The 57,671-nt window shown below is 54.9% G+C and carries 55 protein-coding genes and 1 pseudogene (1 of these 56 only partly in view); 37 read left to right on the plus strand and 19 right to left on the minus strand.

Annotation, left to right across the window (positions count from 1 at the left end):
* The first annotated feature begins 423 nt into the window (after nt 1-423).
* The 6 genes from EA20_RS0115460 (at nt 424) to EA20_RS21010 (ending at nt 7,691) form a co-directional block, all read left to right on the plus strand.
* A complete protein-coding gene (locus EA20_RS0115460; RefSeq protein ID WP_051516401.1) occupies nt 424-2,064 on the plus strand; it encodes an MFS transporter in 1,641 nt (546 codons plus the stop codon).
* On the plus strand, nt 2,064-3,158 hold the full coding sequence (locus EA20_RS0115465) for an HlyD family secretion protein (protein ID WP_024967688.1): 1,095 nt from the start codon (nt 2,064-2,066) through the stop codon (nt 3,156-3,158). Before EA20_RS0115460 ends, EA20_RS0115465 begins: the two co-directional genes overlap by 1 nt.
* Nucleotides 3,158-4,537: an efflux transporter outer membrane subunit gene (locus EA20_RS0115470; protein ID WP_024967689.1), complete on the plus strand. Its 1,380-nt coding sequence runs from the start codon at nt 3,158-3,160 to the stop codon at nt 4,535-4,537. The genes EA20_RS0115465 and EA20_RS0115470 overlap by 1 nt, the downstream gene beginning before the upstream one ends.
* Before the next feature lie 257 nt (nt 4,538-4,794).
* Entirely contained in the window at nt 4,795-6,981 is a 2,187-nt protein-coding gene (locus tag EA20_RS0115475; protein ID WP_038381724.1) for a TonB-dependent siderophore receptor, read from the plus strand.
* A 376-nt stretch (nt 6,982-7,357) separates the two neighbouring features.
* On the plus strand, nt 7,358-7,498 hold the full coding sequence (locus EA20_RS21005; RefSeq protein ID WP_200868326.1) for a hypothetical protein: 141 nt from the start codon (nt 7,358-7,360) through the stop codon (nt 7,496-7,498).
* Nucleotides 7,499-7,523: 25 nt separating this feature from the next.
* Nucleotides 7,524-7,691: a hypothetical protein gene (locus EA20_RS21010; protein ID WP_200868327.1), complete on the plus strand. Its 168-nt coding sequence runs from the start codon at nt 7,524-7,526 to the stop codon at nt 7,689-7,691.
* A 5-nt stretch (nt 7,692-7,696) separates the two neighbouring features.
* Here EA20_RS21010 and EA20_RS0115490 read toward each other — a convergent pair whose 3' ends face one another.
* On the minus strand, nt 7,697-8,851 hold the full coding sequence (locus EA20_RS0115490) for a beta-glucosidase (RefSeq protein ID WP_024967691.1): 1,155 nt from the start codon (nt 8,849-8,851) through the stop codon (nt 7,697-7,699).
* A gap of 202 nt (nt 8,852-9,053) precedes the next feature.
* Between EA20_RS0115490 and EA20_RS0115495 the strand changes: the two genes are divergently transcribed.
* A complete protein-coding gene (locus EA20_RS0115495; protein WP_024967692.1) occupies nt 9,054-10,526 on the plus strand; it encodes a phospholipase D family protein in 1,473 nt (490 codons plus the stop codon).
* Here EA20_RS0115495 and mdoC read toward each other — a convergent pair.
* Nucleotides 10,503-11,663 carry a glucans biosynthesis protein MdoC gene (gene mdoC / locus EA20_RS0115500; protein ID WP_024967693.1) on the minus strand — a complete coding sequence of 387 codons (1,161 nt, stop codon included), beginning with the start codon at nt 11,661-11,663 and terminating at the stop codon, nt 10,503-10,505. The two genes, EA20_RS0115495 and mdoC, sit on opposite strands and share 24 nt — an antisense overlap.
* Before the next feature lie 270 nt (nt 11,664-11,933).
* On the opposite strand from mdoC, the gene EA20_RS0115505 reads away from it, so the two are divergent.
* The 3 genes from EA20_RS0115505 (at nt 11,934) to EA20_RS0115515 (ending at nt 16,414) form a co-directional block, all read left to right on the plus strand.
* Nucleotides 11,934-13,472, plus strand: a complete 1,539-nt coding sequence (locus tag EA20_RS0115505; RefSeq protein WP_200868331.1) for a glucan biosynthesis protein G — start codon at nt 11,934-11,936, stop codon at nt 13,470-13,472.
* Nucleotides 13,465-16,029, plus strand: coding sequence for a glucans biosynthesis glucosyltransferase MdoH (gene mdoH, locus EA20_RS0115510; RefSeq protein WP_024967695.1), 2,565 nt, complete (start codon nt 13,465-13,467; stop codon nt 16,027-16,029). The genes EA20_RS0115505 and mdoH overlap by 8 nt, the downstream gene beginning before the upstream one ends.
* A 145-nt stretch (nt 16,030-16,174) precedes the next feature.
* Nucleotides 16,175-16,414 carry a YceK/YidQ family lipoprotein gene (locus tag EA20_RS0115515; RefSeq protein ID WP_024967696.1) on the plus strand — a complete coding sequence of 80 codons (240 nt, stop codon included), beginning with the start codon at nt 16,175-16,177 and terminating at the stop codon, nt 16,412-16,414.
* A gap of 38 nt (nt 16,415-16,452) precedes the next feature.
* Here EA20_RS0115515 and EA20_RS0115520 read toward each other — a convergent pair whose 3' ends face one another.
* The 3 genes from EA20_RS0115520 to EA20_RS0115530 form a co-directional block, all read right to left on the minus strand.
* On the minus strand, nt 16,453-16,860 hold the full coding sequence (locus EA20_RS0115520; RefSeq protein WP_024967697.1) for a MysB family protein: 408 nt from the start codon (nt 16,858-16,860) through the stop codon (nt 16,453-16,455).
* A gap of 271 nt (nt 16,861-17,131) precedes the next feature.
* Nucleotides 17,132-18,052, minus strand: a complete 921-nt coding sequence (locus EA20_RS0115525; RefSeq protein ID WP_024967698.1) for a Kdo(2)-lipid IV(A) acyltransferase — start codon at nt 18,050-18,052, stop codon at nt 17,132-17,134.
* A 158-nt stretch (nt 18,053-18,210) separates the two neighbouring features.
* A complete protein-coding gene (locus EA20_RS0115530; RefSeq protein ID WP_024967699.1) occupies nt 18,211-19,308 on the minus strand; it encodes an NADH:flavin oxidoreductase/NADH oxidase in 1,098 nt (365 codons plus the stop codon).
* 220 nt (nt 19,309-19,528) lie between these two features.
* Here EA20_RS0115530 and EA20_RS0115535 point away from each other — a divergent pair, with 220 nt between their 5' ends.
* On the plus strand, nt 19,529-20,581 hold the full coding sequence (locus tag EA20_RS0115535; RefSeq protein WP_024967700.1) for a rhodanese-related sulfurtransferase: 1,053 nt from the start codon (nt 19,529-19,531) through the stop codon (nt 20,579-20,581).
* A 205-nt stretch (nt 20,582-20,786) separates the two neighbouring features.
* On the opposite strand, the gene EA20_RS0115540 is transcribed toward EA20_RS0115535, so the two are convergent.
* From EA20_RS0115540 to grxB, 9 genes are all read right to left on the minus strand, one after another.
* Nucleotides 20,787-21,359, minus strand: coding sequence for a YceI family protein (locus EA20_RS0115540; RefSeq protein ID WP_024967701.1), 573 nt, complete (start codon nt 21,357-21,359; stop codon nt 20,787-20,789).
* A gap of 24 nt (nt 21,360-21,383) precedes the next feature.
* Entirely contained in the window at nt 21,384-21,938 is a 555-nt protein-coding gene (locus EA20_RS0115545; protein WP_024967702.1) for a cytochrome b, read from the minus strand.
* Between the two features lie 682 nt (nt 21,939-22,620).
* On the minus strand, nt 22,621-23,733 hold the full coding sequence (gene solA, locus EA20_RS0115550; protein ID WP_024967703.1) for an N-methyl-L-tryptophan oxidase: 1,113 nt from the start codon (nt 23,731-23,733) through the stop codon (nt 22,621-22,623).
* Nucleotides 23,734-23,836: 103 nt separating this feature from the next.
* A complete protein-coding gene (bssS, locus tag EA20_RS0115555; protein ID WP_024967704.1) occupies nt 23,837-24,091 on the minus strand; it encodes a biofilm formation regulator BssS in 255 nt (84 codons plus the stop codon).
* Nucleotides 24,092-24,301: 210 nt separating this feature from the next.
* Nucleotides 24,302-24,568, minus strand: a complete 267-nt coding sequence (locus EA20_RS0115560; RefSeq protein WP_024967705.1) for a hypothetical protein — start codon at nt 24,566-24,568, stop codon at nt 24,302-24,304.
* 148 nt (nt 24,569-24,716) lie between these two features.
* Entirely contained in the window at nt 24,717-24,962 is a 246-nt protein-coding gene (gene dinI, locus EA20_RS0115565) for a DNA damage-inducible protein I (RefSeq protein WP_024967706.1), read from the minus strand.
* 77 nt (nt 24,963-25,039) lie between these two features.
* Nucleotides 25,040-26,086, minus strand: coding sequence for a dihydroorotase (gene pyrC / locus EA20_RS0115570; protein WP_024967707.1), 1,047 nt, complete (start codon nt 26,084-26,086; stop codon nt 25,040-25,042).
* 195 nt (nt 26,087-26,281) lie between these two features.
* Nucleotides 26,282-26,845, minus strand: coding sequence for a lipoprotein (locus EA20_RS0115575; RefSeq protein ID WP_024967708.1), 564 nt, complete (start codon nt 26,843-26,845; stop codon nt 26,282-26,284).
* 159 nt (nt 26,846-27,004) lie between these two features.
* Nucleotides 27,005-27,652 (minus strand): glutaredoxin 2, encoded by a 648-nt coding sequence (grxB, locus tag EA20_RS0115580; RefSeq protein ID WP_024967709.1) that lies wholly within the window; start codon nt 27,650-27,652, stop codon nt 27,005-27,007.
* 179 nt (nt 27,653-27,831) lie between these two features.
* Between grxB and EA20_RS21130 the strand changes: the two are divergent.
* The 5 genes and pseudogenes from EA20_RS21130 to murJ all read left to right on the plus strand — a co-directional run.
* A pseudogene (locus EA20_RS21130) lies at nt 27,832-27,993 on the plus strand (hypothetical protein); the annotation flags it as partial.
* 205 nt (nt 27,994-28,198) lie between these two features.
* Nucleotides 28,199-28,789 (plus strand): ribosomal protein S5-alanine N-acetyltransferase, encoded by a 591-nt coding sequence (rimJ, locus tag EA20_RS0115590; RefSeq protein WP_024967710.1) that lies wholly within the window; start codon nt 28,199-28,201, stop codon nt 28,787-28,789.
* Nucleotides 28,790-28,796: 7 nt separating this feature from the next.
* A complete protein-coding gene (locus EA20_RS0115595) occupies nt 28,797-29,435 on the plus strand; it encodes a DUF480 domain-containing protein (RefSeq protein ID WP_024967711.1) in 639 nt (212 codons plus the stop codon).
* A gap of 1 nt (nt 29,436) precedes the next feature.
* A complete protein-coding gene (locus EA20_RS0115600) occupies nt 29,437-30,360 on the plus strand; it encodes a Gfo/Idh/MocA family protein (RefSeq protein ID WP_024967712.1) in 924 nt (307 codons plus the stop codon).
* A gap of 132 nt (nt 30,361-30,492) precedes the next feature.
* Nucleotides 30,493-32,031, plus strand: a complete 1,539-nt coding sequence (gene murJ, locus EA20_RS0115605) for a murein biosynthesis integral membrane protein MurJ (protein WP_024967713.1) — start codon at nt 30,493-30,495, stop codon at nt 32,029-32,031.
* A gap of 77 nt (nt 32,032-32,108) precedes the next feature.
* On the opposite strand, the gene flgN is transcribed toward murJ, so the two are convergent.
* From flgN to flgA, 3 genes are all read right to left on the minus strand, one after another.
* Entirely contained in the window at nt 32,109-32,540 is a 432-nt protein-coding gene (gene flgN / locus EA20_RS0115610) for a flagellar export chaperone FlgN (RefSeq protein ID WP_024967714.1), read from the minus strand.
* Nucleotides 32,541-32,544: 4 nt separating this feature from the next.
* Entirely contained in the window at nt 32,545-32,841 is a 297-nt protein-coding gene (gene flgM / locus EA20_RS0115615) for a flagellar biosynthesis anti-sigma factor FlgM (protein ID WP_024967715.1), read from the minus strand.
* Between the two features lie 110 nt (nt 32,842-32,951).
* Entirely contained in the window at nt 32,952-33,620 is a 669-nt protein-coding gene (gene flgA, locus EA20_RS0115620; RefSeq protein WP_024967716.1) for a flagellar basal body P-ring formation chaperone FlgA, read from the minus strand.
* A gap of 155 nt (nt 33,621-33,775) precedes the next feature.
* On the opposite strand from flgA, the gene flgB reads away from it, so the two are divergent.
* The 11 genes from flgB (at nt 33,776) to flgL (ending at nt 43,713) form a co-directional block, all read left to right on the plus strand.
* On the plus strand, nt 33,776-34,189 hold the full coding sequence (gene flgB / locus EA20_RS0115625) for a flagellar basal body rod protein FlgB (RefSeq protein WP_024967717.1): 414 nt from the start codon (nt 33,776-33,778) through the stop codon (nt 34,187-34,189).
* Nucleotides 34,190-34,192: 3 nt separating this feature from the next.
* On the plus strand, nt 34,193-34,597 hold the full coding sequence (gene flgC, locus EA20_RS0115630; protein WP_024967718.1) for a flagellar basal body rod protein FlgC: 405 nt from the start codon (nt 34,193-34,195) through the stop codon (nt 34,595-34,597).
* A gap of 11 nt (nt 34,598-34,608) precedes the next feature.
* Nucleotides 34,609-35,280, plus strand: coding sequence for a flagellar hook assembly protein FlgD (gene flgD, locus EA20_RS0115635; protein ID WP_024967719.1), 672 nt, complete (start codon nt 34,609-34,611; stop codon nt 35,278-35,280).
* 29 nt (nt 35,281-35,309) lie between these two features.
* The gene (flgE, locus tag EA20_RS0115640) at nt 35,310-36,518 is read left to right on the plus strand and encodes a flagellar hook protein FlgE (RefSeq protein ID WP_024967720.1); all 1,209 of its coding nucleotides are present in this window, start codon (nt 35,310-35,312) and stop codon (nt 36,516-36,518) included.
* Nucleotides 36,519-36,539: 21 nt separating this feature from the next.
* Nucleotides 36,540-37,295, plus strand: coding sequence for a flagellar basal body rod protein FlgF (locus EA20_RS0115645; RefSeq protein ID WP_024967721.1), 756 nt, complete (start codon nt 36,540-36,542; stop codon nt 37,293-37,295).
* Nucleotides 37,296-37,312: 17 nt separating this feature from the next.
* The gene (gene flgG / locus EA20_RS0115650; protein WP_024967722.1) at nt 37,313-38,095 is read left to right on the plus strand and encodes a flagellar basal-body rod protein FlgG; all 783 of its coding nucleotides are present in this window, start codon (nt 37,313-37,315) and stop codon (nt 38,093-38,095) included.
* Nucleotides 38,096-38,180: 85 nt separating this feature from the next.
* On the plus strand, nt 38,181-38,882 hold the full coding sequence (locus tag EA20_RS0115655) for a flagellar basal body L-ring protein FlgH (RefSeq protein WP_024967723.1): 702 nt from the start codon (nt 38,181-38,183) through the stop codon (nt 38,880-38,882).
* A gap of 9 nt (nt 38,883-38,891) precedes the next feature.
* Nucleotides 38,892-39,998 (plus strand): flagellar basal body P-ring protein FlgI, encoded by a 1,107-nt coding sequence (locus EA20_RS0115660; RefSeq protein WP_024967724.1) that lies wholly within the window; start codon nt 38,892-38,894, stop codon nt 39,996-39,998.
* Nucleotides 39,998-40,954: a flagellar assembly peptidoglycan hydrolase FlgJ gene (flgJ, locus tag EA20_RS0115665; RefSeq protein WP_024967725.1), complete on the plus strand. Its 957-nt coding sequence runs from the start codon at nt 39,998-40,000 to the stop codon at nt 40,952-40,954. The genes EA20_RS0115660 and flgJ overlap by 1 nt, the downstream gene beginning before the upstream one ends.
* Nucleotides 40,955-41,070: 116 nt before the next feature.
* Nucleotides 41,071-42,726: a flagellar hook-associated protein FlgK gene (flgK, locus tag EA20_RS0115670; protein ID WP_024967726.1), complete on the plus strand. Its 1,656-nt coding sequence runs from the start codon at nt 41,071-41,073 to the stop codon at nt 42,724-42,726.
* Between the two features lie 21 nt (nt 42,727-42,747).
* Nucleotides 42,748-43,713, plus strand: coding sequence for a flagellar hook-associated protein FlgL (flgL, locus tag EA20_RS0115675; protein WP_024967727.1), 966 nt, complete (start codon nt 42,748-42,750; stop codon nt 43,711-43,713).
* A gap of 808 nt (nt 43,714-44,521) precedes the next feature.
* On the opposite strand, the gene rne is transcribed toward flgL, so the two are convergent.
* Entirely contained in the window at nt 44,522-48,286 is a 3,765-nt protein-coding gene (gene rne / locus EA20_RS0115680) for a ribonuclease E (RefSeq protein WP_024967728.1), read from the minus strand.
* Between the two features lie 577 nt (nt 48,287-48,863).
* On the opposite strand from rne, the gene rluC reads away from it, so the two are divergent.
* Nucleotides 48,864-49,826 carry a 23S rRNA pseudouridine(955/2504/2580) synthase RluC gene (rluC, locus tag EA20_RS0115685; protein WP_024967729.1) on the plus strand — a complete coding sequence of 321 codons (963 nt, stop codon included), beginning with the start codon at nt 48,864-48,866 and terminating at the stop codon, nt 49,824-49,826.
* Between the two features lie 429 nt (nt 49,827-50,255).
* Here the strand turns inward: rluC and EA20_RS0115690 are convergent, their stop codons facing one another.
* Nucleotides 50,256-50,873: a nucleoside triphosphate pyrophosphatase gene (locus EA20_RS0115690; protein ID WP_024967730.1), complete on the minus strand. Its 618-nt coding sequence runs from the start codon at nt 50,871-50,873 to the stop codon at nt 50,256-50,258.
* Between the two features lie 142 nt (nt 50,874-51,015).
* Between EA20_RS0115690 and yceD the strand changes: the two genes are divergently transcribed.
* The 9 genes from yceD to pabC form a co-directional block, all read left to right on the plus strand.
* Nucleotides 51,016-51,537: a 23S rRNA accumulation protein YceD gene (yceD, locus tag EA20_RS0115695; protein WP_024967731.1), complete on the plus strand. Its 522-nt coding sequence runs from the start codon at nt 51,016-51,018 to the stop codon at nt 51,535-51,537.
* Between the two features lie 14 nt (nt 51,538-51,551).
* Nucleotides 51,552-51,722 (plus strand): 50S ribosomal protein L32, encoded by a 171-nt coding sequence (rpmF, locus tag EA20_RS20380; protein WP_071995435.1) that lies wholly within the window; start codon nt 51,552-51,554, stop codon nt 51,720-51,722.
* A gap of 26 nt (nt 51,723-51,748) precedes the next feature.
* Nucleotides 51,749-52,783, plus strand: a complete 1,035-nt coding sequence (plsX, locus tag EA20_RS0115700) for a phosphate acyltransferase PlsX (RefSeq protein WP_024967732.1) — start codon at nt 51,749-51,751, stop codon at nt 52,781-52,783.
* Between the two features lie 5 nt (nt 52,784-52,788).
* Nucleotides 52,789-53,742 carry a beta-ketoacyl-ACP synthase III gene (locus tag EA20_RS0115705; protein ID WP_024967733.1) on the plus strand — a complete coding sequence of 318 codons (954 nt, stop codon included), beginning with the start codon at nt 52,789-52,791 and terminating at the stop codon, nt 53,740-53,742.
* Between the two features lie 16 nt (nt 53,743-53,758).
* Entirely contained in the window at nt 53,759-54,682 is a 924-nt protein-coding gene (gene fabD / locus EA20_RS0115710; protein WP_024967734.1) for an ACP S-malonyltransferase, read from the plus strand.
* 19 nt (nt 54,683-54,701) lie between these two features.
* A complete protein-coding gene (gene fabG / locus EA20_RS0115715; RefSeq protein ID WP_024967735.1) occupies nt 54,702-55,436 on the plus strand; it encodes a 3-oxoacyl-ACP reductase FabG in 735 nt (244 codons plus the stop codon).
* A 153-nt stretch (nt 55,437-55,589) separates the two neighbouring features.
* Nucleotides 55,590-55,826: an acyl carrier protein gene (gene acpP / locus EA20_RS0115720; RefSeq protein ID WP_004157115.1), complete on the plus strand. Its 237-nt coding sequence runs from the start codon at nt 55,590-55,592 to the stop codon at nt 55,824-55,826.
* Nucleotides 55,827-55,914: 88 nt separating this feature from the next.
* Nucleotides 55,915-57,156: a beta-ketoacyl-ACP synthase II gene (fabF, locus tag EA20_RS0115725; RefSeq protein ID WP_024967736.1), complete on the plus strand. Its 1,242-nt coding sequence runs from the start codon at nt 55,915-55,917 to the stop codon at nt 57,154-57,156.
* A 262-nt stretch (nt 57,157-57,418) separates the two neighbouring features.
* On the plus strand, nt 57,419-57,671 hold the 5' portion of the coding sequence (gene pabC, locus EA20_RS0115730; RefSeq protein WP_024967737.1) for an aminodeoxychorismate lyase. The gene runs 557 nt beyond the window's last position; the window shows 253 of its 810 coding nt (coding positions 1-253); it begins with the start codon at nt 57,419-57,421; its stop codon lies beyond the right edge, outside the window.

Genomic DNA, 57,671 nt, shown 5'->3' on the forward strand with positions numbered 1-57,671 from the left:
CATGTCACGGCCGCTTCCCATCGTCTATTATCCCTGTTTATAATCCCCATCGCTAATTAGTAAGCATCATTATTATAAGGCCCCTATCTTTTGACCGAGGGAGACGTATTTGAATCGCCAGCTTGAACGCATTCCCCATGGCGGGGGCCGAAAGGCAAAAAGCCGGTTAAGGGAAAGTGAATTCGGGCCGCAACCGTTCCCGTTATTGAATGTGGTAGAGCTAAAAATGGGATATCCAGGGAAGGTGACAGATTGTCAGAATTCGCTGAACAGGGCTGCGGTGTCCGTTAATCTACTCTTTGCCACAAGCGTCTGTCACGGTATTGCGCGACTGCAACGCTTACTGGTCAGGCCTTAATCTGCGTGGGTACAAACCGTCCCGATCCTTATGCGCCGCGTGAGTGGGCCGCCGGTGAAAAGCCGATGCTTCCCGGTTCACCCTCCACGCCACAGCATCCCAGTCACAAGCGTATCGCTTTTGGCATTATTGGCCTGTTGATTTCGATTACCGGCGCGCTCAGTAACGCGCTGGTGACGGCCAATATTACCAACCTGCAGGGGGTTTTCGGGGCCTACAGCAACGAAATTGCCTGGCTGCCGGCGGTTTATGTGATGGGCAATATCTCAATCAATCTGCTGCTGGTGAAGTTCCGCCAGCAGTTTGGCCTGCGCGCTTTTACTGAAGCCTTCCTGGTACTGTACGTGCTGGTCTCTTTTTTCCATTTGCTGGTTAACGATCTCAACTCCGCCATCATCGTGCGCGCAGCTCACGGCATGGTCGGCGCGGCGTTGAGTTCCCTGGGCATCTATTATCAGGTGCAGGCCTGGCCAGCCAGACACCGGCTGAAGGCGCTCACCATTGGCCTTGGTGCTTCCCAGCTGGCGATACCGCTGGCTCGCCTTTTTTCGACCGGGCTGCTTCAGCTTGACCAGTGGCGCGGTCTTTATCTCTTTGAACTCGGGCTGGCGATGATCTGCCTTGGTGGTGTGCTGATGCTGAAACTGCCGCCCGGCGATCGTATGAAAGTTTTTGAGAAAAAAGACTTTATTACTTTCCTGTTAATGGCGCCGGGAATGGCGCTGTTCTGCGCGGTACTCTCGCTTGGACGCATTGAGTGGTGGAGCAGTACGCCATGGCTGGGCGTTGCGCTGGCGCTGGGGCTGGTGCTCGTCGTCGCGGCGGTCGTGCTGGAGCATAACCGCAGTAACCCGCTGATTAACACCCGCTGGCTCGGCACCGGGGCGATATTCCGTTTCGGCATCGTGATGATTATGCTGCGCGTTACCCTCGCGGAGCAGAATACCGGGGCAATTGGCTATCTGCAGCAGGTTGGATTGCTCAACGATCAGATGCAGTATCTGGCGCTGGCTATCCTCGCGGGCGTCGCCTCAGGCATTATCGTCAGCGCGCTTACCATCAACGTCAAACATCTGAGCTGGCCGATAGTGGTGTCGCTGCTGTTAATCATGATCGCGTCACTGATGGATGCGCAATCCAGCCCGCTGACCCGTGCTAACAATATGTATTTCAGCCAGTTTTTACTCGGCTTTAGCAGCACATTTTTTATTGCCCCGGCCATGCTGCTTAATATTGGCAGCGTGGTGTCGCAGCCGAAAAATCTGGTCAGCCTGGTGGTGCTCTTCGGGATGAGCCAGAATCTGGGAGGACTGGCGGGATCGGCGCTGTTAGGGACTTTCCAGACCTTACGTGAAAAATTTCATGCCAGCGTGATTGGCGATCATCTCTCCCTGCTTGATCCCAATGTCACCGAGCGGCTGGCGCAGTACACCAATCTCTTCAGCAGCCTTTTATACGGCGACGCCACGCTTCGCGGTGCGCAGGGAACCGTACAGCTTCAGGCTATGGCGACGCTGCAGGCAAACGTACTCGCCTGGAACGACACTTATCTGCTGACAGCCGGTATGGCCTTTGTCACGCTTGTCTGGGTGCTGTGGCGCTTATCGCGCCTGCGTTATCTCAACTGGCAGCAGGCGAAACGGGATGCGGAAGCAGAGCAGCGGGCAATGCAACATACGACTTCGACGATCGGTAGGGAGAAATAATGAGCCAGCAGGAACAAAGCCAACTGAATGAGCGCGAGCGGAATAATAAGCTGCGAATTTTGTCCGTCGCGTTTGGCGCAGGAATCGCTGTCGTTGGCGTACTGATTATCCTTTATGCGTGGCAGCTTCCGCCGTTCACCAGCCAGATACAAACAACGGAAAATGCCTACGTGCGCGGCCAGGTGACTTTTATCAGTCCGCAGGTCAACGGTTATGTTACCGCGGTTAAGGTACTTGACTACCAGCCGGTGAAGAAAGGCGACGTGATGATGACTATCGATGACCGAATCTACCGGCAGCGGGTGCATCAGGCGCAGGCGCAGTTAGCGATGAAAAAAGCGATGCTGGCGAATAACGTTCAGCAACGCCGCAGTGCGGAAGCGGTGATCTCGCGCAATAAAGCCATTCTGGCTAATGCCAAAGCACAGGCGACAAAAAGCCAGCTGGATCTTAAGCGTGTCGAAAATCTGGTGTCGGATGGGTCGCTGTCAGTACGTGAACGCGATGCGGCCAGAGCCAGCTACAGCCAGACCATGGCAGACGTCCAGCAGGCAACCGCCACGCTGGAGGTTTCCCGTCAGGATCTGCAAAGCGTCATCGTCAATAACGATGCGCTCAGGGCGGATGTGGCCAGCGCCGAAGCCGCACTGGAACTGGCACAGATCGATCTCGATAACACTGTTATCCATGCGCCACGGGACGGACAGCTGGGTCAGATCGCGGTGCGGCAGGGTGCCTACGTTACGGCGGGCGCAAGGCTGACCTCGCTGGTGCCTCAGCAGTTGTGGATCATTGCGAATATGAAAGAGACGCAGATGGCGCATATCACGCCAGGACTGCCCGTTACCTTTACCGTGGATGCGCTGAACGATCAACGCTTCGACGGCAAAGTAGAATATATCTCGCCGGCGGCCGGATCGGAGTTCAGCGCCATTTCGCCGGACAACGCCACGGGAAATTTTGTCAAAATTGCGCAGCGTATTCCGGTACGCATCAGCATCACCAGCCCGAACACGGCGGATCTCCGGCCAGGAATGTCCGTGGAGGTCAGTATTGATACCGCAGCAGCCTCTGAAACCGGGGAGGAGAAGTGATGCGCTTGTCGGTAGCGTTAACGGCGGTAACGCTGGCTGCTATCCTGAGCGGCTGCGCAACAGAAGTGGATAAAGCGCCCGGCTCGCTGCCAATACCCGTTGCATGGCGTGATAAAGTCGGCCCCACTTCGCCCGTCGAAGCTGACTGGTGGCAGGGTTTTGGCGACGACAGCCTTAACCGGCTGGTCGATCAGGCGTTGCAAAATAATCTGGATATTCTGACAGCGCGCTCCCGCGTCGACCAATACCGGGCAGAACTGCGTGCGGCGCTGGGCGATAATTTTCCGACGCTTGATGCCGGCGTTGCGGCTACCCGCGCCCGCTCGCTCTCAGCGGCCACCGGTCAGCCGCGCGAGGGCGCGGTATTTCAGGGCCAGCTTCAGGCCAGCTACGAGGTGGATCTCTGGGGAGCGCGCAGCAACAGTATTGAGGCGGCGAATGCCTCCCTTGCCGCGCAGCAGGCGGCAGCTTCCGCCGCAGAACTGACGGTGGCCAGCTCAGTGGCCTCAGGTTATATGACGTTGATCTCACTTGATGAACAACTCCGCGTCACCGAAGCCACGCTCGCATCGCGCGCCAATTCACTGAAGCTGGCACGTCGGCAGTTCGAAACGGGCTACACTTCCAAACTTGAATGGCTTCAGTCGGAGTCAGAGTATCAGACCGCCAAAGCACAAATTCCGGTCCTGCAGCACCAAATTGCCCGCCAGGAGAATGCACTCAGTATTCTGGTCGGTATGAATCCGCGCAAGATCGCCCGACAGAGCCACTTTGATCACGTCGCGCCGCAAAAATTGCCTTCGGTTCTGCCATCTGAATTACTGCAACGCCGGCCAGACATCGTTCAGGCTGAAAATGCGCTTCTGGCCTCTGATGCTTCTCTTGCCGCCTCGCGTGCGCGGCTGCTGCCTTCACTTAATCTCACCGCCAGCGGGACGCTGCAAAGTGGGGTGTTGCACCAGCTGGTGGATAACCCTTTTCGTCTCTGGAGTCTCGGCGGCAGCGTGCTGGCCCCTTTACTCAACCGGGAGGCGCTTACGGCGCAGGTGGATGTGGCAATGGCTTCCCGCAATCAGGCGCTTTACGGCTATGAAAAAGTGGTACGCAACGCCTTCAGCGAAGTCAATGACGATCTGGATGCCATCAACCGCTATCAGCAGCAGCTGACAGAACTGCTTGAACAGGAAAACGTTGTCAGCGAAGCACTCCATATAGCACGTAACCGCTACCGGAACGGTTATGCTTCCTACCTTGATGAACTGGACGCCCAGCGTTTACTTTTTAATACGCAGCTGAATCTGGTGCAGGTTAAAAATAATCTGTTGCTGGCCCAAATCGATCTCTACCGTGCGCTTGGCGGCGGCTGGAAGCCAGAATAACCGGCTGTTACTGTAAGCGACTTTAAGGCTCTGCCATTCATCATCCGCGTAGTGCTTTAATAATCAGAGAGCGTTAAGCGTTGGCTTCTTTACCAGACGAAGGCCGGTAACGTTAATTCAGGCTTGCTATTTACCTTTCCTTGTTGATAATCACAATCAAAATAAAAAGTATTATCATTTGTAAAATGAATCAGGGAAATGTAATGGCGCACTTTTTAACCACGAATAACGGCTTTCGTCTGAAGCTGCTGGCGGTGATGGTAAGCAGTGTAACGGCACTGCCGATAGAGGCGATAGCAGCGTCTGCTCCGACCAATACCTCTTCATCCGCTGATAACAACTCGAACGCAAGCCTTACAGCACAGGAACCGACGCTTATTGTCGATGCTGAAGTTGATGACCACTTTATCGCGGGCGGCGATCGGCTGGTACCGGCCTGGCTGGACGGTCAGGTGGCAAACGGCGGCAGGATAGGGATGTTAGGTGAACAAGATGCCCATAACGTTCCTTTTAACGTGATTGGTTACACCACCAAAATGATTCAGGATCAGCAGGCGACGACGCTGAAAGAGGTGGTGGCAAACGATGCCTCGGTGCAGAACGTTCAGGGCTACGGCAACTTCGCGGAAACCTATCGCATTCGGGGTTTCGATCTGGACGGTGATGATATGACGCTGGGCGGCCTGTCAGGCGTGTTACCGCGTCAGGTTGTGTCAACCCAGATGATTGAACGCGTTGAGGTGTTTAAAGGCGCTAATGCCCTGGTCAACGGCTCCGCCGCATCAGGCGTGGGCGGAATGATCAACCTTGAGCCTAAGCATGCCGAAGAAACGCCGTTAACCCGCCTGGGCGTGGATTACACTTCCTCATCCCAGATCGGCACAACGCTTGACGCCGGACGTCGTTTCGGTGATGACAATGAGTGGGGCGCCCGCGTCAATTTGCTGCACCGCGAAGGTGATTCCGCCGTCGATAATGATAAGCGCCGTACGACATTTGCCTCTCTCGGTCTGGATTATCGCGGCGACAAACTGCGAACCTCACTGGATGTCGGCTACCAGAAGCAGGCTTATCATGGTGGTCGTCTGGGGGTAAACATCAGCAGCGTGGACTTTATTCCTGAAGTACCGCGCGCCACCAGCAACTACAGCCAGAACTGGGTTTACAGCGATCTGGAAAGTGAGTTCGGCATGGCGCGGGCGGAGTACGATTTTGCGGAAAACTGGACGGCTTACGGCGCGGTAGGGGGGCAGCACTCCCATGAAACAGGGGTTTACGGCACGCCAAAACTGACTGATGAAGAGGGTTCCGCCACGCTGGGCCATATGTACACCAATAAAATTGTTGATACCTTTAGCGGGATGGGCGGCGTGCGTGGTCAGTTTACGACGGGGGTGGTCAGCCACAGCGTGAACCTGGGGTACTCGGCGCAAACCAAACGGGACAAGACGTCATATGGCATGACGCTGAAACCGGGGATAACCAATATTTATCACCCCGCCGCGATCGCGCCACCAGTAGACACTTTCTTCGGCGGCGATCCTGACGATCCCCGACCGACCAGCCGTATCCGGAGCCAGGGTGTGCTGCTGAGTGATACGCTCGGCTTCCTCGACGATAAGGTGCTGCTGACGGTAGGCGCACGTCATCAGAAAGTCGTGGTACGCAACTACGCATACGGTACGGTGGCTGAAGATACGGATGCCCGCTTCACCAAATCGCGCTGGACGCCAGGCTACGGGCTGGTGATTAAACCCTGGGAGTCCGTCTCGTTTTACGCCAACCATATTGAAGCGCTCCAGCCAGGTGAAACGGCTTCAAAAGAGGCCAGTAATTATGGGCAGGTGACGGGGATTGCGCTTTCAAAGCAAAATGAAGTGGGGATAAAAGTTGATACAGGCCGTACAGGCGGCACTCTGGCGCTCTTTGAGATCAAAAAACCAACCGGCATGATCGATCCTCAAACTAATGTGTTTGGTATGTATGGCGAACAGCGCCACCGTGGCCTGGAGCTGAACATCTTTGGCGAGCCCGTCTACGGTGTGCGCCTTAACGGCAGCGCGACCTGGCTCGATCCTAAAATGAGTAAAACTCAGGACGGCAGCAGCGACGGTAAAAACGCCGTCGGCGTGGCTAACTTCTCTACCGTACTGAGTGCCGAATATGACATCAAACCAGTGGAAGGACTGTCCGCCCTGGCGCGTCTGACCCATTCTGGCTCGCAATATGCTGATGTCGCCAATACGAAAAAGCTGGACAGCTACACGACGATGGATCTCGGCGTTCGTTACCGCATGAAGATGCAGCAGAACGATCTGACCTGGCGCTTAGCCGTTGAAAATATTACCAATGAGGAATACTGGTCGGGCGTGGAAAGTAACGGCACGTACATTTATCAGGGCGATCCCCGCAAGCTGAAACTGTCGCTTTCCTATGAGTTCTGATCCAGCGAAACGCCTGAAAAAGGGAAGGATCTCACATCCGACTTAGCGTCAGGTTTCTCAACCCGCCCAGGCTTAGGGTAAGAGGGGCGGGCCAGCGCAGCGGAAAACAGATGTCTGCGTTTCAGAACGCGCCGGGGATAAACAAACGCGCAATGCGCTTAACTGTTGCGCAGGGAAAAGGGCAATCCTCGGGGGCTTATGGTAAGATTCGCGAGGTCTGACACTGCCTCGCAGGGAGCTGACCAGAGGACAGACGACCCCTACTTTCCGCTATGCGGGCTGCATTTTCAGCGCTCCTTCACGCGTCTCGCCGGGACGAAGTGACGCCAGGCCCTGGTCTGAATGGCGACTTATTTGCCGGCACATGATGGCTAAAATGAAAGAATCCCCGCAGTATGATGGAGAGAGAGAGTCCCGTTTTCCGCTCGACGATGCCCAGTTTGCCATTGTGGTGCTTGCGGTCACTTCTTTTACACTTATAATCTTCGTTCTGAGTATTACCCTGTTGATGAGTTGATGGTGACAGAAGGAGAACGGCTGACATGGATACAAGGGAGGATAAGCTGCTGGCGCTGGTTGGACTGCTCTCGGCAAGCCTTATTATCGTCGTGGTCTTCTTTACGCTTACCTGGTTTTCTGACGTCCGTCATCTCCCCGAGAACCCGGTTGATCCCCAGTCCTGCTTCAGCCAGAAACCTCTCGCTACCTGAGCGCATCAGCCTGCATTTTTAAATTTGATTTGATGGCTGCGAATGGCAAGCACATAGGGTTCGTTCACCGTCCGGCTACCGTTGGCATCCGGCAGACCAAATAAGCCGCCAGGTGCGCGCCGGTCATCCGCCCATGCGGGATAATCCACTGCCGGATAAACCGAAATCCCTTCAATCTCAATACCGTTATCCATTGCCAGACCAGCCTGCTCAACAACGCTGTTAAGCCAGGGCGCACGGGCTTCACCTTCCGCGCCCGTTTCGGCAATCAGTATTGGCCGCTGATAGCGATGCCAGACTTCCTCCAGCAGACCGGAAAGAGGGCGCCAGGCTGGATTATCCGGAGCAAGCGTTTCGCCGTTGGCCAGCCACTGGTTATCGGGATAATAGTTAAGGCCGATAATATCGAGCAGCGTCGCATCGCCGCCCAGGCCGGGCTGAAGACGACCGCTCAGCATATCCCATACTTCATACTGAGCATTGTGCTGCTGACGGGCTTCCTCCTGCGCGGCAGGCGAGTTGTCTGAAGAGGCGACGTGTACCAGCGGATCGGTCAGTACAAAACGTGCAGCGGGCAGCTCTTCACGAATGGCACGCATGGCCGCGACTGAAGCCCTGACCAGTTGCTGTTTCAGTTCACCTCCCCGCCCGGTTACGCCAGGATTAAACATCGCCACTTCCGCGCCTGCCCACGACCAGAATGAGATCTGGTTCATCGGCGTGAAAAAGGGTGCCGTATAACCTTCATCCCGCATCAGGCAGGCCATCGCACGGGCAAAGGCGGCAAAGCTGTCAACGAAGCGGGGCTGCCAGATATCCAGGTGCGCCGGCCAGCCGAAGTGGGCCAGTTCCCAGATCATCTCAATGCCCTGGTTTTCTGCCGCGTGTAACATCGGCATAAAGGTGGACCAGTCATACTCCCCCGGCTTCTCCTCAATAAGATACCAGCGGGCACCGTCGCGTGCCGTCAGCAACCCTTCAGCGGCCAGACGGGCATAATCCTTATCGAGCAGCGTATCGTGCCCGCTGCTGACTGTCAGATCCACCCGCTTGCCTTCGCCACGACAGGCGGTGGAGCAGGCGAAGCTGCCCTGAAAAAAACTTTTAAACAGCCGTGGACGGTGCCGGACAGAAGATGTATCACGCGGTTCAGTCATCATCAGGTATTCCTTATCGCATTGATCCGGGGCAGAGCTATGCGCTAAGTCTAGACCAAATGCCATCATTAAAGGCTATAGTAACGGGCACATGGCTTGACGCAGTAGTCGTGCCGGTAAGCATCCCCTCAGCAATCTGTCTGACAGGGCAGTCATTACCGGAGAGAACCACGCCGCGGGTGCGGTGATAACGAAAGGAACATGCATGGCCGAAGCTTTTATACCTGATAATGAGCCGCGTCAGAATGGATGGACGCGGCTTACTCAGGCAATATCTCCCCTGGTAAAGCGGCATCCTGAGCTGAGCGGTATCCATTCGCTGGCAGATGGGCTTGATGCCTTTGCTGCCCGCTATTTGCTGACAGCCATGTCGGAAAGCACGCTGGATATTCAGTATTACATCTGGCAGAACGATATGTCCGGACGCCTGCTGTTCAGCGCGCTGTTTGATGCCGCCGAACGCGGCGTCAGGGTGCGCCTGCTGCTGGATGACAACAACACGATGGGGCTGGACCGTACGCTGGCCCGGCTGAGTTGCCATCCGAATATCGAAGTGCGGCTGTTTAACCCTTTCTCCTTCCGAACGTTGCGGGCGCTCGGATACCTCAGTGATTTCGCCCGGCTGAACCGCCGTATGCACAATAAAAGCTTTACGGTGGACAAGCAGGCGACCATCGTTGGCGGACGAAACGTGGGTGATGAGTATTTTGGCGCGGGCGAAGAGCCGCTTTTTTCCGATCTGGACGTGCTGGCGATCGGGCCGGTGGTCGAAGAGGTGACGAAAGATTTTGAGCGCTACTGGCACAGCCGGGCAGTGAAGCCTTTCGACGCCGTGGTGGAAACAGATGCCGGGGCGGCTCGCGAAGAGGTGTCGCTACCCGCTGAGTGGCGCAACGATCCACAAGTGAAGCGCTACCTTGCGCGCATCGAAGCGACATCTTTCAGTACGCAGCTGGAAAATGGCGACCTGTCGCTGACCTGGGCAAAAACGCGGCTGCTCAGTGACGATCCCCGGAAAGGACTGGGCAAAGCCAAAACCAGTACACTGCTTCCTCAGCGGATGCTTGAGGTCATCGGCAGGCCGGAAGTGCAGTTCGATATCATTTCCGCCTATTTTGTGCCGACCAGAGCTGGCGTGGCGCAGCTTTTGTCGCTGGTGAGAAAAGGGGTAAAAATTGCCATTCTGACCAATTCTCTCGCGGCCAATGATGTCTCCATCGTGCATGCTGGCTATGCTAAATGGCGGAAAAAATTACTGCGCCACGGCATCTCGCTTTATGAACTGAAACCACATAATGAGTCGCGAGAGGCGCCGCACGATCGCGGCCTTACCGGTAATTCGGGTTCAAGCCTGCACGCGAAAACGTTCAGCGTGGATAATCAGAAAGTCTTTATTGGCTCATTCAACTTCGATCCGCGTTCGGCGATGCTCAATACGGAAATGGGCCTGGTTATTGAAAGTGAGTCCCTGGCGACCACTATTCATCAACGCTTTGTTGACAGCTTGTACGATCACGCCTGGACGCTACGCCTGGATAAATGGGGGCGCGTCAACTGGGTGGAATATCCGGGTGAGGGGGAAAAAGAACGGGTACATAAGCATGAGCCCCGTACCCGTTTTATGCAGCGACTGCTGGTGCGTCTGGTCTGGCGCTTACCTATCGAGTGGCTGCTGTAGCGGTCTGGCCGACACACGCTGTGGTTTCCCGGAGAAGAGGAACCGCAGCAGCGGGACGCGCAGATGGAACTCATACAGCGCAAACGCAATGCCGAAGACAAACGCCAGCCCAACGATAAAGCCCAGCGTATTATTGCTGATATAGGGCGCAATAAAAATGCCGTACAGCAGGGTCAGCGGGTGGTGAACCAAATAGATAAAGAGAGAGGCGTTTACCAGGTAAACCACCCGCGGTGAGTGTGAATTGAGCATGCGATAGCCAAGTGAGAAAACCACATTTACCATCCACAGCCCCATCAGCATGGAGACCACCGCGTCAATTTCATATAGCCAGCCTTCCCCTTTACTCCAGGCCTGATTCGCCACATAGGTGATAAACGCCAGGGCGGCAGCGACAAAAACGCCCGCTACGGGTTTAACAAACAGCGCTTTAATAGCGGGATATTTCCAGGACATGGCGCCGAGAATAAAAAACGGCAGATAAAACAGTGACTGCATGACCACGAAGTTGAAGAGGGCAACGCCCAGCAGATCGGGAGCAATGATATAAATTAAGCGACGCAGAGCGCCCCAGGCCAGGCTGCAAAGCAGGATCGCAAGGCTCAGCTTCATCCAGTTCAGGTCAGCATAGCCAGCTTTTGCTGGAGCGCTGTTGCGCAGCCACTTAAAGAAGGCCATAGCCGCCACGGTCAGTACGACCAGCACCAGCAAAAACCAGAGGTGCGAGATCAAATGCCAGGAAAGAATATTTAGCTTTTGCAATGCGGTGTAGGCAGGCCAGTCACCTATTTTTGTCGTCCAGGCTTTCAGCATAAAAAACTGTGGCAGGGTGAGGAGCGGAACGGCGGCAAGCATCGGGATACCGACACGCTCCACGCGCAACTTCAGCCACTGCTGCGGCTGATAGCGCAAATAAAGCATATAGGAAAAATAACCGGAAATGACAAAAAAGACCTGCATACGAAAGGCGTGGATAAATTCATTAAACAGGGTCAGCCATTCAGAGGATACCGGGCTGTTTACTGACCAGTTTTGTGCAGAATAAATGAGTGAGACGTGAAAAGGCACGCCTAACAGCATCAGCCAGGCTCTGATGGAGTCGAGAAAATATTCTCTTTGCGGTGTGTTTTTACTCATAAGTACCTATTAATCAAAAAATTAGCGTCCTGGCTCGCCCTGAGCCATGCTCACGCCCGGCGCTCACTTTAATGCATAATTGACGTGCAGACTATCGGGCAAATCTGTATCGATTAATGGTGAAAGAATAGAAGGTAAACCCTTCTGAAAAGCGGAACTAAATTGCGGCACAAGCTGTCAGAAAGCGAAATAATCCATTAAGATAGACGGAATTGATTTAAGCACACGAAAGGGGGGGATGTGCTAATTAAAATGAAAAATAAGCCAAAACTGATGAAATTGCATTTATTAGGTGCAACGGTTTTGCTGTCAATGTATGCCAGCGCGGGCTGGGCTTTCACCATTGACGATGTGGCAAAACAGGCGAAGGATTTGGCCAGTAAAGGCTTTGAAGCACCGAAAAGCAATTTACCGTCCCAACTGCGCGACATGAAGTATGCCGATTATCAACAGATTCATTTCAATAGTGATAAAGCCTACTGGAGTAAGCTGAAAACCCCGTTCAAGCTTGAGTTTTATCATCAGGGTATGTATTTCGATACGCCGGTGCAGATTAATGAAGTCACCGCAACCTCGGTCCGGCAGATTAAATATTCGCCGGACTATTTTAATTTTGGCAGCGTAAAGCACGATCCGGAAACGGTTAAAAACCTCGGTTTCGCCGGCTTTAAAGTGCTCTATCCGCTGAACAGCAAGCACAAGAAAGATGATGAGATCGCCAGTTTTCTTGGCGCGAGTTATTTCCGTGTGATCGGCGCAGGCCAGGTCTATGGTCTTTCCGCGCGCGGACTGGCGATCGACACGGCGTTGCCGTCAGGTGAAGAATTCCCGCGCTTTAAAGAATTCTGGATTGAACGCCCGAAACCGGCAGACAAACATCTGGTGATCTATGCGCTTCTCGATTCTCCCCGTGCATCCGGTGCCTATCGTTTTCTGATCTCACCAGGCAAAGAGACGACGGTTGACGTCCAGTCAAAAGTTTATCTGCGTGACAAAGTGGGCAAACTGGGCGTGGCGCCGCTGACCAGCATGTTCCTGTTTGGTCAGAATCAGCCCTCCTCACAGGTTAACTTCCGGCCAGAGCTGCACGACTCTAACGGGCTGTCGATCCATGCCGGTAACGGTGAATGGATCTGGCGTCCGCTGAACAATCCAAAACATCTGGCGGTCAGCACCTTTACCATTGAAAACCCACGCGGCTTTGGCCTGCTTCAGCGCGGTCGTGATTTCAGTCAGTATCAGGATCTCGACGATCGTTACGATCTGCGTCCAAGCGGATGGGTTGAGCCAAAAGGTGACTGGGGCAAAGGGCGCGTAGAGCTGGTTGAAATTCCGACAGCCGATGAAACCAACGATAACATCGTCGCTTTCTGGACGCCGGAAACGCTGCCTGAACCAGGCAAAGAGATGAATTTCAAATACCGGGTGCATTTTACCCGTGATGAGAGTCAGCTTCATTCGCCTGATGTGGCCTTCGTGAAGAACACGCTGCGCTCCGCCGGCGACGTAAAGCAGTCTAACCTCGTTCGTCAGCCGGACGGCACCATCGCCTTTACCGTCGATTTCACCGGTCAGGAAATGGGTAAACTGCCAGAGGATACGCCGGTGACATCGCAGGTGAGCATCGGTAAAAATGGCGAGCTGGTGGAAAACAGCGTGCGCTATAATCCGGTCACTCAGGGCTGGCGTCTGGTGATGCGTTTGCGCGTCAAAGACAACAAACAGCCGACAGAAATGCGTGCGGCACTGGTTACCGGTGACAAAACGCTGACGGAAACCTGGAGCTATCAGTTGCCTGCCAATGAATAAGTCTACTGTCATAACTACTGAATATCTGGATGCGCTCCCCCTTCCGCCATCGCGGAAGGAGGCGCTACGTGAGGCGCTGCCTGCGGAAGCAGACGACGCCTTCAGCCAGCTGCACCATACGCTGGCCGATGACGGCCCGGTGGAGAGTCGGCCTGACGATGCGCCGCTGGAATCGGTCAAAGCGCGTATTGAGATGACGTGGCCTGACTCGCTGGGAGAGGAAGGTCAACAGTTTGATAAGGACGCGCTGGACCGCACCACATTGAAAGCGATGCCGCCGCACACGCGATCCTCAATGTATCCGGAAGCCTGGCGGACGAACCCGGTTGCCCGCGCCTGGGATTCCCTGCGCGGACGCAAATCCGTTCACCGCTACGCCACGGCGGAAGAGCAGAAAGCGGAAGATAAATGGCGCCACGTTGGTTCTATTCGCCGCTATATCTTACTGATCCTGACCATTGCACAGACGGTTATCGCCACCTGGTATATGAAAACCATCCTGCCTTATCAGGGCTGGGCGATGATCGATCCCATGGAGATGTTCAACCAGAACTGGCAGCAGTCGCTGATGCAGATCCTGCCTTACATCCTGCAAACTGGCATCCTGTTCCTGTTTGCGGTGCTGTTCTGCTGGGTCTCAGCCGGCTTCTGGACGGCGCTGATGGGCTTTCTGCAACTGCTGATCGGCAAGGATAAATACAGCATCTCCTATAACAGCAATGACCATGATCCGATTAATCCGGAACACCGTACAGCGCTGATTATGCCGATCTGTAATGAGGACGTGGAGCGGGTCTTTGCGGGCCTGCGTGCGACCTGGGAATCCGTGGTCAGAACCGGCGAGCAGCAGCACTTTGACGTCTATATTCTCAGCGACAGCTACAATCCTGATATCGCCATGGCCGAGCAAAAAGCCTGGATGGAACTGGTGCGTGATGTCGGTGGGGAAGGGCGTATTTTCTATCGTCGTCGTCGTCGTCGTGTGAAGCGTAAAAGCGGCAACATCGATGACTTCTGCCGTCGCTGGGGCAGCCAGTACAGCTACATGGTCGTGCTGGATGCGGACAGCGTGATGAGCGGAGGATGCCTGACCGGTCTGGTGCGCATGATGGAGGCGAACCCGAACGCCGGGATTATTCAGTCTTCGCCTAAAGCCTCAGGTATGGATACGCTCTATGCACGCTGTCAGCAGTTTGCAACGCGTGTTTATGGCCCGCTGTTTACCGCCGGTCTGCACTTCTGGCAGTTAGGTGAGTCGCACTACTGGGGCCATAACGCCATCATCCGCGTGAAGCCGTTTATTGAGCACTGTGCGCTGGCGCCGCTGCCGGGTGAAGGCTCGTTTGCCGGTTCGATTCTGTCGCATGACTTCGTGGAAGCAGCGCTGATGCGTCGTGCAGGCTGGGGCGTCTGGATCGCCTACGATCTGCCTGGCTCCTATGAGGAACTGCCGCCGAACTTGCTGGATGAGCTGAAGCGTGACCGTCGCTGGTGTCATGGCAACCTGATGAACTTCCGTCTGTTCCTGGTAAAAGGCATGCACCCGGTACACCGCGCGGTGTTCCTGACCGGCGTAATGTCCTATCTCTCTGCGCCGCTGTGGTTCCTGTTCCTGGCTTTATCTACGGCGTTACAGGTAGTGCATACGCTGATGGAGCCGACCTACTTCCTGCAGCCGCGGCAGCTCTTCCCGGTATGGCCGCAGTGGCGACCAGAGCTGGCGATTGCGCTGTTCTCAACCACAATGGTGCTGCTGTTCCTGCCGAAGTTGCTCAGTATCATACTGGTCTGGTTCAAAGGGGCAAAACCCTACGGCGGCGTGCTGCGCGTGACCCTTTCCCTGTTCCTGGAAGTGCTGTTTTCAGTCCTGCTGGCACCGGTGCGTATGCTGTTTCATACCGTATTTGTGGTCAGCGCCTTTCTCGGATGGGAAGTGGTCTGGAACTCGCCGCAGCGTGATGACGATGCGACACCGTGGAGCGAGGCGTTTAAACGTCACGGTTCACAGATGGCGCTTGGCATTGTCTGGGCGGCAGGTATGGGCTGGCTCGATCTGAACTTCCTGTGGTGGCTGGCGCCAATCGTTTTCTCGCTGATTTTGTCGCCGTTTGTCTCGGTCTACTCCAGCCGGTCAACGTTGGGGACGGCCTCGAAGCGCGCCAGACTGTTCCTGATCCCGGAAGAGTCGAGCCCGCCTCAGGAGCTGCTTGATACCGATCGTTACGTGGTGCTGAACCGTGGACGGGCGCTGGAAGATGGCTTTATGCACGCGATGTTCCATCCCTCTTTCAATGCTCTTGCCAGCGCGATGGCAACCTCCCGTCACCTGAAAAGTGACATTCTGGAGTTTGCCCGCGATCGCCGCATTGAGCAGGCCTTAAGTGAGTCTCCGGCTAAGCTGGATCGCGAACATCGTCTGACGCTGCTCAGCGATCCCGTTACCCTGTCGAGAATGCACTATCGCCTCTGGCAGCATACGGATAAGTATCACGACTGGTTCGATTACTATAAGTCGCTGACGCTGAATCCCGACGCGATTCAGACAGAGACGCGATAATAGAGAGGCCGGGAATTTCCCGGCCTTTTTTTGTTGCGCTGATCCTTTCGCCGGCCGCTGCTCCTTATGGGTAAACAGCAGCGAACGTGAGAGTGACGAGTCCGCTACAATTAAAAGCAGTTAACAGTCAGGTGATGCTGAGAAAATGAAACGTTATGTGCGGGTTTTGCTGGCAGGATGTTGCGTGCTGGTACTGAGCGGCTGTGGCAGTATTATCAGCCGGACCATGCCGGGTCAGGGACACGGCAATCAGTTCTATCCGGGTGTGCAGTGGGATGTGCGGGATACGCCGTGGCGTATTATAACTATTATCGATCTGCCGCTATCGCTACTGGTCGATACGCTGTTACTTCCGGTCGATGCACATCATGGTCCCTATGAATAGTGCCTCCTGAGGGAGGCACCAGGAAAAAGAGAACCCGATCAGGCCCAGCGATCGGTGCGATCGGAGTCCGCGTTGTCATCTTCCCACTCTTCAGCCGCAGCGGCACCTTCTTCAGTGTCGGCAGGCGGTTCCAGCTGGAATTCGCCCTCATCCCATTCGTGCAGCGTATTCTCTGGCAGCCATTCCTGGCGCAGTTCAACCTCATCAAAATCGCCGTCAAAAATCGCCTGTGCGGCTTCACCACTGCGCAGGGAGAGGCATTCGCCTTCATCGCCCTCGTTCACAAAGAATTCTGCCTGCCACATGATATCACCATCCTGCATGACGTACTTTTGCAGATTGAACTGGCTAACGGAGGCCTCATCCTGTTCCATCTCCGGATTCGCGGCCAGAAACTCTTCACGTGCGGCTTCAATAGCCTCTTCCAGCGTTGCGTACATGCTCATGGGGTTCTCCACAGTGTTACATTCAGTTTTAACAAGGATAGTCGAAGATAGGCTGACTTAAAGGCGAGGGATGAAAAAAAAGTAGTGAATATTTATGATAATAATCATCCTGTTAGGGGGCTGGTGGGAAAAATAGCATAACGGCTAACAGGTAAAGAGCGGGTTGGCCTGCTTTCTGTAAGAAACGGCTCACTGCGGGAGGATTAAGAAATTAACGAGGAAAAGTAGGGAAGGAGAAAGGCTGACCCTGAGGATCAGCCAGCGTAACGCTTCAGTAGAGCGGCGGTTCACCCGCGGGACGCGTTTTAAAACGACGATGCAGCCACATATACTGTTCAGGCGCCATCAGCACGCCATGCTCCACCACTTTATTCATTCGCGCGGCGGTAGCCGCTTCATCATCCAGCGGCATGGCTTCTTCCTCCGGCAGGATGACCATTTCATAGCCTTTGCCATGCGGCAGGCGGCGCGGCACAAAAGGGATCACGGCGGGCTGGCCGCTGCGGATCAGCAGATAGCTGCCTTTGGTGGTGGCGGCCTTCTCCACGCCAAAGAAAGGCACAAAAACGCTGCTACGCGGACCGTAGTCATGGTCGGGCGCATACCAGATAATATCGCCGTTTTTTAGCGCGCGGATCATCCCTTTGAGATCCTTTCGATCAAGCATGCTCTTATTGGAGCGCATGCGTCCCCAGGTTTGCAGCCAGTCGAGCAATGCGTTGTCATTCGGCCTGTAGACGCCAATGCCGGGATTATGAATGCCAAAGATACGCGCGCCAAGTTCCAGCGTAAGAAAGTGCATGCCGATCAGCAATACGCCTTTCCCTTCCTGGTGCGCCTTATCGATGTTCTCCAGCCCGCTGACGTGAAACCATTTAGTAATGCGCCAGTCAGGCCAGAACCAGGCCATACCGGTTTCAATCAGGCCCATGCCAACGGATTCAAAGTTACGCACGACCATCGCCTCACGTTCAGCGACCGGCATGTCGGGAAAGCAAAGCTCCAGATTACGGCGCGCCACCTGCACCCGGCGGGGAATAAAGCGCATAGAAAGCCGCCCCAGGCCGCAGCCAAGGCGATAGAGAAGGGGGTAAGGCAGCAGCACCAGCAGATAAAGTAAACCGATACCCAACCAGGTGAACCAATAACGGGGATGCAGCAAGGCACGGTTAAATTGGGGAAGCTGAGTCATGAGTTTCCAGATCGAAAAAAAGGGGCACCATTATGCTGCCCGTTAATAATGAGTTATGGCCTATTGTGCCATTTTTTAACGTCAGAATAAATTTTCTGCCCTTTCCTGCGGGGATCGGGTCCTTCCTGGCCTTTTCAGACCAGAAAGGACCAGCGTACTCAATCCTGGTTAAACAAACCTTTAACTTCATGAGGTTCACAGCGCCAGTATTGCTCAGGCGCGTGCAATTTCGCCCCCAGTTCGGCGGCGGCATGCCATGGCCAGCGTGGATCGTAAAGCATCCCGCGGGCAAGAGCGATCATATCTGCCTGTTCGCTGACCAGAATAGCTTCGGCCTGCTTCGGTTCGGTGATTAAGCCTACGGCGATGACCGGAATATCCACGGATTTTTTGATCTCAGCCGCAAAGGAAACCTGGTAGTTCGGACCGACGTCAATTTTCTGCGCCGGCGAAAGACCACCGCTGGAAACATGGATATAGGCACAGCCTTCTGCGGCCAGCGCTTTGCTGAGCGCGATGGACTGCTCGTTGTCCCAGCCGCCTTCAACCCAATCCGTGGCGGAGATACGCACACCGACCGGCTTGTCTGCAGGAAATACCTGACGCACCTCACGGAAAATTTCCAGGGTCAGCCTCATACGGTTTTCCAGCGAGCCGCCATATTCATCTTCACGCTGATTAGAAAGCGGAGAGAGAAACTCATGCAGCAGATAACCATGCGCGGCATGCACCTCCACCAAATCCAGCCCCAGCCGGTCTGCCCGGATTGCGCTGTCGATAAAGGCCTGTTTGATTTCATCGATACGCGCTTTCGTCAGCGCAGCGGGTGTATCATCGCTTTCATTATAGGGCAGGGCCGAGGGTGCAGAAGTCTGCCAGCCGCCTTCAGCAGGCTGAAGAAAATTGCCGCCGCGCCAGGGCACATCAGTGGAAGCTTTGCGGCCCGCATGGGCAAGTTGAATACCGACGGGGATCGGGGAGTACTGACGAACATCTTTCAGTACGTCGCCCAGCGCCTGCTCAGTTTCGTCATCCCACAGGCCTAAATCCTGCGGCGTGATACGGCCTTCCGGCTCCACTGCGGCCGCCTCAACAATCAACAGGCCAGCGCCGGAAAGCGCAAGATGCCCCAGATGAATGCGATGCCAGGCGGTTGCCTTACCGAGATCCGCCGAATACTGACACATAGGCGCAATGGTGATGCGGTTATCAAGCGTTAATTTTCCCAGTGTTATCGGGGTAAACAGCTTACTCATTCTACTTCTCCGGTGTTGATCACATTTTTTCACTCAGCTTCTAACTATAGGCGGATTTGTGAGAGGTGTTTTACAGGGTATGCTTTTCAGTGATGGCGTCATGCTGCCTTCACGCGTCTGCCATGAGGTACGAAAATAGCCGCTTTACGGTTTGATTCTCTGACAATTAATGTATGATAGCGCCCGCAAAATTTCTCTCTTGAACCCAGGAACGTACACCATGCCAGTGTTACATAACCTTGTTTCCAATGAAGAGCTGAAGGCGCGCATGCTGGCCGAAACCGAGCCGCGCACGACAGTCTCTTTTTACAAGTATTTCACCCTCGATAACCCTAAAGCCTTTCGCGATGCGCTTTATATTGAAATGACGAAGCTGAAGGTGTTTGGCCGCGTCTACGTCGCGCCGGAAGGCATCAATGCGCAGATCAGCGTGCCGGCCAGCCAGTATGAAGCGATGAAAAGCATGCTTTATGCTTTCCATCCAGCGCTGGACAATCTGCGGATGAATATTGCGCTTGATGATGATGGCAAATCGTTCTGGGTGCTGCGTCTGAAGGTTCGTGAACGCATCGTGGCTGACGGTATTACCGATGAAAGCTTCGATGCCAGCAATGTTGGCGGCTATCTGAAAGCGGATGAAGTCAATTCGATGCTGGACGATCCTGAAGCGGTATTTGTGGACATGCGTAACCACTATGAATATGAAGTGGGCCATTTCGACAACGCGCTGGAAATCCCTGCCGATACCTTTCGCGATCAGCTGCCGATGGCCGTTGATATGCTGAAGGAGCAGAAAGATAAAAAAATCGTGATGTACTGCACCGGCGGGATCCGCTGTGAAAAGGCCAGCGCCTGGATGCGACATAACGGTTTTGAGCAGGTTTATCATATTGAAGGCGGCATCATTGAGTATGCCCGTCGTGCACGCGAGCAGGGCCTTCCGGTTCGCTTTCGCGGCAAAAACTTTGTCTTTGATGAGCGCATGGGCGAGCGGATTTCAGACGACGTTATCGCACACTGCCACCAGTGCGGAGCGCCTTGCGACACACACGTAAACTGTAAAAATGATGGCTGCCATCTGTTATTTATACAATGTGCTGCCTGCGCAGCAAAATATCACGATTGCTGTAGCCCGCTCTGTATGGAGGAGCTGGCGCTCACGCCTGAAGAACAGCGAGCCCGCCGTGCCGGACGGGAAAACGGTAATAAAGTATTTAACAAATCGCGCGGCTTACTGAATATGACGTTAAAAATTCCTAAGCCAGAGCAGTAAACCATTAAGGCCGATCTTGCGATCGGCCTTATGCGTTAAGTTGTCTTCTGCCTTTAACCCTAAAGCGAACGGATCGAACGCAGAACCTGCCGCGCTGCGAAGGGTGCTGTGTGCGTCTTTGCGAACGGACGTTCCTTGCAGAGCAGGTTTGGTAACACCGTTTTGAAAAACCGGTTATAAACCGACGCTTAACGCCTCCGCCTTACTACTGGCGAATACCTTCAACCGATATCATCAGCTGTACCTGCTGTGAAGCAGGGCCCAGATCGGACTTGATGTTGAAGTCTTTCAGCGTCAATGTGGTTTCCGCTTCAAATCCGGCGCGATAACCGCCCCATGGATCTTTCCCTTCCCCCAGTTTTTTCGCTTCCAGAGTGACAGGCTTAGTCACACCGTTCAGCGTCAGGTCACCGGTAATGTCCAGCTCATCACCATCTTTCTTCACGCCGGTTGACACAAAGGTCGCTTTCGGAAATTTAGACGCGTTCAGGAAATCGGCGCTGCGCAGGTGTTTATCACGTTCGGCATGGTTAGTATCCACGCTGCCGGTATCAATCGTCACGTTAACCTTATCTTTTGAAGGATCGGCCTCGTCAAAAGTGAAACTGCCATCAAAGTCGCGGAATGTGCCGTACAGCCAGCTGTAGCCCAGATGCTGAATACGGAACTGCACGAAAGCGTGCTGACCTTGCGTATCAATTTTGTAGTCAGCGGCCACGGCATTACCGGCGCTCAGCAGCATCGCTGCGGTGGATAAAGCCAACAAGCTTTTTTTCAACATGGTGTTTCTCCCTTCCAGAGGTTAGTCGATGCGACGACCCAGCATGCGTTTCAACGTCACATCACGATCGATAAAGTGGTGTTTGAGGGCGGCGAGCCCATGTAGCACGGAAAGTATCACCACGCTCCATGCCAGCCAGAGATGCACTTCACCCGCCAGATCGGCCTGCTCTGCAAAACCTTCAACGGTGGCCGGTACATCAAACAGGCTGAAAACGGTAATGGGTTTGCCGTCTGCGGTGGAGATGAGATAGCCGCTGATAAACAGCGCGAAAAGGATGCCATACAAGAGCAGATGCACAGCTACCGCGCTCAGGCGCGTCAGCGGCGAATAGCTACTGAGCGGTTGTGGAGGCGGCGAGATAAAGCGCCAGATTGTTCTGAAGATCATCAGCGCAAAGAGCAAAATGCCGATACTTTTATGCAGTTCAGGTGCCGGGTGATACCAGCTGTCGTAATAGCCCAGCGTGACCATCCACAGGCCCAGCGCAAACATTCCATAAACCGCTAAGGCGATAAGCCAGTGCAGAAGCAGGCTGATATGACCAAAGCGGGAAGCGGTATTCTTCAGCGGCATAACGATATCCGTGGGCATTTTTTGCCAAGCATGGACAACATGAAATATAAAATCAACAACTAACTTACATCACGAAATAAATACCTGCACTCATTCAATATTATTGATTGTAATCCTGGTTTTTAAACGGAATATTCGTCTTATTTATATTTCAAAAGCTTTACTTTGCAGCTTCTCAGGGGGTTGTAACCCACTAAGCGTCGCATTTGAGCACCTGATTATTTGATGCTACTGGCATTGAAGGTCAGCGTAACGTCAGTTTTTGTCAGTGTCACGGCATGCTAACACATTAATTAAAATTATCTTTAGGGCGGGTCTTACTGAAATATGATGATGATTTTCTGACGTGCGTTCTTTGAGTTTACAAATCTGAAGGCTTGAGGCTTCCTGCTACTGGAAAGCGGATCGGGTCTCTGTGTTAGCCTGTCTCAATAACGGTAACTGACTTCGTTAACTGTTAATAGCGCAGCGGTTTGACCTGTATCTGAAACTATACCGCCATACCATTTTAAGCACGCCAGTCAGCAATATTCTGCATAGCCTGTAACGAATATAATTAGACTTTCAGCGGCCAGTGAAATTAATAAAATAAAGATGTGGCGTGCTTTTCTGGAAATTAACGGAAAGGAATTTCAGCCGGTGAGTGCTTTTGTAACGACCCGGAATGAGTCGTTACGTTTAATCAGAAACGGGCCAGGGAGAAGCGCGATAAATCAAACGGGCTTTCTTTACCCTGAGCAAATTCAGCAGCAATTTCCCCCAGCACAGTGGCAAATTTAAAACCGTGACCGCTTAGTCCGCTAATAATAAGCCTGTCTGGTGATCCCGGCAGCGTATCAATAATAAAGTCTTCATCAACGGTATTATCATAGGTGCAGGCTGCACCACGCAGACATACGCCCACGCCCGGCAGGAAGCGCCTCAGAAAAGAGAAAAGCTCGCTGCCATCTTCGGCAACCGCACCAAAGGGTTTACGTTGTTCGGGAGAGGAGATTAGCTGCCCACCGTCATGCTTGCCAAGCTTAAGGGCATTGTTATCCGCAGGAAAACCGTAGTAATGCGTTCCGTCTGGTGCCTCGACGGTGAAGGCAGGAAATTGGTTATTTTCACTGTAGCGCCCGTCGGCCTGGTGCCAGGCGAAGACTTTTCTCACTGGCGTGACCGGCAGGTCCGGTAACAGCGTGGTGACCCATGTACCGGCGCTGAGCAGGAGTTTACGGCCCTGAAAGGTGCCTTCTGCGGTGTGAACCAGCTGCAAAGCATCCCGCTCTTCCAGAGCATCAACGCCACAGTTGAATAACTGCGCGCAGCCCGCCTCCTCAGCGAGGCGGATCAGCTGGCGGATCGCCACTTCTGATTTCAGATAGCCTGACTGGGGTTCGAAGATGCCGGTATAGTCTTCGGGTACGCTGATCTGCGGCCAGCGCTGCATCACTTCTTCACCGCTCAGCCTTTCCACGGGCAGATTAAATTCGGCGGCGCTGTCGCTGACGTTGCGAATAAAGGCCGAGTCGCGGGGAGCGAGATTAACCACGCCACTGCGCTGCATCAGCCGCTCGCCACAGGCTTTCTCGAGCTCATCCCATAATGCCTGCGCGCGCAAGACAAGAGAAACATAGTGAGCGCCTTCGCCGTAAGCGTGGCGGATAAGACGCGTTTCGCCATGGTGGCTGCCCTCGCTGTGCGGCGGATGGGCGCGGTCAATCATCAGAACCTTCAGCCCGGCGCGCGTGGCATACCATCCTGCCGCTGCCCCCACGGACCCGCTGCCAACCACGATCAAATCATAAACCATTAAACCTGCTCCTCTGTTAGTCCGGCTGTCTGGCAGAATAGCAAAATGTTCCGGCAATGAAAAAGGCACCCAACGGGTGCCTTCAGAACGGATCAAGCAGAGATTAATGTTTCTTGTAGTCGCGATCCAGATAGTCTGTGGCTTCGATCTTCGCGATGCCAGCCTCAAGGATAGAGATAAATTGTCTGGCAACATCAGTGGTTAACCAGTATGTCTGACCCACCTCAGCTTCTTCATTCTGCTGTTCGCCTGACGAAGGCGAGTGGAGACGGATCATCATGGCATCATAGCTGTCCACGGTACTGATATCCCACCCAATGAGGGGATGTGTCTGGATAACATCTTTGTTTCTGTCCATTATAACCCCCTTATTACTCGTGTTAATGATGACAACGAAGTGATTTATCGAGGTTCAATGCGGCTTTTTTTCCATAGAGCAGAATTATTATAACAGAAAATTATTTTCGAGCGGAGTGAAATCTAAGCACAGGCGCCAGGTTATTTCAGAGAGAATTAAGCGGAAGCGGCAAAACAATTAATCCTGCCGCTTTTTTATTGGCATGTTCAGCTAAGCCTGCTGCGATATATTCATCTGGCCGTGTCGCTTTTCAACTTCATCCGCCAGGCGGGCAAAATGCAGCTGCCTGTTTTCATCGCGCGCGGCTTTACTCGCCTCCAGCCGCAGATACTCAATCAGCGACTGGCCGGTCTTCTCATCCACGCTGGCCGTGAGGGATAAAAAAGCACTTTCCAGCACGTTCAGGCGCTGCTGCTGATCGGCAATCAGCGTCAGAAGTTCACCGAACGTCATTGTCTCATCAGGTTTTTCAGTCATGGCGGTTATCTCCGGCGGACAGGATCGGGAAACAGAGTCAACCAGTACAGTTTACAACGCATGAGGGATCCCGGCGAGTCACGCCGGAAGGAAAAAATAAAAAAGCCGGATGGCGAAATCCGGCAAAGAAAGGCAACAGGCGCGAAGCTTAATCGGTGATGAACCAGTCGTCGGCGCTTTCCCAGGTTTCCTGAAGGATCGCCGTCACTGTCTCTTTCGCTTCTTTACCGCCGCCCATCACCGTCAGGTTATTGGCGCCAGCATAACGTACCGACACGCTGTTTGCCGTTTCCGGGAACTGTTTGTCGATACGCTTAATAAGTTCCTGCGAGAGCGCGTCAATGGCGCCAGCGGGAAGGGGACTCGTTTTTGCAACAGTGACTTCAACACGCATAAAAGCCTCCGGTTAAGATACTGTGAATGTATACAGTATTTCATCCAAAGGCAATAGTTTTATCCGTGTCGTGTCTTTTAACGCGTGACGCGCCAGTTCAACGTTTCCCCGGCAAGGAAAGGCACCAGCGATTCGCTGCCCATCTCAATGCGCTCCGGCACTGTCCAGGGTTCACGCGTCAGCGTTACTGTTCCTTCATTGAGCGGCAGGTCGTAGAAACGTGGGCCATTCAGTGAGCAGAAAGCTTCAAAATGCCCGAGCGCATTCATCTCTTCAAAAACGGTGGCGTAAGCGGGCAGGAAGGAAGGCGCATTAAATACGCCAGCACAGCCACAGCTGGCTTCTTTACGATGCCGCAAATGCGGCGCGGTATCGGTGCCAAGGAAAAAACGCTCGTTGCCGCTCGCGACCGCCTCACGCAGCGCTTCCTGATGAGTATTTCGCTTGAGGATCGGCAGGCAGTAAAGATGCGGTCGCACGCCGCCCACCAGCATATGGTTGCGGTTAAACATCAGGTGCTGCGGGGTGATGGTAGCAGCCAGAAAACGGTTCCCTTCGCGGACATAATCAGCCGCCTCCCGCGTGGTGATATGTTCAAACACCACTTTCAGTTCCGGAAACTGCTGACGTAGCGGATCCATTACAGATTCGATAAAGCGCGCTTCGCGATCGAAAATATCGATATGCGCATCGGTAACTTCGCCGTGAATCAGCAGCGGCATCCCGATTTCCTGCATCCGCGCCAGCACGTCCGCGATGGCCGCGATGTTCGTCACGCCATGGCTTGAGTTGGTGGTGGCATGGGCCGGATAGAGCTTGGCGGCGGTAAATACACCTTCGCGGTAGCCTTTCTCCACTTCATCCGCAGCGAGCGAATCGGTCAGGTAGCAGGTCATCAGCGGCGTAAAACGATCCCCTGCGGGTCGTGCGGCAAGAATGCGATCGCGGTAGGCAATGGCGGCGGCAACGCTGGTGACCGGCGGCACCAGATTTGGCATCACAATGGCCCGGCCACACACCTCGCTGGTAAACGGCAACACGGCCTGGAGCATCTCATCATCACGCAGATGGATATGCCAGTCGTCAGGGCGGCGAATAGTCAGTTGCTGGGGTTGTGCAGTCATCAGGATGCTCCGGCAGAAGTGAAATCAGTCAGATATGGCTGGATTTGGCCGGGTACTAAGCATAGGGATAAAGCGAGGGGAATGCACCCGGTTTATGACGGGCAGGAAGAAAAAACTGGCTACTCCGCGTCCGGCTTTCCGGGATATGCCTAACGCAAAGCTGCCCGCCTGATAAGACGGGCGGACAGCGGCGGGTTACTCAGTAAACGGAATGATCAGTTCTCCGGGCTTCACTTCCAGCCCTTTCGCAAAGCGTTTCGCCAGCGACTCCGCTTTGCTGCGATCGCTGCTCAGCACATAGGCTGGTTTGCGGTTGAAATACTCTTTCAGCGACTGGTTCAGATAAGGCGTCAGCGTTGTGAGTACAGCCTGCATTTTGTCGGGCACTACCTGCACATCAACCAGCTCCATATCCTTCAGATAGATGGCGCCTTCTTCCCGGTTGAAAAACGGCAGAGCTTTCATCACCAGCTTCATGTCCGCCTGCTGCGGACCAAACAGTGAACTGATACTGACTTTAGCATTGCCGGTCAGGATGATCTTATCAGGCTCCTGACGACCAATCTGGCTGCTGAGATTGGTCAGCACGATATGCGCGTTAACCAGACCCGCCACGCCAAGATCTTTCTCATAATTGTTGTGCTTTTGCAGCGCTTCATTAACTTCCTGTTCGCTGATGCTGTATTGCGTAAGCTGATTGCAGCCGCTGACCACGCCCGCGAGCAGCAGGGCGAACGTCATCCAGATAACTCTCTTCATTACTGTCCTCTACGATTCGGTCGTCAGTAACCCTTCTGACGCAGACACTAGCTTGCCCGACATTAACCAGAGAGTCATCCCTGGATTGCAGGAGTTTCAGAAGTAAAGTGCGGAGGTTTCAGAAAGAGAAGGGCCGCCAGCGCGGCCCTGTTGGTGAGGCTAGGCCGCCACGGAGGAGAGCAGGTTCACCTGAGTTTGCTTCGCCATATTATCCCGGTAATCCGCAACGCGGCTTGGATATTCAACGCCCTGGATGAGGGTAAGCGAGCGCAGCACGGGGAAGAGGTGAATATCATCCATGGAAAGCTCGCCGTTCACTGCGTTTGGCTTGACGATCAGCTTGTCGAGCTTGCGCAGGTCATCGTTAACGTTTTTGATAAAACCGTCAGCATGGCGCTTAAGTTCTTCGAAATCACCGATAGTGGCTTCTTTCTTCTCTTTGAAGTAGTTACGCGCCTCCGGTGTGGCAAACTCTTCAAACGACGCGCCGGCAATACGGGGCAGGGTGAGTTTGTTCAGGTAGCCGTTGATCTGCCGCAGCCAGTCGCTGATGGCCGGGTTAAGTTTACCCGTCAGCAAAGGTTCCCCATCCAGCTTGTCGACATAATTAACAATTTCCAGACTTTCAGGCATACAGCTTCCGTCATCCTTCATCAGAATGGGCGCTATTTTCTGGCCAACCATTTTTTGCGGCGTCGCTTCATCATCGTTCTGCATGACCACCAGTTCAACCGGGATATTTTTCAGGCCGAAAATCATGCGGGCTTTAACGCAGAATGGGCAGTGTTCGTAAATAAACAGTTTCAAGAATGCCTCCTTACGGCGATCGGAGTGAGCGTTCCCACCCTTAATCTTTTGAATGCCTTAGAGGAGTATGGAAGAGATCCGCTGAGAGGGCAAACCTGGCATTTCAGCCTTAACGCTGGCGTTTTCTGAGCCAGGCAGCTTAAGCTGTGAGCCGGTTCTTACATTTGTGATGCGACGAGGTAGTGAAACAAAATCGTAGCGAAGGTGTTTCACTTTACTTTCTTGATCCCGATGGGCATAAGCTCGAACTGCATATGGGTAATCTGACGCAGCGGCTTACAGCCTGTCGGCAGTCGCCCTGTAAAGGTCAGATTTTTTATGATGACAGGGAAGCAAATTAGCGCGGGTACTGAACAGTCAGCCCGATTTTTTCGCTATTATCAGCAACATTCACACCGCATAATGACCTCAGCCCGTTGTACCGCTATGGCGTGCGGGCGTTATAGTGTGGAAAAGTGCGGAAAATGTCCTTTAACGGCAGCTGTTCTGCCGGGTGGACATAGCAACGTTTACTGTTATCACTGGCGGCCAATTTCAGGAGAAAAGATGTTTGGCTATCGCTCTGCTGCGCCCAAAGTGCGCCTCTCCACTGACCGGCTGGTCGTACGCCTCGTCCACGAGCGTGATGCCTGGCGTCTCGCTGATTACTATGCTGAAAACCGCACCTTTCTGAAGCCCTGGGAGCCGGTACGCGATGAGAGCCACTGCTATCCATCTGGCTGGCAGGCGCGCCTGGGGTTAATTACCGATATGCATAAACAGGGCAGCGCTTTCTATTTCGCGGTAATGGATCCGGATGAAAATGAGGTGCGGGGCGTGGCAAACTTCAGCAACGTGGTGCGTGGCTCCTTTCACGCCTGCTATCTGGGCTATTCGCTCGGTGAGAAATGGCAGGGGCAGGGAATGATGTTTGAAGCGTTACAGGCCGCTATCCGCTATATGCAGCGTCAGCAGCGCATTCACCGTATCATGGCGAACTATATGCCGCATAATCAGCGAAGCGGTAACCTGCTGGCGCGCCTGGGGTTCGAGAAAGAGGGCTACGCCAAAGCCTATTTATTGATTGATGGCCGCTGGCAGGATCACGTGCTGACGGCCCTGACGTCCAGAGAATGGACACCGGAAAGACGCGGATAATCACACCATGAAAATGCTTTTGTCGCCCGTCGAGGCGCGTACGCTTGGCTGTCTGCTGGAAAAGCAGGTCACCACACCGGAACAGTACCCAATGTCCCTTAACGGCGTTGTCACCGCCTGTAACCAGAAGTCAAACCGGGAGCCGGTGATGACGCTGAGCGAAGTGGCGGTGCAGGAGACGCTGGACGAGCTGGTAAAAAAACACCTTGTCACGCCGCAAAGTGGTTTTGGCAACCGGGTGGTGAAATATGAACACCGATTCTGCAATACGGCGTTCGGCCAGCTAAAATTTTCCCCCGCCGAGCTGGCAATTATCACCACGCTGCTGTTGAGAGGGGCGCAGACGCCGGGCGAATTACGGACGCGCAGCGGCCGCCTGCATGAGTTTACCGATATGGGGGAAGTGGAGCAGGCGCTGGAAAGGCTGGCGACCCGTGAAGATGGCCCCTTTGTCGTCCGGCTGGCGCGGGAGCCAGGCAAGCGGGAAAGTCGCTACATGCATCTCTTCAGCGGCGATGTTGACGAATCCCCTGCCACGCCGGAGACAGAACAAAGTGATATTGACCTTGCAGAACGAGTCGCTGAACTGGAGCGACAGGTCGCGGAAATGCAGCAGCAACTGGCTAAACTGACACAAGGAACCTGAGATGAGACAACTGCGGATTGGCATTGTGGGGCTGGGAAGCATTGCGCAAAAAGCCTGGCTGCCGGTGGTGACCAGGACCGGTGACTGGCAGATTGCCGGCGCCTTTTCACCGAATCAGGCGAAGGCAAAACCGATCTGCGACAGCTACCGGATCCCCCTCTTTTCATCCCTGGACTCGCTGGCAGCCGCCTGCGATGCCGTGTTCGTTCATACCTCAACCGACAGCCATTTCGCCATCGTTAAGCAGCTGCTGCTGGCGGGAGTGGATGTGTGCGTGGACAAGCCGCTGGCGGCGAAGCTGAACGAGGCGGAAGAGCTGGTCGCGCTGGCTCACCGTCTTGGCCGCAAGCTGATGGTGGCATTTAACCGTCGATTTGCACCGCGTTATCTGCAACTTAAAGGGCAGATGGAGGCGCCCGCCTCGCTGAGAATGGATAAACACCGCAGCGACAGCGTTGGCCCGCACGATCTTTTCTTTACGCTGCTGGATGATTATCTTCACGTCGTCGATACGGCGCTCTGGCTGGGCGGCGGCAGTGGAAAACTGCAAAGCGGCATCATTCAGACCAGCGGGGCGGGAGAAATGCTCTATGCCGAACACCATTTCAGCAGCGGTCCGGCGCTGATAACCACCAGCATGCACCGGCGCGCAGGCACTCAGCGCGAGACGGTCATGGCGATAGCGGAGCGCAGCGTCTGGCATCTGCACGATATGCGGGACTATCAGCAGGAAACGGAAGGGAAGATGGTTATCGACCCGGTGCCGGGCTGGATGAGCACACTGGAACAGCGGGGATTTATGGGGGCGGCGCACCACTTTATCAGCTGCGTACAAAATCAGACAATGCCGCAGACCTCAGGTGAGCAGGCGCTGATGGCGCAGCGTATCGTCGAGAAACTCTGGCGGGATAGCGACCGCGAATAATCCGCTGTAACAAACGAAAGTGGTTATTTCCTTCAGCATCAGTAGACTATGCCGATTCCTGACCGGTCGCCCTGGCCGGTCAGACGCCCGCTGTGGCTCAGTCACCTATCAAGTGGAACCATCAGGAAGAACATGAACCTGTTAAAATCGCTGGCGGCGGTCAGTTCGATGACGCTCTTTTCGCGCGTGCTGGGATTTGCCCGCGACGCCATTGTCGCAAGAGTTTTTGGCGCCGGGATGGCGACAGATGCCTTTTTCGTCGCCTTTAAGCTGCCTAATCTGCTCCGCCGTATTTTTGCCGAAGGGGCTTTCTCCCAGGCATTTGTGCCGATCCTTGCCGAATATAAAAGCCAGCAGGGCGAAGAGGCGACGCGGGTCTTTATCGCTTATGTCTCCGGGCTACTGACGCTGGCGCTGGCGCTGGTCACCGTGCTGGGTATGTTTGCCGCGCCCTGGGTAATCCTCGCCACGGCGCCCGGTTTTGCCGACACTCAGGCGAAATTTGAACTGACCTCTTCCCTGCTACGCATCACCTTCCCCTATATCATGCTGATTTCGCTGGCTTCGCTTTCCGGCGCAATCCTCAATACCTGGAATCGTTTTTCGGTTCCGGCGTTTGCGCCGACGCTGCTTAATATCAGCATGATTAGCTTTGCCCTGTTTGCCGCCCCCTATTTTAACCCGCCGGTGCTGGCGCTCGCCTGGGCGGTTGTCGCCGGCGGCGTCCTTCAGCTCGGCTATCAGCTTCCTCATCTGCGCAAAATCGGCATGCTGGTGCTGCCGAGGCTTAATCTCAAAGACGCGGGCGTCTGGCGGGTAATGCGTCAGATGGGGCCGGCGATTTTAGGCGTTTCGGTCAGCCAGATCTCGCTAATCATTAACACTATTTTTGCTTCTTTTCTGGTATCGGGTTCGGTTTCCTGGATGTACTACGCCGACCGCCTGATGGAATTTCCCTCCGGCGTGCTGGGCGTGGCGCTGGGCACCATTTTGCTGCCGTCACTGGCGAAGAGTTTCTCCAGCGGCAATCACGATGAGTATTCGCGCCTGATGGACTGGGGCCTGCGCCTCTGTTTCCTGCTGGCATTGCCAAGCGCGGTGGCGCTCGGGATTCTGGCCAAGGCGCTGACCGTGGCGCTGTTTCAGTATGGCAAGTTCACCGCCTTCGATGCGGCGATGACGCAACGTGCTCTGGTCGCTTATTCGGTCGGGCTGATGGGGCTGATTGTGGTAAAAGTGCTGGCGCCGGGCTTTTATTCGCGGCAGAACATCAAAACGCCGGTGAAAATCGCCATCGTCACGCTGATCGTGACGCAATTAATGAACCTGGCTTTTATTGGTCCGCTGAAGCATGCCGGGCTGGCCCTGTCGATTGGTCTGGCGGCCTGTCTGAACGCCTCGCTGCTCTACTGGCAGTTGCGCAAGCAGAAAATTTTCCACCCGCAGCCGGGCTGGTTCAGTTTCCTTCTGCGTCTTTTTATCGCATTGGTGGCGATGGCCGCCGCGCTGGTGGGTATGTTGTGGGTAATGCCTGAGTGGGAGGTCGGCAATATGGCGTGGCGTCTGCTGCGGCTTGCGGCAGTTTGCGCTGTGGGTGGGAGCGTTTACTTCCTGGTGCTGATGGCGCTGGGCTTTCGTCTGCGCGATTTTGCCCGCCGCACCACACTCTGAATAAACACAACCCCGGCGCAGTTACACTGCGCCGGGGTCTGAATGCTTATCCGTGACTCTCCGCTACAACATCGGATTTAAACTTTACGGCTGATAAAACTGCTGGTGGTGGCCTGACCATCCGGACCGTAGAATTTCTGCGTCTGGTGAGGTCTAAGCACCTCCAGCGCCTGCCCGGTAAAATCAATCTGGTGATTTAACAGCAACCCATTGTGCAGGTTAGTGTCCCGCAGCTTAACGGTCTGTTCCTGAATGGCAGCCCAGCGGCGGGCCATATCAGGATGGCGGCTGTAGGGCGCATGAACCCCGGCCTCTTTTTCCGCATCCCGTCGCATCTGCTCGATAAAATTGAGCGTGGCCAGCAGGGAGCTTTTGTCTTCGGTGATACGTTGGAGCAGGCTGCTGTTGATCTGCCCGCCGGAGAGCTGTTCCTGCTCTGCCAGCATTACGTCGGCGAGACTTCCCAGTACTTCCAGCATTTTATCCAGCGAGGTCAGCAGCTTTTGCATGTTGTTAATTACCTTCCAAAGAATCTTTCGCTTCCTGAATCAGGGCGTCGGCGATTTTGCCACTATCCATCTTCAGTTCGCCGTTACGGATAGCCGTCTTAAGCTCTTCCACGCGGGCGGTGTTAATGTCCTGTGAGCTGGCTTTGGTCAGCTGCGACTGCGCGCCGCTCAGCACGACCTGAGTCCCGGCTACGGGGGTATTTGTTTCTGCCGGACGAGCTTTCGGCGCAGCAGGTTCGCTGGTTTCGCGCTGCTGAATAGTGCTGCCCGGTTTTACAGGCTGAGTTCTTTCGATGCTCATATCTGACTCCTTAAGTCTCAGGCAAAATCCGCCCGATAAGCGTTAGTGTATGACGTCTGTTATTTACACTATCGGCAACAGGGAAGCCAGCTTTAGCCTTTTATAAGCATTTATAGCGATATAAGAATATTCCCATCAGGCGCCACTTCACCACTGACAATCTGACCGTTATTCATGCGGACTCTGACCCGCTGCGCGGCGGTCGCATTATTCATCGCGCGGCCGTCGCTGGTGATGTTAAATCCCTCGCCGCGCGCGGTTACCGTGACGTTCTGTCCCGCTTTCACGCGCCAGGGCTGCCTGACCATCATCAGCGAGAGCGGCTGTCCGGGCATGATGTCGCGCAGAGCAATCGCATCGGTGACCTCGGCGGCGGTCATCACGGTGCGTGCAGGGAGCGTATCAAGGCGCCCATGCTCAAGCTTGATATCCGCCTCTGTCAGCGGCGTGCCGCGGCGAACCGCACGTGCCGCCACCACATACTCGCCGGTCACCTGGAGCTGAACCTGAAGGTAGCGGCGGTTTTGATCGCAGCTGGCCGCCACGCTCATATTGCCCCACATGCGGCTGTTGCCCGGCAGGGAAAACTGCGGATTATCACAGGCGGGCCACTGGGACTGAGGCGTTTTCACCACTACGGTGAGGGTATCGGCACGCTGTCCGCTTTCCCCATAGCGTGTGGTAAAAAATTGCGTTAGCTGCGCGGTCAGGTCGCCAGCGCTGGCCAGCACCGGAAACAGCCCTAAAATCGCCGTCAGCAGACAGATTACTCCGCGCATCTTCTCATCCCCTTATTCAACATGGCACCGATTCTACCCGCGAGTCCCTCCTGTTCAAGGCGCAAATTAGCGACGAATTTACGCGCTATTCCGGCGATAGTCCTTTTCACCGCGCGATATGCTGTCAGCTCTGAATTTTCATTTGCGGAGGAAGCATGCTCGACAAACTGGACGCGGCATTACGGTTTAATACCGAAGCATTAAACCTGCGTGCCCAGCGGCAGGAAATCCTGGCATCCAACATTGCCAACGCTGACACGCCCGGCTATCAGGCTCGCGATATCGATTTCGCCAGCCAGCTGAATAAGGTGATGGAGCAGGGCCGTGCGCCTGGATCAGGGCTGTCGCTGGCGGTGACGTCGGCTCGTCATATTCCTGCGGAAACGCTGCAACCGCCTTCCATGGACCTGCTGTACCGCATCCCGGATCAGCCTGCGATGGATGGCAACACGGTAGATATGGACCGGGAACGTACTCAATTCGCGGATAACAGCCTGAAATACCAGACGGATCTGACCATGATCAGCGGTCAGATCAAAGGCATGATGTCCGTGCTACAGGGGCAATAATTTATGGCTTTACTGAACATTTTTGATATAGCGGGATCGGCGATGAATGCGCAGTCCCAGCGGCTGAACGTCAGCGCCAGTAACCTGGCAAACGCCGACAGCGTCACCGGGCCGGACGGCCAGCCTTACGTCGCCAAGCAGGTAGTTTTCCAGACGGCGGCCATGCCTGGCTCGCCAACCGGCGGCGTACGTGTCTCGCAGGTCGTTGACGATCCAACGCCGGCGAAGCTCGTCTATGAACCCGGTAATCCGATGGCGGATGCGAAAGGCTACGTGAAGATGCCAAACGTGGACGTTGTGAGTGAAACGGTTAACACCATGTCAGCTTCACGCAGCTACCAGGCGAACGTCGAGGTGTTAAACACCGTGAAGCAAATGATGATGAAAACCCTGACGATTGGTCAATAAGGAGCGGGCAGATGGGCATTGCAGTAGGCGTTAATGAGTCCCTGGACTACAGCGCAATCAAAACAGCAACGTCAACGACGGAGAACTCCTCGGCTGACCTGCAAAATAACTTCCTGACGCTGCTGGTCACCCAGTTGAAAAACCAGGACCCGACCAATCCGATGGATAACAGCCAGCTCACCACGCAGCTGGCACAGATCAACACCCTGAGCGGTATCGAGAAGCTCAATACCACGCTGGGTTCGATTTCCGGTCAGATCAACAGCGGACAATCGCTGCAGGCTTCCGCCCTGATTGGTCACGGCGTGATGGTGAATGGGTCACAGATTCTGGTCGGCAGCGGCGACACCACGCCGTTCGGCGTCAGTCTGGATCAGGCCTCAACCGCCACTCAGGCCACCATTACCGATGCGTCAGGCAAAATTGTCAAAACTATTGAGCTTGGTGGTCTTAGCGCCGGGGTACATACCTTCGCCTGGGACGGCACAACGACGGATGGCACCACCGCCGCAGACGGTAAATACCAGGTTTCACTCAGCGCCAGCAACGCTTCAGGCCCACTGGTTTCGCAGCCGCTGAACTACGCACTGGTTACCGGGGTAACTAACGACGCCAGCGGTGCCGTTTTAGACCTCGGCACGTTGGGGAAAACCACCCTCGCGAACGTTCGTCAGATTATTTAACCACTTAACCCTTATCCAGGAGTGAACTCATGGGCTTTTCACAGGCAGTAAGCGGCTTGAACGCCGCCTCCAGTAACCTTGACGTTATTGGTAACAACATCTCTAACTCCGCGACCGTGGGCTTTAAATCTGCGACCGTTTCTTTTGCCGATATGTTTGCCGGCTCAAAAGTGGGTCTGGGCGTCAAAGTGGCAGCGGTAACGCAGGACTTTAACGACGGCACCACCACCTCGACCAGCCGTGGCCTTGACGTGGCGATCAGCCAGTCAGGTTTTTTCCGTATGGCCGATCCAAATGGCGCGGTCTACTACAGCCGTAACGGCCAGTTCACCCTGGATGCCAACCGCAACATCGTGAATGCCGATGGCCTGCAGCTGACCGGTTACCCGGCAACAGGTACGCCACCTGCTGTCCAGACCGGTGCTAACCCGGTTGGCCTGAGCGTGCCGACCACCGCCATGTCAGCAAAAGCCACCTCCACGGCGGCGCTGGTGGCTAACCTGAACTCAACCGACAGCGTGCCGACCAAAACCCCGCTCGATATCAACGATCCGGATACCTATAACAGCAAAGCGTCCATGACCACCTTTGACTCGCTGGGTAACGAACATACGCTGAACCTTTACTTCACCAAAACCGCCGCAGGTGAGTGGACGGCGAACGTGAAGGATGCCAGCGCCGCGGATCCTACGGCAGATGTTGGCACTTTTGATATGTCGTTCAACACCAGCGGTCAGCTGACCTCTTCCGCCGTGCAGACGCTGAACCTGCTGCCGCTTAACGGTTCAGCAGCGACGCCAATTACCCTGAGCATGCTGAACAGTCAGCAGCAGAACACCGGTACCAGCACCTTCGGTAACCCGACTCAGGACGGCTACAAACCGGGCGAACTGACCAGCTACCAGATCAACAACGACGGCACCCTGGTTGGTAACTACTCCAACGAGAAGACCCAGGTGCTGGGCCAGATCGCTCTGGCTAACTTCGCTAACCCGGAAGGGCTGAAGTCAGAAGGCAATAACGTCTGGTCCGCGACAAACACCTCCGGTCAGGCGCTGGTCGGTCTTGCCGGCACCGGTAACCTTGGCACGCTGACCGCAGGTGCGCTGGAATCCTCCAACGTTGACCTGAGTAAAGAGCTGGTCAACATGATCGTCGCACAGCGTAACTATCAGTCAAACGCCCAGACCATCAAAACGCAGGACCAGATCCTTAACACCCTGGTCAACCTGCGCTAATACGGCTAACAGGATCGTCTTATGGATCACGCGATATATACCGCAATGGGGGCTGCCAGTCAGACCCTCGAACGGCAGGCAGTAACGTCCAGCAACCTGGCCAACGCCTCCACACCCGGCTTCCGCGCACAGCTCAACGCCATGCGTGCCGTGCCGGTGCAGGGCTTGTCGCTGCCGACGCGCACGCTGGTCACAGCGTCAACGCCCGGGTCGGATATGTCTCCCGGCGCAATGGACTACACCGAACGTTCGCTGGACGTTGCGGTGAGGCAGGATGGCTGGCTGGCGGTTCGTGCGCCCGATGGCACCGAGGCCTATACCCGCAACGGTAACATGCAGTTAGATCCGGCGGGCCAGCTCACCATCCAGGGCAACCTGGTGATGGGCGACGGCGGACCGATTGCCGTGCCGCAGGGTTCTGAAATCACCATCGCGGCCGACGGATCGATTACCGCGCTGAATCCGGGCGATCCGCCGAATGCGACTGTCCAGCTGGGCCGTCTGAAGCTGGTGAAAGCGGTGGGGTCTGAAGTGGTGCGCGGCGATGACGGCTTGTTCCGTCCTAACGCCAGCACCCAGGCCCAGCGCGGTGCCGTTCTGCAAAACGATCCGACCATACAGGTCATGCCTGGCGTGCTGGAAGGCAGCAACGTTAAGCCGATCGAAACCATGGTCGACATGATCGCCAACGCACGCCGCTTTGAGATGCAGATGAAAGTGATCTCAAGCGTCAATGAGAATGAACAACGCGCTAACCAGCTGCTGTCGATGAGCTAAGCGCAGAGGAAAACTGAATGATTCGTTCCTTATGGATTGCCAAAACTGGCCTTGACGCCCAGCAGACAAATATGGACGTCATCTCCAACAACCTGGCAAACGTCAGCACCAACGGCTTTAAACGCCAGCGTGCGGTTTTTGAAGATTTGATGTATCAGACGCTGCGTCAGCCGGGCGCACAGTCTTCCGAGCAGACGACGCTGCCTTCCGGTATGCAGATTGGTACCGGTACGCGACCAGTCGCCACCGAGCGCCTGCACACTCAGGGTAACCTGAACAAAACTGACTCATCAAAAGATGTGGCGATCAGCGGGCAGGGCTTCTTCCAGGTACAGATGCCGGACGGCACCCTGGCTTACACCCGTGACGGTTCGTTTCAGACTGACCAGAATGGCCAGTTGGTGACCAACGGCGGCTTTCCTGTTCAGCCTGCCATCACCATCCCGGCGAACTCACTGAGCATGACCATTGGTCGTGACGGTGTGGTCAGTGTCACGCAGCAGGGTCAGGCGCAGCCGGTACAGGTTGGTCAGCTTACGCTGAGCACCTTTATCAACGATGCGGGTCTGGAAAGTAAAGGTGAAAACCTTTATCAGGAAACCCAGGCATCAGGCGCACCCACCGACAGCGCACCAGGCAACAACGGCGCGGGCCTGCTTTATCAGGGTTACGTCGAAACATCTAACGTAAACGTCGCCGAAGAGCTGGTCAGCATGATCCAGACTCAGCGCGCTTACGAGATTAACAGCAAAGCAATCAGCACATCCGATCAGATGCTGGCCAAGCTGACCCAGTTGTAATTCGCGGCACTGTACTTGTCGTAACGGCCGGGCTTGCCCGGCCCTTAATAAAAGCAATCTCTTGATTATTAAAGGTAGTTATTCCATGGCGAAGCAAATCTCAGTGCCTGGACGTTTGTTGGTCGCGTTGCTGCTGCTGACGCTTAACGGTTGTGCTCTGGTTCCACGTAAGCCGCTGGTTGAGGGTGTGACAACGGCCCAGCCGCTGCCTGCTTCGCCGCCGGTGGTTAACGGCTCTATTTTTCAGGGCATGATGCCGATGAACTACGGCTACCAGCCGCTGTTCGAGGATCGTCGCCCGCGTAATATCGGCGATACGCTGACCATTGTTCTTCAGGAAAATGTCAGCGCGAGCAAAAGCTCGTCGGCTTCAGCCGGGCGCAACGGCAGCAGTACGCTGGGGCTGAATGCCCTGCCAGGCTCGCTGACCGGTCTGCTGGGTGGGGATAAGGTCAATTTTGACGCCTCAGGCACCAGTGATTTTGCCGGTAAGGGTGGCGCAACCGCCAATAACACCTTCACCGGTACCATCACCGTGACCGTTAACCAGGTACTGCCAAACGGCAACCTGAACGTCGTCGGTGAGAAACAGATCGAAATTAACCAGGGCACGGAATTTATCCGCTTCTCTGGGGTGGTTAACCCGCGCACCATCAGCGGCAGTAACAGTGTGATATCGACACAGGTGGCGGATGCCCGCATTGAATATGTCGGCAACGGCTATATCAATGAGGCGCAGACGATGGGCTGGCTGCAACGGTTCTTCCTGAACCTGTCACCGTTTTAAGAGGCTTACATGCGTAAGATTATGCTTCAACTCGCTCTGCTTTTGCTGGCTGGCGTCAGCGCACTGGCTCAGGCTGACCGCATCCGCGATCTGACCACGGTGGGCGGCGTACGGGAAAACTCCCTGATTGGTTACGGCCTGGTTGTCGGCCTTGATGGGTCTGGCGATCAGACCACTCAGACGCCTTTTACCACGCAGAGCCTGAACAACATGCTCTCCCAGCTCGGCATTACCGTGCCGGCTGGCACCAACATGCAGCTGAAAAACGTGGCGGCGGTTATGGTGACCGCCAAGCTGCCCGCCTTTGGCCGTCAGGGACAGGTGATTGATGTGGTGGTTTCCTCAATGGGGAACGCCAAAAGCCTGCGCGGCGGTACGCTGCTGATGACCCCGTTGAAGGGCGTGGACAATCAGGTTTATGCGCTGGCGCAGGGCAATATTCTGGTAGGTGGCGCATCTGCCGCCGCCGGAGGCAGCAGCGTGCAGGTCAACCAGGTGAACGGCGGACGTATCACCGGCGGCGCCACCATTGAGCGTGAACTGCCGAACAACTTTGGTACTTCGGATACCATCAATCTGTTGCTTAACCGGGAAGATTTCAGCATGGCGCAGCGTATCAGCGACGCCATCAACAGCCGCAGCGGCTACGGTTCGGCGCAGGCACTCGATGGCAGAACGGTCCAGGTTCGCGTTTCGGCAAACAATACGTCTCAGGTTCGCCTGCTGGCCGATATACAGAATATCAACGTCGCTATGCCGGTGCAGGATGCCAAAGTCATCATCAACTCACGTACCGGTTCTGTGGTCATGAATCGCGAAGTGATGCTGAGCAGTTGTGCTATCGCTCAGGGCAACCTGTCGGTGACGGTAAACCAGCAGCAGAACGTGAATCAGCCCGATACGCCGCTGGCTGGCGGCCAGACCGTGGTGACGCCTGAGACGCAAATCGATCTGCGCCAGAGCGGCGGAGCGCTGCAAAGCGTGACGGCCAGCGCCAACCTGAACAGCGTTGTACGTGCCCTCAACGCGCTCGGCGCCACGCCAATCGATCTGATGTCCATTCTGCAGTCGATGGACAGCGCAGGCTGTCTGCATGCCAAACTGGAAATAATCTGATGAGTAATACCCAATCTCTGATGGGAGCGGCGTATGACAGCCGCTCGCTGAATGACCTGAAACGTCAGGCTGGCAACGACCCGCAGGCACATGCGAAGGAAGTGGCGAAGCAGGTTGAAGGAATGTTCGTACAGATGATGCTGAAAAGCATGCGTCAGGCGCTGCCGCAGGATGGTCTGATGAGCACCGAACAGACGCGGCTTTATACCTCGATGTACGATCAGCAGATTGGGCAGCAGATCGCCGCTAAAGGGCTGGGCCTGGCCGATATGATGGTCAAACAGATGGCGCAGGCTCAGCCGCCGGACGAAAAAGCGGGCACCGTGCCGATGCTGCTGGATAAAAACTTTATCAACACGCTGCCGCCGCTGGCCCTGGAAATGGCCGAGCAGGAGCGCATTGTGCGCAGGGCGGTACCGCGTCTGCCCGCTGCGGCAGACAGACCGCTCAGCGGTGACAGCAGCGACTTCATCGCCAAACTGTCACAGCCAGCTAAAGAAGTCAGCGCCGGAACCGGTATCCCGCATCATCTGATCCTGGCGCAGGCCGCGCTTGAATCAGGCTGGGGACAGCGCCAAATCATGACCGCTGATGGCCGTCCGAGCCACAACCTGTTTGGTATCAAGGCAACCGGAAGCTGGCAGGGGAAAACCACGGAGATCACCACCACCGAATATGAGAACGGTGAGGCGAAAAAGGTGAAGGCCAAATTCCGTGTTTATGACTCCTATTTTGAAGCGCTTAACGACTATGTCAGCCTGATCACCAAAAATCCGCGCTATGCGGCGGTGACCACGGCGGACACGCCGGAGCAGGGCGCAAGAGCGTTGCAGGCTGCGGGTTACGCGACCGACCCGAAATATGCACAAAAGCTGGTGGGAATGATTGAGCAATTCAAAAATATGGGTGAAAAAGTGGTGAAAGCCTATACCCAGGATCTTGGTGATTTCTTCTGATTTTTTACTCAAGTTTGCCGCTGGCGAACCGATAACCTCTTCAGGCCGGATGAGCGTAAATCCGCGCCGGCCACTAATGCCGGCCCGTGCTGTGTCAGGGTAAACAAGGAACCGACATGTCCAATTTAATTAATACCGCCATGAGTGGGCTGGGCGCTGCCCAAGCCGCGTTGAATACGACCAGTAATAACATCAGCAACTACAACGTCGCGGGCTATTCTCGCCAGACAACCATTCTGGCCCAGGCGAACAGTACGCTGAGCGGCAATAATTATTACGGTAACGGCGTGTCGGTTGCCAGCGTCAACCGCGAATATGATTCCTTTATTACCAATCAGCTGCGCAGCGCTGACACGCAGTCGAGCGCGCTGAAGACGCAGTACCAGCAGCTCTCCAACATCGATGATATGTTCTCCAGCACGACCAACACGCTGTCGACGAACATTCAGGACTTTTTCAGCTCTATCCAGACGCTGGTCAGTAACGCGTCCGATCCGTCAGCCCGTCAGACGATGCTGGGCAAAGCCGACGGGCTGGTAAACCAGTTCCAGGTGACCGATACCTATTTGCGCAATCTGGATCGCAGCCTCAATACGTCTGTCACCGCTACCGTTGAACAGATCAACAGTTACGCTAAGCAGATCGCGAACGTCAATGAGCAGATCACCAAGCTCAAGGGCGCTGGCGCGGGCAGCGAACCTAACGATCTGATGGATCAGCGCGATCAACTGGTCAATAACCTGAATAAGCTGGTGGGCGTCACTGTCAGTCAACAGGATGGCGGTAGCTACAATATCAGCATGAGCAGCGGCATTTCGCTGGTGCAGGGCAGCGGCTACAGTCAGCTGGCGGCCGTACCGTCGAGCAGCGATCCGGGCCGCACTACCATTGCCACGGTCGATTCCACCAGCGGCAAAACCACGGAAATCCCGGAAAGACTGGTGACTAACGGTTCGCTTGGCGGGCTGCTCGCTTTCCGCTCCGATCTGGACAATACGCGTAATCAGATAGGCCAACTGGCGCTGGCGCTGGGTGACAGCTTCAACACGCAGCACCAGGCCGGTTTTGACAGCAACGGCGATGCTGGAGAAGCCTTCTTTAACCTGGGCACCACGGCTGTCGTCTCCAATGCGAAAAACAGCGGCACAGGTTCACTGAGTGTGGCGTGGACCGACACCAGTAAAGTGCAGGCGTCAAACTACAAAGTCAGCTTCGATCAGGACAGCAACAGCTGGAACGTGACCCGTCTTTCCGACAACAGCAGCATTGCCGCGACGGTGACGGCTGAAAACGGTAAGCCCGTACTGAGTTTCGACGGGCTGAAAGTGACCGTGGATGGTACGCCAGCAGGAAAAGACAGCTTCCTGGTGAAGCCGGTCTCTGACGTCATCGTCAGTATGGGCGTTAATATCACCGATGAGGCTAAAGTTGCCGCCGCCAGTGCCGATGATGGAATAAGCAATAACAACAACGCTCAGGCGCTGGTGGATCTGCAAACCAAAAAAGTGATTACCGGTAACAGTTCACTGACTCAGGCTTATGCCAGCATGGTGGCCGACGTTGGGAATAAAACCAGCAACCTGAAAACGACCGGCGTAACGCAGGAAAAAGTGGTGACGCAGCTGACGAATCAGCAGCAGTCCGTCTCCGGCGTTAACCTGGATGAAGAATATGGCAATCTGACGCGCTATCAGCAGTACTACACGGCCAACGCCAAAGTGCTTCAGACCGCCAGCACTATTTTCGATGCGCTGATCGGTGCGGTTAACTGATAGCGGTATAAGGAAAACATCATGCGTCTCAGCACTACCATGATTTATGACCAGCAAATGCGGGGTGTCAGCAGTTCGCAGGAAGGCTGGTTGAAAGTAGGCGAACAGCTCTCATCGGGCAAACGCGTCGTGAACCCGTCTGACGATCCTGTCGCCGCGGCCCAGGCCGTTGTTCTGTCACAGGCGCAGGCTGAAACTGACCAGTTCAAAACGGCCCGCAACTTTGCCACCACTGCGGTTTCGCAGGAAGAGACCAATCTCAAGCAGGTTGTCAGCGTCATCCAGGATGCCCAGACTGCGATTGTTGCCGCCTCTAACGGCACTTTATCGGACGATGACCGCGCCTCTTACGCCACTCAGCTGTCTGGTCTGCGCGACCAGTTGCTGAACCTGGCTAACGCCACTGACGGTAACGGCCGCTATATGTTTGCCGGTTATAAATCTGACACCGCGCCTTTTACGAAAGACGCCAACGGTGATGTGACTTATAACGGCGGTGATACGCCAATCAGTCAGAAAGTGGATGCTAACCGTACCATGGTGACCAGCCATACCGGTCGCGATGTGTTTATGTCGATTACCAGTAACGCGGTGGCGGAGCCTAATGGTGATCCCAGTGAAGGTAATTTGTTCGCCACGCTCAATAGTGCGATCGCCTCGCTGAGTAAGCCGCTGGAAAATGCCGATGACGCTACCAAAGATGCCGAAGCAGCGGTGCTGGATAAAACCAACCGCGGCCTGCGCAACTCCCTGAATAACGTTCTTAAAGTGCGCTCAGAGCTTGGCATTCAACTGGATGAACTCGGAAAACTGGATGAAAAAGGGGATAACACCGCGCTTAACCAGAAACTGCAGATGAGCGGACTGGTGGATGCCGATGTTACCAGCACAATCTCTTCTTATATGATGCAGCAAGCGGCGCTTCAGGCTTCTTACCGTGTATTTAGCGATATGTCAGGCATGTCACTGTTCAAAATGAATATGTAAAAGTTTTACCTTTGGGCGCGCTTAAACCGGGTGCGTTCAGTTTCCCCCGCGGTCAGCACTAACCATCTGACTGCGGGATTTTTTTATCTGGATCAGGGTGTTTTATTCTGGTTACTGCATACGATGTTATGCATTCTCCATCCTCAGATATCCGTTCTCTACTCTTCACCCTGATACCTTTATCTTCTGGACTGCATTCCTGTATCCATACATCCTTGCATTCGTACATTCATATATACACTTACTTTCGCTCTTCCCCAGACTCTCCACCGCAACCTTTCAAAAAATTTTCGCAATGCTTCTCCTTATCTGAAGATGGAGGAGGCTACAGTATGACTTCTTAAATAATCCGGGCGGCGTTGCCTCCACACAGGTTACTCAGCTATTCCATCAGTGGAACGCCTGCCTGCAATCTGTTATGTGATCCACAGCGGTAATCTTTGCTCTAAGGTCGTAGCAGATTGTCTAAAACTAAGAAAAGTACTGCGGTAGCGGATCAGGGGCGGCGGAAATATTCAGCCTCAGAAAATAAAAACCGAATGAATAAGGCTGGAGTAGCGGGTGGCACTCAAGCGGCAAAAATAAGCCGTAGCAACAGTAAAGCTTCTGAGATACAGACAGATAGATCCACAGTCGATAAGCAGAGGAGCAGCGGATAGGTGCAGCCTTTAAAAAAATGAGCGGCGGTGACTGAGGCAGGGCAGATAACCTCATGAGCTGGATGGCAGCAGAAATAAACCAGGCAGGGTCGGGCAGATAAAAAAAGCCCCGGTCAGATGACCGGGGCTTTTATGCAGCGAACGAACGGCTACGGACGCGTTGCCGGTGCTGTCGCCTGATGGGTTGCGGCGTGACCACCGGCAGACCCTTTGCCTTCAAAATTGAAAGCAGGGCGTTCCCAGTCACTGCTGCGCGCCGGTTCAGGCTCATAAGCGGGTGCTGGCGCTTTCGTCATCGGCGCTGTCGCATGATGCTTAAACGCAGGCTGAGCTGGTACACTGGCAACCTCTGTTACAGCGGTGGTGGGCGCTGGTTCAGCATCAACCGGAGCCTGGGCAGCCGGAGCTGCCGCTGGTGCAGAGACCGGAGCCTGTGCAGCCGGAGCCGCTTCTGGTGCAGAGACCGGAGCCTGTGCCGCCGGAGCCGCTGCTGGTGCAGAGGCAGGAGCCTGTGCAGCCGGGGCCGCTTCTGGTGCAGAGACCGGAGCCTGTGCAGCCGGAGCCGCTTCTGGTGCAGAGGCCGGAGCCTGTGCCGCCGGAGCTGCCGCTGATGCAGAGGCAGGAGCCTGTGCCGCCGGAGCTGCCGCTGGTGCAGAGGCCGGAGCCTGTGCAGCCGGAGCCGCTTCTGGTGCGGTAGCTGGTTCGTCCCGTGCAGGAACTGGCGCATGAGGTTCGTTTGTCACCAGCGGGGCATCCGTCACCGTCGGTGCGTTCAGAACTTCCTCAACCTGCTTTTCCGTTTCTTCGCTGATGTCTGCGGCGTTAACAGCAGCGGGCTGCTGTGGCTCGATAGCAGAATCCGGCGCTTCAGCCAGTTTTGCTTCTTCGACGATCTCTTTCACTTCGTCAACGAAAGCTTTATCCGCAGGCGCTTCATCGGCAGGCAGTGCCTGTTTAGCTGTTGCTTCGGCAACGGCTTCATCCGCGGCGGAAATAACAGCCGGCTCTTCATTCACAGGCGCATCGATAGCATCGGTTTCGGCCGCATCAACCGGCGTCACTGGGGGGTGATTTTCCGGCTGTGGCTCAGCCCTATGGACCGGCTGGGATTCGCTCTGTTGCGCTTCAGTCGGGATAGCCTGGGCAGCAGAGGCCACAGCTACAGCATCTGCCGTATCTTCATGACCATACTCAGGCACTACGGACTGCTCAGGTTCGGCATGCTCATCAGCAACCTGGGCCACAGGATAAGAAACCCATACTTTGCCGGAAGCCATTTCCGGTGAGGCGGCGGCGAAGGTCAGCGGCATCGGCGACTGGTTAGGATAACGCTCATCGCGATAACGACGACGACGCTGTCCACTCACGCGCAGATGGCGGGGTGAACGACGTGAGCGACGCGGCATACTGTTGCTTTCGCGCTCTTCGTTCTCATCCGGACCGGCGAGATGATCCGCTACGGCCGGTAGGACTTCTTCCGCTTCAGCTGCAGGCGCTTCAGGTTCGAAGGAGCGGGCTGCGGTCTGTTCCGCCGTTTCGATGCGCACTTTCTGGCTCAGCTGACGAGGTTTGCGCCGTGGCATAACCTGAACGGTCTCTTCGCCAGTGGCGGTGGTCTCTTCAGCGACAACCGCTTCAACCGCTTCCGGCTGTTTCTCATCCTCCACCACGACAGGACGTTCCTGGCGACGACGTGTGCGATCGTTACGTTCGCGACGAGGCTGCTGCTCACTGCGCGCTTCTTCGGCAGCTGGCTGCTGTTCATCCCGCACGTCGATCGGGGCCACGTTGTTACGCTTGTTGCGACGGTTATCGTCACGGCCTTCTACTGCACTGGTGTCGCGATCGCGAACCATACGTTCGTTACGGTTGTTGTTGCGATCGTTACGCTCACCGCGATCGTTACGTTCACCGCGATCGTTACGTTCACCGCGGTCGTTACGTTCACCGCGGTCGTTACGTTCGCCGCGCTCGCTACGGTCTTTATTGCGATCGTTACGATCCGTCGTCCGCTCACTGCGATCGCCATAGCGCTCACCGCTGCGGTCGCGACGGTTATTCTGACGACGGTTGTTACGACGTTCGCCACGTGGTGCAGCGGCAGGCGCCTCTGTCACGGTTTCTTCAACCACAGGCTGAGGCTGTTCGGCCGGCGCTTTCTCTTCACCCGCGAACAAATTCTTCAGACCGCGGACGAAACGGCTCAGTAAACCAGGCTGTGCTTCAGCAGCCGGTGCTTTTGCCGGTGCCTGAGGCGCTGGGGCAGTCGCAGGCGACGCTGGGGCTTCCTGATGAACAGGTGGTGCATCAGGCATCACGAAGGCGGCCAGTGCAGGCTGTTCAGGACGCTTACGCTCAGCATGTTCTTCTTCCGAAGGCAGCGCCATTTCGGCCTCATGCAGCTTCGGCAGATGGTAACTGAGCGTCTGGGTTTCTTCACCGCTGCGAACGCGCAATACGGAGTAGTGCGGCGTTTCCATCTGGTCGTTAGGCACGATAATCGCACGCACGCCGCCCTGACGTTTCTCGATGGCGCTCACTGCTTCACGTTTTTCGTTCAGCAGGTAAGAGGCAATCTGTACCGGTACGATAGCGTGAACTTCTTTGGTGTTCTCTTTCAGCGCTTCTTCTTCAATCAGGCGCAAAATAGAGAGTGAAAGCGATTCGTTATCACGGATGGTGCCGGTGCCACTACAACGCGGGCAGACGTGATGACTGGACTCGCCCAGCGACGGGCTGAGGCGCTGACGGGACATCTCCAGCAGACCAAAGCGGGAAATATGGCTGATCTGGATACGGGCGCGATCCTGGCGGACAGCTTCGCGCAGGCGGTTTTCAACGGCACGCTGATGGCGGACCGGGGTCATGTCGATAAAATCGATGACGATCAGACCACCCAGATCGCGCAGACGCAGCTGGCGGGCAATCTCATCGGCGGCTTCCAGGTTGGTATTGAAAGCGGTCTCTTCGATATCACCACCGCGCGTGGCGCGGGCAGAGTTGATATCAATGGCGGTCAGCGCTTCGGTTGTATCAATAACAATTGAACCGCCGGAAGGCAGACGCACTTCGCGCTGGAAGGCAGACTCAATCTGGGATTCGATCTGATAGTGGCTGAAAAGCGGGATTTCGCCGGTATAGAGCTTAATTTTGCTGCTAAAGTCCGGACGGCCCAGGGCTGCGATATGCTGACGAGCCAGCTCCAGCACTTTAGGGTTATCGATCAGGATCTCACCGATATCCTGACGGAGGTAGTCGCGGAAAGCGCGAACAATGACGTTACTTTCCTGGTGGATCAGAAAAGGCGCAGGGCGGCTGTCTGCCGCTTTCTTAATGGCTTCCCAGTGCTTCATGCGGAAGCTTAAATCCCACTGTAACGCCTCGGCGGATTTCCCCACCCCGGCGGTACGGACAATCAGGCCCATGCCTTCCGGCAGTTCCAGTGCGGAAAGCGCTTCTTTCAGCTCGGTACGATCGTCACCTTCGATACGGCGCGAAATGCCGCCCGCGCGGGGATTATTCGGCATCAGCACCAGATAGCTGCCAGCCAGGCTGATAAAGGTTGTTAAGGCTGCACCTTTATTACCGCGCTCTTCTTTATCAATCTGAACGATAACTTCCTGACCTTCACGCAGCACGTCTTTAATATTAGGACGACCATGCGAGGCGTAGTTGCTGGGGAAGTATTCGCGGGAGATTTCTTTCAGGGGGAGGAAACCGTGCCTTTCAGCGCCGTAATCGACGAAAGCCGCTTCAAGACTGGGTTCAATGCGGGTAATTTTGCCTTTATAGATGTTAGCCTTCTTCTGTTCATGTCCCGGGCTTTCAATATCCAGGTCATACAGTCGCTGTCCATCCACAAGAGCGACACGCAACTCCTCCTGCTGAGTCGCGTTTATCAACATTCTTTTCATCGTAACTTACTCATTATTCTTACATTAGTGACAAAGCTACGGGCAATAGTAACGCTGGACGCGATCTCACCGATGGCCCCGTGTCTCATCGCAAAGCCGTCAACCTCCCGGTTGTCGGCGGCTCAAGGGGCGCAAAATCTCGGCAGCCTGTTTCACATTAGGAAAAACAGCGCTTTTAAATGAAAGAGGGGAGCCGCCAGTTAAAACCTGAGTGAACCAATCCCGTCTTGTCGTCCAGGCCGCAACCCGCAGCCCGCTAAATGCCTGATTACCTAAAACGTCTTACGCCATTGCTGCGTGTATGGGCTATCCGGCAAAATTTCTTATTAAGGCTATTTACTTGTTTCACAAGGTTTGAACCAGGAAAACGATAACATTATTCCATTGCTAACCTTGTGATAGCAAGGTGACTTTTTCCACGTTGCGATGTTTATTCCAGCTTTTAAGAGGAATTGCATAACATCAATGCAAATTGCCTAAAAACTGGCCGCAAAAGCGCAGTGAAAAAGGCTTACAGACAGTTAAGCACAGAAAAAGATGTGGCGCTATCCTCACGCCCTATTTAGAATCGCGCACCATGAAAACCAATACTCCAGCAGTACAGATCGTGACGATTTCTGCCGATGAAGCAGGACAACGCATCGATAATTTTTTACGTACGCAGCTTAAAGGCGTGCCGAAAAGCATGATTTACCGCATTCTGCGTAAGGGTGAGGTACGGGTAAATAAAGGACGCATTAAGCCGGAATATAAGCTTGTCGCCGGCGATGAAGTCCGTATTCCGCCGGTCCGTGTTGCTGAACGTGACGAGGCCGCTGTTTCCCCCAAACTGGATAAAGTGGCGGCGCTGTCGAAGGCGATTCTTTATGAGGATGAGTATATTCTCGTGATGAATAAGCCTTCCGGTACGGCTGTACATGGCGGCAGCGGGTTAAGCTTTGGTGTCATTGAAGGATTGCGGGCGCTGCGCCCTGAGGCCCGCTTCCTTGAGCTGGTTCACCGCCTGGATCGCGACACGTCAGGCATCCTGCTGGTGGCCAAAAAGCGTTCCGCATTGCGATCGCTACACGAACAGCTGCGTGAAAAGGGAATGCAGAAGGATTATCTGGCGCTGGTACGCGGCCAGTGGCCATCGCATATCAAATCCGTTCAGGCTCCCCTTTTGAAAAATATTCTGCAAAGCGGAGAGCGCATTGTCCGGGTTAACAGCGAGGGGAAACCCTCAGAAACGCGTTTCAAAGTCGAAGAGCGATTTGCGAATGCTACGCTGATCAAGGCGAGCCCCATCACCGGCAGGACTCACCAGATCCGTGTGCATACCCTGCATGCGGGCCATCCTATCGCCTGTGACGATCGTTACGGCGAGCGCGACTTTGATGCACAGCTGGCACCGACCGGCCTTAAAAGGCTGTTTTTACATGCCGCTGCGCTGAAATTCACTCATCCAAATACGGGAGAAGTGATGCGTGTAGAGGCGCCGCTGGATGCTGATCTGAAGCGCTGTCTTGAGGTGCTGCGGAAGCATTCTCCGGCGAAGTGATGCCTGGTGCATCATCGCTCCAGGTCAGGCTGGGATGACTGGCTTTAGTAAAAGCCGGTCAAAAGGGTTCTGGAGATCGTCAGCGGTAAGGTACGGTTCTGCCAGAACGTCCTGAATCCGTCACGGGATGCTCGCTTGCCGCATCGCTGCGGTAAACGTCCGGCTGAGACGTACCTGACTGCCATCTATAGATTGCACTGTTGTCGAAAAGAAAGGAGTGCAAATCCCGCTCTTTTGCCACAGGCTTCCTGTGGTAATAAGTTGCAGGCCGTACTTACAAGCAACTCCTCTTTACCACCACGGCCTTGCTGCTGGCGGGAGGGCTATCTGGATAGGCGGACCTTTCCGCGCCATGGGCAGCGCGAACAGAGCGTGTCAGGAATGACGTTTTTTGCGAGTCTTTGTTCCGGATAACCCCTCTCGCTGTGCTTACCTGCCGGAAGCAGCTGATCCGGGACAGACCTGACCTTTTAGCGGATCGACTCCCGCTTCCCGCAGCATTTCACAAAGCGCGATCAGCGGCAGCCCGACCAGCGTATTAGGATCGCGGCCCGTTAATCTGTCGAATAGCGTGATGCCTAATCCTTCGCTCTTAAAGCTACCTGCACAGCCCAGCGGCTGCTCTTTGCGAACATAATTAATAATCTCCTGCTCCGTTAATGATCTGAAATCCACGCTGAAAGGTTCACAAATCACCTTCAGGCTATCCTCGCTGCTATTAAAAAGCGCAAGGCCGGTATAAAAAATCACGCTATGGCCGCTGGCCTGGCGTAGTTGATCGCAGGCTTTCTCTTCCGTATGCGGTTTTCCGGTTATCTTGCCGTCTATTACGCAAACCTGATCGGAGCCGATAATCAGATGGTCAGAATAGCTTTTCGCCAGCGCGCGAGCCTTGGCCGCGGCAAGGCGCTGCACCAGATCTATCGCGGATTCTCCGGGCTGCGGCGTTTCATCCACCTCCGGCGCAGCAGTAATAAAAGGCAGGCCCAGCTTCTCCAGCAGCGCTTTACGGAAAGGAGAGGTTGAAGCTAAAACAAGTCGGGTCATATTTTTTTCCAGAATAGATAGCGAATTCGTCCGCCGCATTTTAAACTATGCGCCGCAATGGATGCGTATTATGGGGGAAAGGTGCGTTTAAACGGCCTTTTTCTTTGACTCTATCTCGTTACAAAGTTAATATGCGCGCCCTATGCAAAAGGTAAAATTACCCCTGACTCTCGATCCGGTCCGTACCGCTCAAAAACGCCTTGATTATCAGGGCGTTTACACCCCTGAACAGGTGGAGCGCGTGGCCGAATCGGTAGTGAGCGTGGACAGCGATGTTGAATGTACGATGTCGTTCGCGATTGATAACCAGCGGTTAGCCGTACTCAAGGGTACGGCGGCGGTTTCCGTTACGCTGTGTTGTCAACGCTGCGGCCAGTCTTTCCCGCATCAGGTCCACGTGACGTATTGTTTTAGCCCGGTCGTCACCGACGAGCAGGCTGAAGCACTGCCGGAAGCGTACGAGCCGATCGAGGTCAACGAGTTTGGCGAAATCGATCTGCTGGCGGTGGTTGAAGATGAAATTATCCTCGCCCTGCCTGTCGTTCCGGTGCATGATTCTGAACACTGTGAAGTGTCCGAGGCGGACATGGTCTTTGGCAAATTGCCTCCAGAGGCGGAAAAACCAAACCCATTTGCCGTATTAGCCAGTTTAAAGCGTAAGTAATAGGAGTAAGGTCCATGGCCGTACAACAGAATAAACCAACCCGTTCCAAACGTGGCATGCGTCGCTCTCACGATGCGCTGTCCACAACCACTCTTTCCGTAGATAAAGTTTCTGGCGAAACGCATCTGCGTCACCACATCACTGCGGATGGCTACTACCGCGGTCGCAAGGTCATCGCTAAGTAATTCTTGCGGAACAGCGCGGCGATACTTTGACACGTTTGACCCTGGCAATAGACGCCATGGGCGGGGACTTCGGTCCCTGCGTGACAGTGCCTGCGGCAATGCAGGCACTGGCCTCGTATCCGTACCTGCATTTTCTTCTGGTCGGCGATCCCGACATCATCACGCCATTCCTCGCAAAAGCTGATTCAGCCACTTTGGCACGTCTGGACGTTATTCCTGCCGAGTCAGTTATTGCGAGTGATGCCTTACCCTCACAGGCGATACGTCACAGCCGTGGCACCTCTATGCGCGTGGCGCTGGAGCTGGTAAAAGCGGGCAGGGCGCAGGCCTGCGTCAGCGCCGGTAATACCGGTGCGCTGATGGGGCTTTCTAAACTCCTGCTTAAGCCGCTTGCGGGCATTGAGCGTCCGGCACTGATGACGGTGCTGCCCAATCAGCAGGCGGGGAAAACGGTGCTGCTGGACCTTGGCGCGAATGTCGATTCCGACAGCGCCATGCTGGTGCAGTTTGCGGTGATGGGCGCCGTGATGGCGGAGGAAATCCTGGCTGTCGCTTCGCCACGCGTGGCGTTGCTGAATATTGGCCAGGAAGAAACCAAAGGGTTGACCAGCATCCGTGACGCCGCAGCTATTCTGCGCCGGACGCCGGAAATTAACTATATTGGATATCTTGAAGGTAACGATCTTCTTACCGGAAAAACGGATGTGCTGGTCTGCGACGGATTTGTGGGCAATGTGACGTTAAAAACCATGGAGGGTGTGGTAAGACTGTTCCTTTCGCTGTTGACATCCCAGAGCGAAGGTAAAAAAAAGGCGTGGTGGATGCCGCTGGTAGCGCGTTTTGTTAAAAAACGACTCAGTAAGCGCTTCGGCCATCTTAATCCCGACCAGTACAATGGTGCCTGCCTGTTAGGATTACGCGGCACGGTGATTAAAAGTCACGGTGGTGCCAATCAGCGCGCATTTGCAGCGGCAATCGAACAGGCAGAGCAGGCGGTGCGACGGCAGATCCCTGAACGGATTGCTGCGCGCCTACAGGCTGTATTACCTAAGAGTGACTGACGTACATGTATACGAAGATTATCGGTACGGGCAGCTATCTGCCCGAACAGGTGCGGACTAACGCCGATCTGGAAAAAATGGTGGATACATCGGACGAGTGGATTGTCACCCGTACCGGTATTCGTGAGCGTCGCATTGCTGCACCGGATGAAACCGTGGCCACAATGGGCTTTGAGGCGGCGCAACGCGCGCTGGAAATGGCCGGGGTCGATAAAAACGATATCGGTCTGATTGTGGTGGCCACCACCTCATCAAGCCACGCTTTCCCCAGCTCAGCCTGTATGGTCCAGAATATGCTGGGTATTAAAGACGCGGCGGCTTTTGACCTTGCGGCCGCCTGCGCCGGCTTTACCTATGCGCTGAGCGTTGCCGATCAGTACATCAAAAACGGCGTAGTCAAAAACGCGCTGGTGATTGGTGCTGACGTGCTGGCGCGTACGCTGGATCCGGAAGATCGCGGTACGATCATTCTGTTCGGCGACGGTGCGGGGGCTGCGGTGCTGGGTGCCAGCGAAGAGCAGGGGATCATCTCCACCCACCTTCACGCGGATGGACGTTATGGCCAGCTGCTTACCCTACCTTATCAGGATCGTGCGAACCAGGATCAGCCTTCCTATCTGACGATGGCCGGTAACGAGGTCTTTAAGGTAGCGGTAACCGAACTCGCGCATATCGTTGACGAAACGCTGAAAGCAAACAATCTCGAACGCGAAGCCATCGACTGGCTGGTGCCGCATCAGGCCAACCTGCGTATCATCAGCGCCACCGCCCGTAAGCTGGGTATGGGGATGGATAAAGTGGTTGTTACGCTCGATCGCCATGGCAACACCTCTGCCGCTTCCGTTCCTGCTGCGCTGGATGAAGCTGTGCGAGATGGACGTATTAAGCCGGGCCAGCTGGTTCTGCTGGAAGCCTTTGGCGGCGGTTTCACCTGGGGTTCGGCGCTGGTTCGTTTTTGATTAAAAGGACATCACAATGACGCAATTTGCAATGGTTTTTCCGGGTCAGGGATCGCAGGCGGTAGGTATGCTGGCCGGGCTGGCGGTTGAAAATCCGACGGTTGAACGTACTTTCCGTGAGGTATCTGACGCGCTGGGTTACGATCTCTGGGCGCTGGTCCAAAATGGCCCTGTGGAAGAACTGAACAAAACCTGGCAAACGCAGCCTGCGTTACTGGCCGCTTCTGTTGCTATTTTCCGCGTTTGGCAGGAAAAAGGCGGATCTCAGCCCGCAATGCTGGCAGGACACAGCCTTGGCGAGTATAGTGCGCTGGTTTGTGCGGGCGTGCTCGATTTTGCGGATGCTATTCGTCTTGTTGAGCTGCGCGGTAAGCTGATGCAGGAAGCGGTGCCGGAAGGCACGGGCGCAATGCAGGCTATTATCGGTCTGGATGATGACGCCATTGCAAAAGCCTGTGAAGAATCCGCACAGGGACAGGTTGTGTCACCGGTGAACTACAATTCCCCGGGACAGGTGGTCATTGCCGGAAATAAAGAGGCAGTTGAGCGTGCCGGTGCGGCCTGTAAGGCTGCCGGCGCCAAGCGTGCGCTGCCGCTGCCGGTCAGCGTGCCTTCCCACTGCGCGTTAATGAAACCCGCAGCCGATAAACTGGCTGCCGCGCTGGAAGCACTGACCTTTAACACGCCGGTCTTCCCGGTGGTGAACAATGTTGATGTCCGGTGTGAAACTTCGCCGGAAGCGATCCGCAATGCGCTGGTTCGCCAGTTATACAACCCGGTTCGCTGGACGGGCTGCGTTGAATTTATGGCAGCGCAAGGGATAACCACGCTGCTGGAAATGGGGCCAGGCAAAGTGCTGACCGGCCTGACCAAACGTATTGTTGATACCCTGGCGGCGGCGCCGGTTAACGATCCGGCCAGCCTGTCGGCGGCGCTTTAACAGTCAGACGAGGATAAAGATGAGCTTCGAAGGAAAAATCGCGCTGGTTACCGGTGCAAGTCGCGGAATTGGTCGCGCTATCGCAGAAACGCTGGTTGCCCGCGGTGCTAAAGTTATTGGCACGGCGACCAGTCAGAGCGGGGCGGAAGCCATTAGCGGCTGGCTTGGCGACAACGGCAAAGGCATGCTGCTCAACGTGACCGATAGCGCGTCCATCGAGAGCGTGCTGGAAACGATTCGCGCTGAATTTGGCGAAGTGGACATTTTAGTCAATAATGCTGGCATTACGCGTGATAATCTTCTGATGCGCATGAAGGAAGAGGAGTGGCAGGAGATCCTGGACACGAATCTGACTGCAGTATTCCGCCTGTCAAAAGCGGTAATGCGCGCTATGATGAAGAAACGCGTAGGCCGAATTATTACCATCGGTTCCGTTGTTGGAACTATGGGTAATGCGGGCCAGGCAAACTACGCAGCAGCAAAAGCGGGTTTGATCGGCTTCAGCAAGTCACTGGCGCGTGAAATCGCGTCACGTGGTATTACCGTTAACGTCGTGGCTCCTGGTTTCATTGAAACCGACATGACGCGTGCGCTGAGTGAAGATCAGCGTGCGGGCATCCTGGCGGAAGTGCCAGCGGGTCGCCTCGGCGACGCGCAGGAAATCGCCAATGCCGTTGCATTTTTAGCCTCTGACGAGGCAGCTTACATCACTGGTGAGACGCTGCACGTCAACGGCGGGATGTATATGGTCTGATAATCACGAAACTATTTGCGTTATTTGCGGTAATACCCGCAAAATAGCGTAAAATCGTGGTTTGACCAGCCGGGATTTAGTTGCATCTTTTTCACCATTTTATACACTACGAAAACCATCGCGAAAGCGAGTTTTGATAGGAAATTTAATAGTATGAGCACTATCGAAGAACGCGTTAAGAAAATCATTGGCGAGCAGCTGGGCGTTAAGCAGGAAGAAGTTGTTAACACTGCCTCTTTTGTAGAAGATCTGGGCGCTGATTCTCTTGATACCGTTGAGCTGGTAATGGCTCTGGAAGAAGAGTTTGATACCGAGATTCCGGACGAAGAAGCTGAGAAAATCACGACCGTTCAGGCAGCTATTGATTACATCAATGGTCACCAGGCTTAAGTGAGCATCTCCAGGCGGTCATTCGACCGCCTGAGTTTTATCTGTACGTCCCATATAGTGTCATTTTTTCCCTCCCTGGAGGACGAACGTGTCTAAGCGTCGTGTAGTTGTGACCGGTCTTGGCATGTTGTCTCCTGTCGGCAATACCGTAGAGTCTACCTGGAATGCTCTTGTTGCCGGTCAGAGTGGCATCAGCCCGATCGACTATTTTGATACTAGTGCCTACGCAACGCGTTTTGCTGGCTTAGTAAAGGACTTTAACTGTGAAGAGTTTATCTCGCGCAAAGATCAGCGCAAGATGGACGCCTTCATTCAATATGGCGTTGTCGCTGGCATTCAGGCCATGCAGGATTCCGGACTGGTCATTACCGATGAAAATGCCGATCGCATTGGTGCGGCTATCGGTTCTGGCATCGGCGGACTGGGTCTGATTGAAGAAAACCACGCCTCGCTGGTAAGTGGCGGACCGCGTAAAATAAGCCCTTTCTTCGTTCCTTCCACCATTGTTAACATGATAGCGGGTCACCTGACTATTATGTACGGCATGAAAGGACCGAGTATTGCTATTTCCACAGCCTGTACAACCGGCGTGCACAATATTGGCCATGCGGCGCGTATCATTGCCTACAATGACGCTGATGTGATGCTGGCAGGCGGCGCGGAAAAAGGCAGTACTCCGCTGGGAATGGGCGGTTTCGGCGCTGCACGCGCGCTTTCCACACGCAATGACGATCCGCAGGCGGCAAGCCGTCCGTGGGATAAAGATCGCGATGGCTTTGTGCTGGGCGACGGTGCGGGCATCGTGATGTTGGAAGAATACGAACACGCGAAGAAACGCGGCGCTAAAATCTATGCCGAGCTGGTTGGCTTTGGCATGAGCAGCGACGCGTACCATATGACCTCGCCACCGGAAAACGGTTCAGGCGCGGCGCTGGCGATGACGAATGCGCTGAAAGATGCGCAACTTTCGCCAGAACAGATTGGCTATATCAACGCGCACGGCACGTCCACGCCTGCCGGAGATAAAGCGGAGGCACAGGCAGTGAAGTCTGTCTTTGGTGAGGCTGCTAACCGCGTTATGGTCAGCTCAACCAAGTCAATGACCGGCCACCTGCTGGGCGCTGCGGGCGCGGTAGAGTCTATTTACTCTATCCTTGCACTGCGCGACCAGGTCATTCCTCCCACCATCAATCTGGATAATCCGGATGAAGGTTGCGATCTGGACTTTGTGCCGCATACGGCACGTCAGGTTAAGGGGCTTGAGTACGCACTGTGTAACTCTTTCGGCTTCGGTGGAACCAACGGTTCGTTGATATTCCGTAAAATCTGACCGTTGTCTGTCAGTCTGAAAAGGCCCGCGCTGCGGGCCTTTTTAATGCAACTCTTCCCGCCTCGTTGTAGCAGAGCAAATCAGCCAGTCAGGCGCATGGCAGCAGACTTCTCCTCTTTCATCACATTGTTCGTAACTTAAAAACTCTCCATCTGCCCAGTTCGCCTGGAAAGTGTGAGCAGGGTTGCGGCATCCGTTCACCGCGGTACAATTCAGGCCGGACAGTGAAAGCCACTGAGCAATGCCTATTCAGGGGACCTGCATGATTTGGATTAATGGCGAACCAGAAACCCACCTTGTAGCGAACGATCGCGCTGTTCAGTTTGGTGATGGTTGCTTTACCACTGCGCGCCTTATCAATGGCAGGGTGGTGGCCCTCGAACAGCATATTGAACGGCTCAGTCAGGCGTGTCAGCGGCTACAGATTGCCCATGTGGAGTGGCGCGCCCTGCGCAGAGAAATGATTGCGATCGCTTATGGCCAGGATGAAGGCGTACTGAAGGTGATCCTCTCCA

The sequence above is a fragment of the Pantoea sp. IMH genome (assembly GCF_000599885.1).
Lineage (GTDB): Bacteria > Pseudomonadota > Gammaproteobacteria > Enterobacterales > Enterobacteriaceae > Erwinia.

Coding starts and splice junctions, on each gene's coding strand:
- EA20_RS0115520 (WP_024967697.1), bottom strand. CDS start 16,860: ATGAGCATGTACGCAACGCTGGAAGAGGCTATTGAAGCCGCACGTGAA.
- dinI (WP_024967706.1), bottom strand. CDS start 24,962: ATGCGTGTTGAAGTCACTGTTGCAAAAACGAGTCCCCTTCCCGCTGGC.
- flgG (WP_024967722.1), top strand. CDS start 37,313: ATGATTCGTTCCTTATGGATTGCCAAAACTGGCCTTGACGCCCAGCAG.
- EA20_RS0115595 (WP_024967711.1), top strand. CDS start 28,797: ATGAAAATGCTTTTGTCGCCCGTCGAGGCGCGTACGCTTGGCTGTCTG.
- EA20_RS21005 (WP_200868326.1), top strand. CDS start 7,358: ATGAAAGAATCCCCGCAGTATGATGGAGAGAGAGAGTCCCGTTTTCCG.
- flgA (WP_024967716.1), bottom strand. CDS start 33,620: ATGCGCGGAGTAATCTGTCTGCTGACGGCGATTTTAGGGCTGTTTCCG.
- EA20_RS0115515 (WP_024967696.1), top strand. CDS start 16,175: ATGAAACGTTATGTGCGGGTTTTGCTGGCAGGATGTTGCGTGCTGGTA.
- EA20_RS21010 (WP_200868327.1), top strand. CDS start 7,524: ATGGATACAAGGGAGGATAAGCTGCTGGCGCTGGTTGGACTGCTCTCG.
- mdoC (WP_024967693.1), bottom strand. CDS start 11,663: ATGAGTAAAAACACACCGCAAAGAGAATATTTTCTCGACTCCATCAGA.
- EA20_RS0115470 (WP_024967689.1), top strand. CDS start 3,158: ATGCGCTTGTCGGTAGCGTTAACGGCGGTAACGCTGGCTGCTATCCTG.
- EA20_RS0115495 (WP_024967692.1), top strand. CDS start 9,054: ATGGCCGAAGCTTTTATACCTGATAATGAGCCGCGTCAGAATGGATGG.
- murJ (WP_024967713.1), top strand. CDS start 30,493: ATGAACCTGTTAAAATCGCTGGCGGCGGTCAGTTCGATGACGCTCTTT.
- flgB (WP_024967717.1), top strand. CDS start 33,776: ATGCTCGACAAACTGGACGCGGCATTACGGTTTAATACCGAAGCATTA.
- bssS (WP_024967704.1), bottom strand. CDS start 24,091: ATGGACAGAAACAAAGATGTTATCCAGACACATCCCCTCATTGGGTGG.
- EA20_RS0115575 (WP_024967708.1), bottom strand. CDS start 26,845: ATGAAGAGAGTTATCTGGATGACGTTCGCCCTGCTGCTCGCGGGCGTG.
- fabG (WP_024967735.1), top strand. CDS start 54,702: ATGAGCTTCGAAGGAAAAATCGCGCTGGTTACCGGTGCAAGTCGCGGA.
- flgK (WP_024967726.1), top strand. CDS start 41,071: ATGTCCAATTTAATTAATACCGCCATGAGTGGGCTGGGCGCTGCCCAA.
- rimJ (WP_024967710.1), top strand. CDS start 28,199: ATGTTTGGCTATCGCTCTGCTGCGCCCAAAGTGCGCCTCTCCACTGAC.
- rne (WP_024967728.1), bottom strand. CDS start 48,286: ATGAAAAGAATGTTGATAAACGCGACTCAGCAGGAGGAGTTGCGTGTC.
- EA20_RS0115490 (WP_024967691.1), bottom strand. CDS start 8,851: ATGATGACTGAACCGCGTGATACATCTTCTGTCCGGCACCGTCCACGG.
- EA20_RS0115525 (WP_024967698.1), bottom strand. CDS start 18,052: ATGACTCAGCTTCCCCAATTTAACCGTGCCTTGCTGCATCCCCGTTAT.
- EA20_RS0115535 (WP_024967700.1), top strand. CDS start 19,529: ATGCCAGTGTTACATAACCTTGTTTCCAATGAAGAGCTGAAGGCGCGC.
- solA (WP_024967703.1), bottom strand. CDS start 23,733: ATGGTTTATGATTTGATCGTGGTTGGCAGCGGGTCCGTGGGGGCAGCG.
- acpP (WP_004157115.1), top strand. CDS start 55,590: ATGAGCACTATCGAAGAACGCGTTAAGAAAATCATTGGCGAGCAGCTG.
- mdoH (WP_024967695.1), top strand. CDS start 13,465: ATGAATAAGTCTACTGTCATAACTACTGAATATCTGGATGCGCTCCCC.
- EA20_RS0115600 (WP_024967712.1), top strand. CDS start 29,437: ATGAGACAACTGCGGATTGGCATTGTGGGGCTGGGAAGCATTGCGCAA.
- EA20_RS0115690 (WP_024967730.1), bottom strand. CDS start 50,873: ATGACCCGACTTGTTTTAGCTTCAACCTCTCCTTTCCGTAAAGCGCTG.
- EA20_RS0115545 (WP_024967702.1), bottom strand. CDS start 21,938: ATGCCGCTGAAGAATACCGCTTCCCGCTTTGGTCATATCAGCCTGCTT.
- flgL (WP_024967727.1), top strand. CDS start 42,748: ATGCGTCTCAGCACTACCATGATTTATGACCAGCAAATGCGGGGTGTC.
- EA20_RS0115645 (WP_024967721.1), top strand. CDS start 36,540: ATGGATCACGCGATATATACCGCAATGGGGGCTGCCAGTCAGACCCTC.
- rluC (WP_024967729.1), top strand. CDS start 48,864: ATGAAAACCAATACTCCAGCAGTACAGATCGTGACGATTTCTGCCGAT.
- yceD (WP_024967731.1), top strand. CDS start 51,016: ATGCAAAAGGTAAAATTACCCCTGACTCTCGATCCGGTCCGTACCGCT.
- EA20_RS0115465 (WP_024967688.1), top strand. CDS start 2,064: ATGAGCCAGCAGGAACAAAGCCAACTGAATGAGCGCGAGCGGAATAAT.
- fabD (WP_024967734.1), top strand. CDS start 53,759: ATGACGCAATTTGCAATGGTTTTTCCGGGTCAGGGATCGCAGGCGGTA.
- flgD (WP_024967719.1), top strand. CDS start 34,609: ATGGGCATTGCAGTAGGCGTTAATGAGTCCCTGGACTACAGCGCAATC.
- EA20_RS0115660 (WP_024967724.1), top strand. CDS start 38,892: ATGCGTAAGATTATGCTTCAACTCGCTCTGCTTTTGCTGGCTGGCGTC.
- pyrC (WP_024967707.1), bottom strand. CDS start 26,086: ATGACTGCACAACCCCAGCAACTGACTATTCGCCGCCCTGACGACTGG.
- EA20_RS0115530 (WP_024967699.1), bottom strand. CDS start 19,308: ATGAGTAAGCTGTTTACCCCGATAACACTGGGAAAATTAACGCTTGAT.
- EA20_RS0115705 (WP_024967733.1), top strand. CDS start 52,789: ATGTATACGAAGATTATCGGTACGGGCAGCTATCTGCCCGAACAGGTG.
- flgJ (WP_024967725.1), top strand. CDS start 39,998: ATGAGTAATACCCAATCTCTGATGGGAGCGGCGTATGACAGCCGCTCG.
- flgM (WP_024967715.1), bottom strand. CDS start 32,841: ATGAGCATCGAAAGAACTCAGCCTGTAAAACCGGGCAGCACTATTCAG.
- rpmF (WP_071995435.1), top strand. CDS start 51,552: ATGGCCGTACAACAGAATAAACCAACCCGTTCCAAACGTGGCATGCGT.
- EA20_RS0115475 (WP_038381724.1), top strand. CDS start 4,795: ATGGTAAGCAGTGTAACGGCACTGCCGATAGAGGCGATAGCAGCGTCT.
- flgC (WP_024967718.1), top strand. CDS start 34,193: ATGGCTTTACTGAACATTTTTGATATAGCGGGATCGGCGATGAATGCG.
- EA20_RS0115560 (WP_024967705.1), bottom strand. CDS start 24,568: ATGACTGAAAAACCTGATGAGACAATGACGTTCGGTGAACTTCTGACG.
- flgE (WP_024967720.1), top strand. CDS start 35,310: ATGGGCTTTTCACAGGCAGTAAGCGGCTTGAACGCCGCCTCCAGTAAC.
- flgN (WP_024967714.1), bottom strand. CDS start 32,540: ATGCAAAAGCTGCTGACCTCGCTGGATAAAATGCTGGAAGTACTGGGA.
- EA20_RS0115460 (WP_051516401.1), top strand. CDS start 424: ATGCTTCCCGGTTCACCCTCCACGCCACAGCATCCCAGTCACAAGCGT.
- EA20_RS0115655 (WP_024967723.1), top strand. CDS start 38,181: ATGGCGAAGCAAATCTCAGTGCCTGGACGTTTGTTGGTCGCGTTGCTG.